Below are 56,860 nucleotides of genomic sequence, written 5' to 3'. Positions count from 1 at the left end.
ATCCTTCAAGCCCATGAAGGCCAGCGCGTAGTCGACCCGGCGCTTGATCTCGGCGCCCTCCATGCCACGCATGCGCAGCGTGAAGGAGATGTTGTCGCGCACGTTCAGCCAGGGGAAGGAGGCGTCTTCCTGGAACACCACGCCCACGCCATCGGGCACGCCCTTGACCTCGCGGTTCTCGAACTGCACCGTGCCGTCGGAGGGCGAGGCCAGGCCCGACAGGGTATCGAGCAAGGTGGACTTGCCGCAGCCGGAAGGGCCGACCACCGAAAAGAACTCGCCCTGGTAGAGCGTCAGGTCGATCGGGCCGAGCGCATGGAAGACGCTGCCGGCCTTGCCGAACTTGCGGGTGACACCCTGCAGCACGGCGTGCGGCACGCGGGGCGTGGTGGCCGGGCTGTCCTGCAGGAGGGCCTCGGCGGCCAAGACGGTGTGTTCACTCTTCATGGCGGACTCCCTCACAGCTTGCTCTTGATCTTGATGGACGGCGGCAGCATGCTGCTGTCGATGAGCTTGTCCCATTCCACGTTGTCCTTGATCTCGCCGATCAGCTTGAGGCCGTCGGTCATGCGGTCCAGTTCGGCCTGATCGAAGTCGCCCTCGCTCCACATGCGCGCGCGCACCATGTTGTCCACCGCTTCGCGCGCCACCTCCGGGCTGAGCTTGAAGCTGCTTTCCAGCAGCTTGGCGGCGGCGGCCGGATCGCGGTACACCGCCCGCACGCCTTGCTGGCGACCTTCGATGATGGCGCGGATGGTCTCCGGATGGGCCTTGGCATAGGCGCGGGTGGTGATGCCCACCGAGGTCGTCATCGGTTGCAGCACCTCGCCAGCGCTGTAGACGGTGCGGTACTTATCCTTGCGCACGATGGACAGGGGTTCGATCAGCACGGCTGCAGCCACCGAACCCTGCTCCAGCATGGTCAGGCCGTTGATGTAGCCGCCCGAGGCCACGCGCTGCACCTGGGCCGCATCCACGCCCTTGGCCTTGAGCGCCATCAGCAGCAGCATTTCGGACACGCCCTTGGGCGAGGTGATGGCGACCTTCTTGCCGGCCAGGTCGGCGATGCTCTTGACGGGGGAATTGGGCATGGTCACGGCCGACGCTTCAGCCACGCTGCGGGTACCGGTATTGACGATGACCACGTCCAGCCCCTGGCGCTGTGCGGCCAGCGCTGCCGAGACCGCCACTTCGCCATACGGTAGCTTGCTGGCCAGGATGTTGCGCACCGTGGTGCCGCCACCGCCGGAGGTGAGGATGCCGGTGATATCCACCCCGGCCTTCTTGAAATAGCCTTGCTCGATGGCAATCGCATAGGGCAGGCCGTAGAGGCTGGTGCCCCATTGCGTGACCGAGATTTCTTCGGCGCGGGCCAGACCGGGGAGGGCGACTGGTACAGCCACTGCAACCAGGGCAGCACTGAGAGACACTACAGCTTGCAGGTTCTTGCAAAAGCTTTTCATGATTTCCTCGACACGTGATGGACACTGCAATCGGATACTCGCAAGGGGCGTACCTGCAAGCACTTGATGCTGTCAATGCAAACGACGTGCCAAGCTTAGATATCGATCAAAAAATCGTCTGAAAGTCCTTTTGCAGTCTGCAAGATATAGTTAGATATCTTAGAACATGTGTCGAAGGAGATGCGTGGCCGACAAGCCACGGCGCTTTCTCCGATGGTGCAATTATGCTGCCCGCCCGTCACTTGCTGGTGCGTCTGCACAGGGATGGGGCAGCGCCGGGGAGGTTCAGCCCAGCCCGGAAGCCAGGCGTCCGACCTCCTGGGTGGAGGGCATGCGCTTGCCGGATTCCACCGCCTGGCGCTCGTCCCGCGCCAGGTTCAGGGCCATGGCGATGAGCACCTTGCGGGTGGTCTCCAGCTCTTCCTCGCTGATACCTTCCAGGCTCAGGTCATTGACGTCCTCGGCCAGCGGCACCAGCTTCTTCTTCAGGGCGCGGCCCTGCTTGCTGAGGAAGACGTGGACCTTCTTCTTGTCACCCGGGAGATGGGTGCGCTCGACGTAGCCGATGGCTTCCAGCGACTTGAGGGCGGTGGCGGTGGTGGCTTCGCTCACGCCGGCCCGCTCGGCCAGGTCGCGCTGGGACAGGCCGTCGTGTTCCCACAGCACGCGCAGGATGGTCCAGTGGCCGTAGCTGACCGCATGCGGCGCCAGGCGGATCTGCAGGCTGCGGATGAAGGCACGCGCCGCATCCTTGACCAGGTGGGCGACGCGTTCGGCGGCCAGGGCTTCCAGTGCCTGTTCCAGTTCATCCGGTTCATCTTGTTCGACCGGGGCGGCGGCCAGAGGCCGGGATCGTGTGGCTTTCATCATTTCATCAGAAATCTAAGATAACGCAATCATACCCATTTGCAGCCCGCTCAGGGAGGGCAGGGTAAGTCACCATGACAGGCTGGCCTGCATCTTGCATAATCGTAGATATCGAAGAATATTTTCGGGGTCATGATGTCTCTCGCCACTGCCATCGATCAGGTCGTACTGTCCAGCTGGGATGAGTTCGCTGCCGCCAGCGACCAGCTGGAGGGCTGGGTATTCCGTGGTCAGGCCGATCATCGCTGGCCGCTGGTCAGTTCGCTGACCCGGCACCTGGCACGCTATTGCCCCGATCCCTCGCTATGGCCCCTGCGCGAGGAGCGGGCGATCCGGGTGTTCCGGCGCAAGGCCCATGTCTTCCTGCATGACGCGGCGGTGCTGGACGATGACCTGCGCTGCCTGGCACTGATGCAACACCATGGCGCGCCGACGCGGCTGATCGATTTCACCAAGTCCCCCTTCGTGGCGGCCTTCTTTGCCATGCAGCAACTGCATGGCGATGCCGCCGTCTATGCGCTCAATACCCCGGCCCTGTGGAAGGCGGCGCCGCGCTTCGATCCGACGCTCAACCGCGAAGCCATCGACCTGCGCAAGCCCGACAGCTACCAGCGTTATTTCGCCGGCAATGCCTTGCCGCTGGTGTGGTTCGGTGAACCCAACCAGATGGATGCGCGGTTGGTGGCGCAGTCCGGCATCCTGGTCGTGCCGGGTACGCTGGAGGCGCCGCTGGAGCGCCTGCTGGCCGGCTACGAGGCCAGCGAACCGCTGATCCGCAAGTTCATCCTGCCGGCGGCGCTGCGCGAGCCGGCGCTGCGGGCGCTGTACCGGATGAACATCACCGCCGCCACGCTCTTCCCCGGCCTGGATGGCCTGGCCCGCTCCATCGACTACGAGCTGGAGATGGTGTGGGAGCAACTGATCGTCGATTACCAGTCCAGGCTGGGCAAGAGCTGAACCCCACGTCGCCACCGCGTCCCTTTTTTCCAGGAGTCCTGAACACCTTGCATCACATCCGCCGCACCGAAGTCCGTTCTTAAATAGTTCGATATCTAACTTAATTGTAGTTGCCATTCCAGTTGTCATTCATTTCGGGGCCAGCCAGCCCCTCACCACGCCAACGAAAGGATTCACCATGTACGACCATTACGCCACCGAAAAACTGATCGACCTGTGGCTCTCCGAAGACATCGGCGCCTGCGACCTGACCGCCCAGACCATGATCGAGCCGGACGAGCAGGGCCATTTCGTCATGAATGCCCGTGAATCCCTGATCGTCTCCGGCATCGAGGTAGCCGCCCGGGTCTTCCGCAAATACGACGCCACGCTGGCAGTGCAGGTGCATCACGCCGACGGCAGCCGGGTCGAGGCCGGTGCCATCCTGCTGACCGTCAAGGGCAATGCGCGCAGCGTCCTGACTGCCGAGCGCACCGCACTGAACCTGGTGCAACGCCTGTCGGGCATCGCCAACGAGACCGCCCGCTACGTGGCCGAGATCGCCGGTACCCGCGCGCAGCTCATCGACAGCCGCAAGACCACCCCCGGCCTGCGCATGCTGGAAAAGCACGCCGTGCTCTGCGGTGGCGGCCTGAATCACCGTCTGGCGCTGGACAACGGCGTCATGATCAAGGACAACCACATCGCCGTCTGCGGCAGCATCAAGGAAGCCGTGGCCCGGGTGCGTCGCAAGCTGCCGGTACTGACCAAGCTGGAAGTGGAGTGCGACCGCGTGGAACAGGTGCGCGAGGCGCTGGCCGCCGGGGTGGACGTGATCATGCTGGACAACATGTCCCTGCCCGACATGCGCGAAGCGGTCGGCATCGTCGATGGTCGCGTCAAGGTCGAGGCCTCCGGCGGCATCCGCCTGACCACCATCCGCCCGGTGGCCGAGACCGGGGTGGATTACATCTCCACCAGCAAGATCACGCAATCGGCGCCGGCCGTGGACATCGGCCTGGACGAAGCATGAGCCCGGCCAGCACGGCGCCCGGCACCTTCTTCCTGGTGGTCGGCCCCAGCGGGGCCGGCAAGGACACCCTGATGAGCGGCGCCCGCGAGGCGCTGGCCGATGCGCCCTATGTCTTTGCCCGCCGCGTGATCACGCGGCCGGCCGGCGCCCCCGGTGAAGACCATGACGCCGAGACCGAGGCCGGCTTCGCCGCCCGAGCGGCGGCGGGCGAGTTCCTGCTGACCTGGCAGGCGCATGGCCTGTCCTATGGCCTGCCGGGTCAGTTGCTGGCCGAGCTGGCAGCCGGTCGCCACGTCGTGGCCAATGGCTCGCGCGCCACCGTGGAAGCGCTGGCGCAGCGCCTGCCCAGCCTGGTGGTGGTGGAAATCTCGGCCCCGCCCGAGGTGCTGGCGCAGCGCATTGCCGGGCGCGGGCGCGAGGATCATGCGCAGATCCTGGCGCGCTTGCAGCGCCAGGTCGACCCCGCGCCGCCCGGCATCCTGCGCCAGGCAGTGGCCAACGACAGCGATACCGCCACCGGCATCGCCCGCCTGCTGGCGGTATTGCGCGCCCCCTTGCAACATTGCGTGGTGCGCGCTGCGCCGGTGGAAACCGGGGAGGAGGCGGTGGCCTATGCCCATCCCCGCCACTGGGCAGCCGGCACGCGCCTGCGCCTGCGCGCTGCGGCCGGTGCCATGGTCGACGTGCGCATCCATCATTGGCCCGACGGCGGCCACGACGCTAGCCCCTGGCTGGCGCTGCCCGCAGGCTTGCGCCAGCGCCTTGGATCGGCTCAGACGGTGCAGGCCTTGCGCCTGCTGGCCCCGGCCAGCCGTCCCTTGTGGAGCCGCAAGCTGCGCGGTGAACGCCTGCCGGCACATCAGTACCAGGCCATCCTGCAGGATGCCGTCGATGGCCGCTACAGCACCACCGAGCTGACCACCTTGCTGGTCTCCATCACCGGTGGCCTGGATGCCGAAGAAACCCTGGCGCTGGCCCAGGCGCGCAGCCGCATGGCCCGGCGCATCAGCTGGGACGAGCCCATGGTGGTCGACAAGCACTCCCTGGGCGGTGTCCCCGGCAGCCGCATCACGCCCATCGTGGTACCGATCGTGGCGGCCTGGGGGCTGGCCATGCCCAAGGCGTCCTCGCGCGCCATCACCTCGGCCGCCGGCACGGCCGACACCATGGCCCTGCTGGCCAATGTCGATCTGGATGGCGAGGCCGTACGCCGCTGCGTGCGCCAGGCCCGGGCCTGCATCGCCTGGAATGGCCGTATCAGCCATTCCATCATCGATGAAGTGATGAACCGCATCACCCGGCCCTACGGGCTGGAGACGGCGCACTGGTCGGTGGCCTCGATCCTGTCCAAGAAGGTGATCGCCGGCGTCACCCATCTGGTGGTGGATGTGCCGTACGGTCCCTATGCCAAGCAGCAGACGCCGGAACAGGCGCAGCAGTTGTGCCGGCTGTTCGAACAGGTAGGGCAGGGGCTGGGCATGCAAGTGCGGGCGCTGGCCACCGATGGCGGCCAGCCCATCGGGCGCGGTATCGGCCCGGCACTGGAGGTGCGCGATATCCGCCAGGTCCTGGCGGGCGATCCACAGGCGCCGCAGGATTTGCGTGCCAAGGCACTGGTGTTCGCGGCGCATCTGTTGTCCTTCGATCCGCGTCTGGGGGAGGTCGACGTCGCCTTGCAAAAGGCCACCGAACTGCTCGACAGCGGCGCCGCCCAGGCCGCGCTGGCGCGCATCATCGCCGCCCAGGGCCCCCCCCAGGTGGAGGCTGCGCCCTGCGCCGAGGTCTTGACCTGGCATGCCAACGAGTCCGGCGTGATCAGCCAGGTCGATGGCTGGGCCATCGCGGGACTGGCGCGCACTGCCGGCGCTCCGGGGTATCCGGGGGCGGGACTGGACTTGTTATGCCGGGTGGGTGAGCGGGTGCAGGCTGGTCAGGCGCTGTTGCGGGTGCATGCCGCCAGCGCTGCGCACCTGGAACTGGTCGGTACCGAACTGCAGGCTCTGGCCAGTCCGGTGGTGTTGGTCGGCCATTGAAGGCTGGACGGAAATTGCAGCGGCGCCCCGTACGCGGGACGCCGCTGCAATGTCACGCTCAATGTCCGGCTTGTGTGCGTGAGCGGGCAATGCTCTCCGGTACGCCTTCCCAGGCCGGCTTGCCGGCGGCGAACTCGCTGCGCAGATAGGCCAGCAGATCACCCACCTGGGCATCGCTGAAGCTGTTGGCAAAGCCCGGCATGTAGCCCAGCGCCGGATTGGCCGGTTCGCGGATGCCGTGCAGGATGACGTGGATCAGATTGTCCGGTGTGTCGCTGTGCAGGTTGGTGTTGACCCGCAACGAAGGACGCACGCCGAACAGCGTCGGTCCCGTTCCTTCGATATGACAGGCCGCGCAGGCACCCTGGAACAGCCGCTTGCCATTGGCCTGCGACAGCTTCTGGCTCTCGCTGAGGCTGGTCGTGGTGATGGGGGCCGGTGTTGTGGTGCTGGTGGCCGTTGCCTGGAACGAGGCCAGATAATGCGCGATGGCGCGCACGTCGCCGGCCGGCAGTTGCGCCAGTTCGGCCACCACCGGCGCCATCGGTCCGGCGGCAATGCCGTGGCGGTCCGAGAAGCCGCTGCGCAGGTAGCTGAACAGTTCATCCTCGGTCCAGGGCGTGGGCGACTTCGACAGCGCCGTCAATGCCGGGGCTTCCCAGCCATCGACCGTGCCGCCGCCCAGGTACTGGCGTCCGCCCTGTTCCGCGCCCAGGGCATTGCGCGGTGAATGGCAGGCGGTGCAGTGACCGGCGCCTTCGACCAGATAGGCCCCGCGATTCCACAGGGCCGAGCGGTCCGGGTCGGGCTGGAACACTTCGTTCTTGTGGAACAGCAGATTCCAGCCGGCCAGCAGCGGACGCATGTTGAAGGGGAAGCGCAGATCGTTTTCCGGTGGTGTGCTGGAGACCGCCGGCTGGGCCATCAGGTAGGCGTACAGCGATTGCATGTCGGCTTCGCTGATCTTGGCGAAGGCGGTGTAGGGGAAGGCCGGGTAGAGATGTCGTCCGTCGCGATGGATGCCTTCGCGCATGGCGCGTTCGAAGGCGGCATAGGACCAGTTGCCGATGCCGGTCTTTTCATCGGGTGTGATGTTGGTGCTGTAGACGGTGCCGAACGGCGTCTGCAGGGCATGGCCGCCGGCATTGGCGACCCCGCCCGGGGCCGTGTGGCAGACCGCGCAATCGCCAGCCAGCGCCACCCGGCGCCCGCGTTCGATGGTGGCGGCCGAATACAGGTCGGCCGCAGGCCGCGCCACCGGTGCGATCTCGGCGCGCCAGGGCATTGCCAGGGTCAGCGTGGCGCCCAGTGCCGCCGCTGCACCCCCCAGCCAGCCGTATTTGCGCAGGCGGCGCCAGCCGCCCGGCCGCTGCCCCGAACCCTCCTGATGTTCCAGTGCCAGCCTGATCTGCTCACCCGAGAACGGCGCCTCGCGCAGACGTACGCCGGTAGCGGCATGGATGGCGTTGGAAATTGCCGCCGCCGCTGGCAGCGTGAAGGCGCCACCCGCCTTGAGCTGGATGTCGCGCAGCGCCGGCGTGGTGCCGCCATCGATGAGGTCGACCTGGGGCAGGCTGGCGCTGGCCTGGCCCGGCAGGGGGCGCAGTTCGCGTGACCAGGCATCGAAGCCCTGGTCGGGCGCCAGCGTCTGCGCCATCGCCAGTCTGGCCTGTTTGCCCAGCAGGGCGCGTTGTTTTTCATCGAGCAGATCGTCAGCGGCATGGGCGGCGGCCGCTGTCGTCCCCGCGCGCTGGTCGTGGCCGGCAGTGACCCGGGTCACGCTCAGTTCGCCGGAGGCGCGGTCGTATTCCACATCGGCCACCCAGGCCGACCAGCTCTGCACCGGCTGGCCCTGCTCCTGTTCCAGCGTGCTGGCATAGGCAAAGCCGCGTCCGCGCAGGATGCCGCCCTGCACCTGCCGGGCCGGACCGTTCCAGCCCGCCCCCTCGGCGACCGAGCGCACCAGCGCCGCGCCATGCGCATCGGGCAGGTGTTGCAGACGGTATTGCACGGCGTCCTCGCCGATGCGCTGGGCCAGTTCGTCGAAAAAGATTTCCTGCGCGAAGGTGCTCGCCGCCAGCGGGATTGCAGCGCCTTGCGGCCCGATGATCTCCAGCGCCTGCCAGTCGTAAGGCGAGGCCAGGGCGGCACCGTCGCGCGGGTCGCTGGCATCCTCCAGGGCATAGGCAGTTTCTGTCAGCAGCCAGGCCAGCGGTGGCGGCGGGGCGTCCTGCTCGATATGCAGGTGGTAGCTGCCGAGGCGGCCATCCTGGTCCAGTTCGCCATGCAGCTGCAGCGAGGTCGGGCTGCTGGCGAAGTTGGTCGGCTCCAGCACCAGCGAGACGGCCTGCCCGCATTGCAGGGCCAGTAGCGCCACCACGCCGGCCACGTCGCTGGCGGCGCTGCGCTCCTGCGCGCTGGCCGGCGGGCGGTGGCTGCGCACCTCCACCTGGGCCACGGGCAGGGACAGCAGGGCCGCCACTTCCATGGCGATCAGCGCGGGATTGCCGAAGGGCAGGTCCAGTCGCAGGCCCGCGCCCATCGGGCTGGCCATGGCGACGATGCCGGTCGCGGGGAAAGGGAAAGGGGACGATGACAGGGTAGAGGATGCGGATTCCCCATCGCGCCACTGGTAGTGGGCGTCCATAGTGATGTCGTGCAAGCCGCTGGAATCCTGGCCGCGGGCATGCAGTGTCTGCGCGGCGCGTACGCGCGGGGTGCTGTCCTGCGGTGCTGCCTCGCTCCAGCGCAGGCGCAACTGGCTGCATGCGTGGCGGGCCTGTTCATCGCTGTCGGCCACGACAGCCACCAGATGCCGGCGCTGCACCACCTGTGGCGCGCCCGGGCAACGCAGCGCGGCCTCGCTGTCGAGGCCCTGCAGGCGGGCGCCGGTGTAGAGGGACTGTTGCCAGTCCAGTCGCGGCGGCAGGGCCAGGCGGGCGTGACGCAGGGAGGCTGCGCCGCCGGTGGTCAGCGGGCCGGCCATCTGCCGGGGCAGGGGCGCACTCATTGCGCTGCACCCTGGCGCTGCAGTTCGACCGCGCGCAGGGCGGCGCGCATGATTTCCACATGGGTGCCGCAGCGGCAGAGGTTGAAGTCCAGTTCGCTGCGGATCTCGTCCTCGGTCGGGCTGGGCGAGCGCAGCAGCAGGGCCTTGATGGTCATGATCATGCCGTTCATGCAGTAGCCGCACTGTGCACCCTGTTCATCGATGAAGGCCTGCTGTACCGGGTCCAGCCGTCCCTCCTGGGCCAGGCCATCCAGCGTGGTCACATGGCGCCCGGCCACGCCAGCCAGCGGGATCACGCAGGAGCGCGCTGCCACGCCATCGACCAGCACGGTACAGGCACCGCACTCGCCCAGGCCGCAGCCGAATTTGGGACCGTTCAGGCAAAGGTCGTTGCGCAGCACGTTCAGCAGCGGCGCGTCGGCGGCAATGTCCAGCGTGGCCGCATGGCCGTTGACGTGGAAGGTGATGGGTTCTTGCTTGTGCATGGTCTCTGGTGTCGCGGCGCCCTGGCGCCTTGGATCTCTATCGTCAGCGCATGAAGCATCCTTCATGCCAATGCGCTTGCAGCGGCCAGTATGCCCGCCTGCGGACAGGCTGTCCCGCAGCCTCGCCCGGCCTTGTCGAAAAACAGTGTACACACTCAATAATGCCAAGTAAATCACGAATTTCCATGCTGCATTGCGCGGTCTCGAACTGGTGCGGCCGGGCGTCTAAAACTCCCGTATTTGGTGCTGCATCGCACATAAAAGGGGATTTTGCTGGCGCTGCTGGTGCGCCGGAAAATCCCGGTTGCAAAGATCGTGGAAATGATTAAATATAGTGTATGCATTACAAATTAGCGAACTTCGCATGACCATGGCAGATCAAGGAGAACCTCACATGCAGCAGCGTCTTTACCGTATCGGGCAGATCGTCCCCAGTTCCAACACCACCATGGAGACCGAGATCCCGGCCATGCTGACGGCACGCCAGGCGATCCGCCCCGAGCGCTTTACCTTCCACTCCAGCCGCATGCGCATGAAGAAGGTGGTCAAGGAAGAACTGGCGGCCATGGATGGTGAATCCGACCGCTGCGCCGTCGAGCTGTCCGATGCCCGCGTCGATGTGCTGGGCTATGCCTGCCTGGTGGCCATCATGGCCATGGGCCGTGGTTACCACCGCCAGTCCGAGCAACGCCTGACCGCCCACACCGCCGCCAATGGCGCCGATGCTCCGGTGGTTACCAGTGCCGGCGCGCTCATCGATGCGCTCAAGGTCATCGGTGCCAAGAAGATCGTGGTGGTCGCGCCCTACATGAAGCCGCTCACCGAGCTGGTGGTGGACTACATCCGCCACGAAGGCTATGAGGTGCTGGACTACCGTGCCCTGGAAATCCCCGACAATCTCGACGTGGCTCGTCATGACCCGGCCAAGCTGCCGGCCATCGTGGCCCAGATGGATACCAGCCAGGCCGACGCCATCGTGCTGTCGGCCTGCGTGCAGATGCCCTCGCTGCCGGTAATCGCGCAGGTCGAGGCGATGACCGGCAAGCCCGTCATCACCGCTGCCGTGGCCACCACCTACGCCATGCTCAAGCGCCTGGAGCTGGACCGCATCGTGCCGGGTGCCGGCGCGCTGCTCTCCGGCGCCTACTGAGAGGGGGCGCCATGCAGAGCAGCTTCCTCTACGGTGCCAATATCCTGGCCAACGGCATCCGCCAGCATTACCTGCGCTTCGGCGGCAAGGACGGTGCACGTGCCGGCCGCGACGCCGTCATCATCGTCCCCGGCATCACCAGCCCGGCAGTGACCTGGGGCTTCGTCGGCGAACGGTTCGGCCAGCAGTTCGATACCTATGTGCTGGACGTGCGCGGCCGTGGCCTGTCTTCGGCCTCGGAGACGCTGGACTACAGCCTGGATGCGCAGGCGGCCGACGTCATCGCCCTGGCTGAAGCGCTCGGCCTGGAGCGCTATGCAGTGGTCGGGCACTCCATGGGCGGACGCATCGGCGCCCGCGCCGCCAGCCAGCAGCCACGCGGCCTGACGCGGCTGGTGATGGTCGATCCGCCGGTCTCCGGCCCGGGTCGTCGCGCCTATCCCTCCAAGCTGCCCTGGTACGTGGATTCCATGCGCCTGGCGCGCGAGGGTTGCTCGGCCGAGCAGATGCGCGCCTTCTGCCCGACCTGGACCGAACAGCAACTGCAACTGCGTGCCGAGTGGCTGCACACCTGCGACGAGCGGGCCGTGATCGCCAGCTTCGAGGGCTTCCATACCGATGATTTCCATGCCGACCTGCCGGCCCTGAAGCTGCCGGTGATGTTGATGCAGGCCTCGCGCGGCGACGTCATCCTGCCCGAGGATGTGCAGGAACTGCAGGGCCTCTTGCCGCAGCTGGTGGTGAGCCGGGTGGAAGACGCCGGCCACATGATCCCCTGGGACAACGAGGCCGGCTTCTACGCCGCCTTTGGCGACTTCCTCGGCGCGCCGCTGTAAGGGCCGCGTTCATCGCAAGACCGATTGCAAAGGAGAACACCATGGCCGTCAGCGACCATGACCTGATCAGCGCCTGGAAAGAGGTGCTGACCCTGTCGAAGCTGGAGCCGGGACAGATCGTCACCGTGCTCACCAGCAGCAGCACCCATCCGCAGACCCTGTCCACCGCCATGACCGCCGCCGCGCTCATGGGCGCCACCGTCAATCGGCTGGACCTGCCGCCGGTCAATGCCGAGAAAGCCCTGAGCCGCGACTCGCTGGCCTATCTCGGCACCACGCCCCTGACCGGCAACCGCGCCGCCATCGCCGCCCTCAAGGAAAGCGACCTGGTGCTGGACCTGATGACCCTGCTGTTCTCGCCCGAGCAGCACGACATCCTGTCCACCGGCACCAAGATCCTGCTGGCCGTGGAGCCGCCCGAGGTGCTGGTGCGCATGGTCCCCAGCGCAGACGACCGGCGCCGCGTATCGCAGGCGGCGCGTCTGCTGGAGGGCAAGCGCGAGATGCACATCACCTCGGACGCCGGGACCGACCTGCGCTGCCCGCTGGGCGAATTCCCGGTGATTCAGGAATACGGCTTCGTCGATCAGCCGGGACGCTGGGACCACTGGCCCAGCGGCTTCGTGCTGACCTGGCCCAATGAGCGCCAGACCAACGGCACCCTGGTCATCGATCGCGGCGATATCCTGCTGCCCATGAAATGCTATGCCCAGGAAGCCATCGTGGTCACCGTCAAGGACGGTTTCGTCACCGACATCGAGGGCGGCCTGGATGCCGAGCTGCTGAGCGACTACATGGCCTCCTTCAAGGACCCGGAAGCGTATGCCATGTCGCACATCGGCTGGGGCCTGCAACCGCGCGCGCAATGGTCCACGCTGGCCATGTACGACCGCGAAGCCACCATCGGCATGGATGCCCGCGCCTACGAAGGCAATTTCCTGTTCTCCTTCGGCCCCAACAACGAAGCCGGCGGCAGCCGCACCACCGCCTGCCACATCGACATCCCCCTGCGCCGTTGCACGGTGGCGCTGGATGGCACGCCGGTGGTCAAGGACGGCAAGGTGCTGGACGGCTTCGTCTACGGCAATTCGCAATGAGGCCAGCCGGGTGCACCCGGCAGCCTCTTCAAAAGGAAGATACGATGCACAAGGAAGTGGAAACCTACCAGCGCCAGGGCTTCGGCCAGACGCTGGAAATGAAACCGCCGTTCGGTCTGCTGATCGTCGATTTCGTCAACAGCTTCGCCGACCCGGCCCAGTTCGGCGGCGGCAACATCGGCCCGGCCATCGAACGCACGCGCAGCCTGCTGGCCCATGCGCGCCAGCATGGCTGGCCGGTGGCGCACAGCCGCATCGTGTTCGCCGACGATGATGCCGACCGCAACATCTTCGGCATGAAGGTGCCGGGCATGGTGACCCTGAAGGAAGACCTGCCGGGCAGCGCCATCGTGCCGGAACTGACCCCGGCCGCCGGCGAGCTGGTGGTGCGCAAGACCGTGCCGTCGGCCTTCTTCGGTACCTCGCTGGCACCGTGGCTGACCCAGCACGGCGTGCAGACCCTGCTGGTGGCCGGTGCCGTGACCAGTGGTTGCGTGCGCGCCAGCGTGGTCGATGCCATGTCCTGGGGTTTCCGCCCGCTGGTGGTGTCCGATTGCGTGGGTGACCGCGCCATCGGCCCGCATGAGGCCAACCTGTTCGACATGGCGCAGAAGTACGCGGCCGTGATGCCGCTGGACGAAGCCCTGAAGGTGGTCGCCCAGCCTTGATGCCCGGACGGCGGTGACGGTCCGGGTCGTGATGAATCTGATGTGCACCATGGTTTGAGATGCAAGCAACCAATCCTCCCGGCCAACCATCCGGTCAGACGCCCCGCGAGGCGCGCCGTCAACTGCTGGAGCGTGGCGACGCGCTGCTGGTGACCCGCGCCCCGCAACCCGGTGCCAAGCCCGCGCCCGGCCAGCCCGGCGCGGCTTCGTCCTATGTGCAGCCGCTGCCGGACGTGTTCGTGGCCCTGCTGGCAGAGGGCCGGGTGCTGGCCTTCAACGGTCACGTCGATCTCGGCACCGGCATCCGCACTTCACTGGCGCAAATCGTGGCCGAGGAATTGAGCGTGGACATGGACTGCGTCACCATGATCCTCGGTCACACCGAGGAAGCCCCCAACCAGGGCCCCACCATTGCCAGTGCCACCATCCAGATTTCCGCCGTGCCGCTGCGCAAGGCCGCAGCCCAGGCGCGCGAGCACCTGCTGGCCATGGCGGCCGCGCAGTGGGGTATTCCTGTCTCGCGCCTGCGCATCGAAGCGGGGCGCATTACGGATGCCGACCAACCGGAGCGCAGTACCAGCTATTTCACCCTGCTGGCCGGGCAGAAGATCGTCCTCACCCTCGACCCCGGCGACGTACCGTTGAAGCCGGCCAGCCAGTACACGCTGGTAGGCCGCAGTTCGCAGCGTGTCGATATTCCCGCCAAGGTGCGTGCCGAGCCGGTCTATGTGCACGACGTGCGTGTGCCGGGCATGCTGCATGGCCGCGTGGTGCGCCCGCCGCATCCAGGGCGCGATGGTGGTGACTTCATCGGCAACAGCCTGCTGTCGGTGGACCAGGATTCCGTGGCCCACATCCCCGGGCTGGTGGCGGTGGTGGTGCAGGGCGATTTCGTCGGCGTGGTGGCCGAGCGCGAGGAGCAGGCGCAGCGCGCCATGCGCGAACTGAAGCTGCGCTGGAAGGACATCCCGCCGCTACCCGCCATGGACGACCTGGAGACCCGCCTGCGCGAGCTCCCGGCCAAGCGCCGCGAACTGGTGCGCCAGGGCGATCTGGATGCCGCCATGGGCAGCGCTGTCCAGCGCATCGAGCGCACCTATGTCTGGCCTTACCAGATGCATGCCTCCATCGGCCCTTCCTGCGCGGTGGCCGATTATCGCGAGGATGGCCTGACCGTCTGGTCCGGCACGCAGAATCCGCATGTCATGCGCATCGACCTCTCGCGCCTGTGCGAGCTCGATGAAGGAAAGATCGAAGTGATCCGGCTGGAAGCCGCCGGTTGCTATGGCCGCAACTGTGCCGATGACGTGGTGGCCGATGCCGCCCTGTTGTCACGCGCGGTGGGACGCCCGGTGCGGGTGCAGCTCACCCGCGAGCAGGAGCATGCCTGGGAACCCAAGGGCGCGGCGCAATTGATGCAGGTGCGTGGTGCCATCGATGAAGCGGGCCGGCTGTCGGCCTATGGCTTCCAGACCCGTTATCCCTCCAACGATGCGCCGGTGCTGGCGCTGCTGCTCACCGGCAGGATCGCCCCCGAGCCCCGCGTGCTGGAGATGGGCGACCGCACCGCCGTGCCGCCCTATGCCTACCCACACCTGCAGATCGATTGCGACGACGTCGCGCCCATCGTGCGTGCCGGCTGGTTGCGCGGAGTCTCGGCCATGCCGAACTCCTTTGCCCATGAGGTCTTCATCGATGAACTGGCCGAGCTGGCCCGGGAGGATCGCCTGGCCTATCGCCTGGCGCACCTGCCCGACGAGCGCGCCAGCGCGCTGCTGCAGGCGGTGGCGGAGAAGGCTGGCTGGGTGGCCGGTGCCAGCGGTTCGCGTGGCAGGCCGGAGTCCGACGGCAAGCTGCGCGGGCGCGGCATCGCCTATGCGCGCTATGTCCACAGCAAGTTCCCCGGGTTTGGTGCGGCCTGGTCGGCCTGGGTCATCGATATCGAAGTCGATCCCGCCGATGGCGCGCTGAAGGTGACATCGCTGGTGGTGGGGCAGGATACCGGCATGATGGTCAATCCCGATGGCGTGCGCCACCAGATGCACGGCAACATCCTGCAATCGCTGAGCCGGGTCTTGAAGGAGCGGGTCAGTTTCGGCCCGCAAGGGACCACCAGCCTGGAGTGGGGCGCCTATCCCATCCTGCATTTCACGGAAGTGCCGCCCATCGAGATCGTGCTGATGCAGCGCCAGGACCAGCCCCCCATGGGGGCGGGCGAATCGGCCTCGGTGCCGAGCGCGGCGGCGCTGTCCAATGCGCTCTTCGATGCCACCGGGCGTCGCTTCCGCCAGCCGCCCTTCAATGCGGAATGCATCCTGGCGGGGCTGCGCGAGCCCTTGCCGGCGGTGTGAACGATTCGGCGGCCCGGCCTTATTCGTCGATCATCTTGCGCAGCAGGAACACCAGTGCCACCCGCTCGGCCGGATTGAGGTTGCCATAGGTGGCCTCGGTGATCTGGGCGGCGAAGGGGACGGTATCGGCCACCAGCGCGGTGGCGTTCTTGCTGAGCGACACCAGGACCTTGCGGCGGTCGGCCTCGTCATGGGACAGCTCGATCAGGTCGCGTGCCTTCAGGCGTTCGACGATGCCGCGGATGGTGGCCTGGTCGATGGCGGTCACCTTGACGATGTCAGAGAGCGAGCAGGTCTGCAGGTCGCGGATGGCGCACAGCGTCACGAACTGCGCGGCCGTCAGTTGCGAATCCGGGATATGTTGCTGGAAAATGGCGGCGTGGCGCTGGTAGGCGCGGCGCAGCAGGTGCCCGATCTGGTCGGAGAAATGATAGTCGGCGGTGGCGGGCTTCTTGGTCATTGGCGCAAGGGATGGGTGGCTTGGCATGCCTTGTTCGCCGGCGGCGAGCAGGGGGCAGCTGCTGATTCTAATGTCCTGCCTGCCGGCTGTATAGGCAAGCGTCGCTGCGGCCTTGCCTGCCACGGATTCCTTGGCGCGCTTGCGGGGCGCCGATTTGAGAGTTGTCGTGCTTGTCATCGGAGAGAGTTGAACAATGTTGATCGATTTCGCAGGGCTCAAGCCCGTCGAAGCTTATGAATGGATGTCGGCGCTGATCGTGCCCCGTCCTATCGCCTGGGTTTCCACGCTGGACGGGCAGGGGCGGGCCAACCTGGCGCCGTTCAGCTTCTTCCAGATGATCACCGGCAAGCCGCCGACCCTGCTGATCAGCCCGCTGCTGCAGCGTGGCGGCAAGCTCAAGGACACCGTCAACAACATCAGCGCCAGCGGCGAGTTCGTGGTCAACCTGGCCGCGCCGGCGCAGGCCCAGGCGCTCAATGCGACGTCCTTTCCCTTCGAGGCCGGCGTCAGCGAATTCGAGGCCTGCGGTCTGCAGGCCGCGCCCAGCCAACTGGTGCAGCCGCCCCGCGTCGAGGGTGCGGTGGCCAGCTTCGAGTGCAAGCTGGCGATGATGGAGCCCTATCCGCGCCATGAGCCATCCTGCCACCTGATCTTCGGTCAGGTGCTGGCCGCACACGTGGATGACCAGTTGCTGGATGCCGATGGCAAGCTAGATCCGGGCCAGGTCGATCTGCTCTTCCGCATGGGCGGCGAATGGTATGGCCGCAGCCGTACCGAATCCAACTTCACCTTGCCGCGTCCACGCTGATTCCCCACTTCCCCTTCCTCGACCAGGGCGGTGCGGCCACGGCTGCATCCGCTGCTGGCGATGTCACCTTCCTGCTTCGCCGGTCTGCCGACCGCGCTTCTTCCATTTTCAATGTCGCCATTTGCGTTGCCGTCGACGCGATGTCGTGGTGCACAACGCACTCTGCTTGTGCAGTTTTCCGGTTTCGCATTAATATGGTGTACACATTATAAATAAGAAATGCAAAGACGGTTTTCGGGGCGCCGTGGAGACAAGCTGTAGAACCCCGTCTGTAGCGCGTTAATCCAATATTAAAGCAGTAAATACCTGAGCTTCTTGAGCTGGGTCAAGGCTGGCCTGTATTTTGCTAACACTCAAAATATAGAGCGCATACGTCATAAAAAAGAAGTGATCGGCGAGGCTTTCCAGTGCCGTTGTACGGCCTCGCCAATGCCGCAGCCACTGCGTGCAGGACAACACCAGACAAGCGCCGAAGACAGTTTCAGACAGAAGCCCGGATCACCGGGCCAGGCAGGAAAGCAGCACCTGCAGTAACTGCATCACCAGCAACACCTCCAACACTTCAACAAAAGGGAAAACAACATGAAAAAGGCATGGGCACTCGCGGCCGGCAGTCTGTTCTGCGCTAGCGGCGCGATGGCGCAATCCAACGTCACCATCTATGGCGTGGTCGATACCTACCTGGGCTACACCAATGCGAGCGGTCGCGGTTCGGTGGTGTCGCTGGACAGCGGCGGCTACCAGGCCAGCCGCCTGGGCTTCAAGGGGACCGAAGACCTGGGTGGCGGCCTGCGCGCCAACTTCCAGATGGAAAACGGCTTCGCCTCCGACACCGGTGGCATGCACGACAGCACCCGCCTGTTCAACCGCCAGTCCTGGGTCGGCCTGGCCAATAACCTGGGTGAGCTGCGCCTGGGTCGGCAGAACTCGCCGGGCTTCCTGATGATCGCGCGCCTGGATGCCTTTGCCGGTGCGACCTATGCCTCCTTCCTGAACAATGTCTCGGCCTACACGCCACGCTACGACAACGTGATCGGCTATATCTCGCCGGTGATGCGTGGCTTCAAGCTGCAGGCCTACTACGGCCTGGGCGAGCAGACCACGCCCAAGAACGGCCTGTCCACCTATATGCTGGCCGGCGAGTACGAAAGCGGCCCGTTCTACCTGGGCCTGAGCCATTCCACCCAGAACAGCGCCAACGACAATATCGCCATCCGCTCCACCTTCGCCGGGGGTGCCTATGACTATGGCAACGGCAAGATCTTCCTGGGCTACTACCGTGGCAACAACCTCGGTGCGGCCGCCACCACCAATGTGCGCGGCAGCTACTATGGCGCGTACTCGATCTCGGCCAACTATCGCCTGAGCGCGCAGGCCACCATCGGGGCCGGCTACGGCTGGGCCAAGGACAGCACCGGCGCCGGCCGTGATGCCCGCCAGATCAGCCTGATCGGCACCTATGACCTGTCCAAGCGCACCATGCTCTACACCACCTATGCCCACCTGACCAACAGCAACGGCGCCACCTTCTCGCTGGCCGGTGCCGCACCGATCACCAAGAACGTGCCGGCCAGTGGCGGCACGGTGAACGGCATACAGTTCGGTATCCGTCACCTGTTCTGATGCGCTGCCGGAAGGTGCGCGGGCTCCACCCGGCGCGCCTTCCTTCCCCTGCTGTTGCTTGCACCTGCGGGTGCAGAAAGGAAAGATCGTGAACGTCTCCCTCCATCTCAAGCATCTGAAGCATCTCGTTGTCGCCGCACTGGGCCTGACGGCTGCTGCCGGCGCACTGGCCCAATCCACCATCAAGATTGGCGAAGTCAATAGCTACAAGGCCCAACCGGCCTTCCTCGAACCGTACCGCCGTGGCTGGGAACTGGCCCAGGAAGAAATCAATGCCGCCGGCGGCCTGCTGGGCAAGAAGGTGGAAATCATCTCCCGCGATGACAACGGCAACCCCGGTGACTCGGTGCGGGTGGCCGAGGAACTGGTGACCCGTGAACAGGTATCGCTGCTGTTCGGCGGCTTCCTCTCCAACACCGGCCTGGCACTGACCGACTATGCCAAGCAGCGCAAGATCTTCTTCCTGGCGGCAGAGCCGCTGACCGACAAGATTGTCTGGCAGAACGGCAACCAGTACACCTATCGCCTGCGTCCCTCCACCTACATGCTGGTGGCCTCGCTGGTCAACGAAGCGGCCAAGCTGAAGAAGAAGCGCTGGGCGCTGGTCTATCCCAACTACGAATACGGCCAGTCCGCCATCGCCACCTTCAAGAAGCTGATGCAGGAGCGCCAGCCGGATATCGAATTCGTCGCCGAACAGGCGCCGCCGCTGGGCAAGATTGATGCCGGTTCGGTCACCCAGGCGCTGGCCGATGCCAAGCCGGATGCGATCTTCAATGCGCTCTTCGGTGCCGACCTCGGCAAGTTCGTGCGCGAGGGCAATACCCGTGGCCTGTTCGAAGGACGCGAAGTAGTATCGCTGCTGACCGGCGAGCCGGAATATCTCGATCCGCTGAAGAACGAGGCACCCGTCAACTGGATCGTCACCGGCTACCCCTGGTATGCCATCGATACGCCCGAGCACAAGAAATTCGTCGACGCCTATCGCAAGAAATTCAATGACTACCCGCGCAACGGGTCCCTGGTCGGCTATGTGGCGCTGATGTCGATCGCCACCGGCATCAAGGCGGCTGGCTCGGTGGAGAGCGACAAGCTGGCGGCCGCCTTCTCGGGCCTGAAGGTCGCGACCCCGTCCGGCCCCATCGTCTATCGCAGCCAGGACCACCAGTCCACCCTGGGCGCCCACGTGGGACGTACGGCACTCAAGGATGGTCGCGGCATCATGGTCAACTTCAGCTACGTCGATGGCGCTTCGGTGCAATTGCCGGATGCCGAAGTCAAGAAACTGCGTGCGGCCAACTGAGCTGGTACACGCCTTGCAGCGGTCCTGCGCAGCCCCGTGCTGCGCGGGACCGTGGTCACAGGGGATAAAGCATGACTCTCTCTAGCCTGATCGTGCAGATGATCAACGGGCTGGCCGACGCTTCCACCATGTTCCTGGTGGCGGCCGGCCTGTCGCTGATCTTCGGTGTCACGCGCATCGTCAACTTCGCCCACGGCTCGTTCTACATGGTGGGCATCTATGTGGTGTACACGCTGGTGTCCTTGATCGGCGCCAGCGGCCTCGGTTTCTGGAGCGCGGTACTGCTCTCGGCGATGGCCGTGGCGGTGCTGGGCGCCCTGGTGGAAATCCTCATCCTGCGCCGCATCTACCGCGCCCCGGAACTGTTCCAGCTGCTGGCGACCTTTGCGCTGGTGCTGGTGTTCAAGGATGCCGCGCTCTACCTGTGGGGGCCGGAAGACCTGTTCGGCCCGCGCGCGCCCGGCCTGGGTGGCGCGGTGCAACTGCTGGGCCGGCGCATTCCGCAATACGACCTGGTGCTCATCGCCATCGGCCCGCTGGTGTTGGGCGTGCTGTGGCTGGTCCTGAACCGCACCCGCTGGGGGACCCTGATCCGCGCCGCTACCCAGGACCGCGAAATGGTTGGCGCCCTGGGCATCAACCAGTCCTGGCTGTTTACCGGCGTGTTCGCGCTGGGCTGCTTCCTGGCTGGCCTGGGCGGCGCCCTGCAGGGGCCGCGCATCCCCGCCAACCTGGCGCTGGACCTGGAGACCATCGGCAACGCCTTCGTGGTGGTGGTGGTCGGCGGCATGGGGTCGATTCCCGGTGCCTTCCTGGCGGCCCTGCTGATTGCCGAGATCAAGGCCCTGTGCGTGGCCATCGGCCAGGTGTCGGTGTTCGGAGTGGTGATCTCGCTGTCCAAGCTGACGCTGGTGGTGGAATTCCTGGTCATGGCGGTGATCCTGGTGGTCCGCCCCTGGGGTCTGATGGGCAAGCCCCAGGCTGCCGCTCGCAGTACCGGCCAGCCGGAAGCGCCGCTGGCCCCGGCCGGCGCCGGCGTGCGCAAGCTGGCCTGGGCCGCCGTGGCGCTGTTGCTGGCAGCACCCTTGCTGTCGCACAGCTTCCCCTACCTGACGGTGCTGCTGGTGGAGATCTTCATCGCCGTGCTGTTTGCGGCCAGCCTGCACTTCATCATGGGGCCGGGCGGCATGCATTCCTTCGGTCACGCGGCCTATTTCGGGCTGGGTGCCTATGCGGCGGCGATGCTGGTGGTCAAGCTGCACTGGCCGATGGAACTGGCGCTGGTGGTCGGTCCGCTGGTGGCCGGGCTGGGCGCGCTGCTGTTCGGCTGGTTCAGCGTGCGCCTATCGGGCGTGTACCTGGCCATGCTGACCCTGGCCTTCGCGCAGATCGTCTGGGCCATCATCTATCAATGGGATGAGGTCACCGGCGGCAGCAACGGGCTGGTCGGCGTCTGGCCGGCTGCCTGGCTGGCGTCGCCGCTGGCCTATTACTACCTGGCGCTGGGCTGTGCGGTGGCCGGCCTGCTGCTGTTGCGCCGCGTGCTGTTCGCGCCTTTCGGCTATGCCATGCGCGCCGCCCGTGATTCGGTGCTGCGTTCGGATGCCATCGGCATCGACGTCAAGCGCATGCAATGGCTGGCCTTTGCGCTGGCCGGCGTATTCTGTGGCGCGGCCGGGGTGTTGTTCGCCTTCTCCAAGGGCAGCATCTCGCCGGAAGCCATCAGCGTAAGCCGTTCGGTCGATGGTCTGGTGATGGTCATGCTGGGCGGCCTGCAGACCCTGCTGGGGCCGGTGGTGGGCGCATCGGTCTTCACCTGGCTGCAGGATGTGATCGCACGCGAGACCGATTACTGGCGCGCCATTCTCGGGCTGGTGATCCTGGCGCTGGTGCTGCTGTTCCCGGCGGGCATCGCCGGCTATTTCCAGCGCTTCCTCGGTGGCCCGGCACGTCAGGGGAGCCCGGGGAGCAAGGGGAGCGGTGGGGCCCCGGAACTGAAAGCCGGTATCGGCAAGGAGGCGGCATGAGCCTGCTGACAGTAGACAACATCAGTAAATCCTTCGGTGGCAACAAGGCCGTCAATGGCGTCTCTTTCGAGCTGCCGCCGGGCCAGTTGCTGGCACTGCTGGGGCCGAATGGCGCCGGCAAGTCGACCTGCTTCAACATCCTCAACGGCCAGTACCGGCCCGAGACCGGCAGCATCCGTTTCGACGGTCACGACATCGCCGGCATGAAGCCGCGTGATATCTGGCGGCTCGGTGTCGGGCGCACCTTCCAGATTTCGGCCACCTTCAGTTCCATGACCGTGCTGGAAAACGTGCAGATGGCGCTGATGTCGCGCCAGCGCAAGCTGTTCGGCCTGTGGCGCCCGGCGGGCTCCTACTTTGCCGCTGAGGCCATGGCCCTGCTGGAGCAGGTCGGCATGGCGGCGCAGGCGCAGCGCCCCTGCGGCGTGCTGGCCTATGGCGACGTCAAGCGGGTGGAGCTGGCCATCGCCCTGGCCAACCGGCCGCGCCTGTTGCTGATGGACGAGCCCACGGCCGGCATGGCGCCCAAGGAGCGCAATGAACTGATGGCCCTCACCAAGCGCCTGGTGCTGGAAAAGAACATGTCGGTGCTCTTCACCGAGCACAGCATGGATGTGGTGTTTGCTTTTGCCGACCGCATGATCGTGCTGGCGCGCGGGCAACTGATCGCCGAGGGCGATGGCGAGACCATCCGCAATCATCCCAAGGTGCAGGAAGTCTATTTCGGCAGCGGCAAGACATTCGAGAAGGAAGGAAGCCCATCGTGAGCGTCACCATATCCCCCAAGACCGATCCGCTGCTCAAGGTCAGCGCACTGAACGCCTTCTATGGGCGCGCCCACATCCTGTTCGACGTCGCCCTGGAGGTGGGGCGCGGCGAAGTGGTCGCCCTGATGGGGCGCAACGGCGCCGGCAAGTCCACCACCATGAAGGCGGTGATGGGCCTGCTGGACCGGGCCGAGGGCGAAGTCAGTTTTCGCGGCAAGGACATCAGCCGCGCCCGTCCCTATGAGATCGCCCGCGACGGCATGGGCTTCGTACCCGAAGACCGGCGCGTCTTTTCCGGCCTGTCGGTGATGGAAAACCTGGAGGTGGGCCGCCAGCCGGCGCGGGAAGGGGCGGTCCAGTGGACGCCGGAAAAGCTGTTCCAGCTCTTCCCCAACCTGGGTGAAATGCCGGACCGCCCGGGCGGCCAGATGAGTGGTGGCGAGCAGCAGATGCTGACCGTCTCGCGCACGCTCATGGGCAACCCCTACCTGGTGCTGCTGGACGAGCCCTCGGAAGGGGTGGCACCGGTCATCGTCGAACAGATGGCCAACATGATCATGGCCCTGAAGCGCGAAGGCATGGCCATCCTGTTGTCGGAGCAGAACCTGCACTTCGCCGAACTGGTCAGCGACCGTGCCTACGTGCTGGAGAACGGTCATATCCGTTACCAGGGCAGCATGGCGCAACTGGCGGCAGACGAAGAGGTGCGACGGGCTTACCTGTCGGTGTAGCAGGGCAGCTGGCGTGGGTGGAGGTGGCGGCGGGATCGCCGTAGCTTGATCGTCATTTCCTCTCTCGCCTGGTTTGTTGCGCTGCATAAGGGTGGCGTGCTTCTCCGGTTGGGGTGCTCCCGATCAACAAGCCGGCCCATGGCGGCAGCGCCGCCCCGCCAGAACGGCAGGGTGGAGCTGCCGGCCGACGCGGCCGGGTCTGGACGCTGCCTGCCGCCTGCGGCCTGCCTGGGGGCGGAAAAAGCCCTGCCTGCTTGTGCAATAAATGATGTGTACGCTTTAAATCAAGCGACCCGGCAGATCCGCTTCAATTCTCTTCCATTCCCCGGAATTCCGCACCAAACTGGCATTTATCGCCCTGTTATTGGTCATGTTTCGCACTGCAATGCATCACGAAAAATCTCTTCATCAAACCTCTATTCTTTTAAAAATAGAGTGTGTACACTGTATTTCATTCGACGTATCAGGATCGTTTCCGTCGTCGCTTTTATCCCGGCTTCAACCCAGCTTCCTACCTATTTCGCAAGGAGATCAGAGTGTCCAATTCCCCACGTATCGCCGTCGTTGGCGCAGGCCTGGGCGGTGCCGCTACGGCGGCGCTGCTGCTGCAGGAAGGTTTCAATGTGCGCGTCTATGAGCAGGCGCCCGGTTTCTCCCGCCTGGGAGCTGGCATCCACGTCGGCCCCAATGTGATGAAGGTGCTGCGTCGCATCGGCATCGAGGATGAGATGAACCGCCAGGGTTCGCGTCCCGACTTCTGGTACAGCCGTCACTGGGAGACCGGCGACGTGCTGGCGCAGATTCCGCTGGGCGACTACGCCGTCAAGCACTATGGCGCTTCCTACCTGACGGTGCATCGTGGCGATTTCCATGAACTGCTGATCAAGGCCTTGCCCAGCGATCGCGTGAGCTTCGACAAGTGCCTGACCAAGGTCGAGGATCGCGGCAACGTGGTCATCCTCAGCTTTGCCGACGGCACCACCGAAGAGGCTGACATCGTCATCGGCGCCGATGGCGTCAACTCCCGCATCCGCGAAGAACTGCTGGGCGTGGAACCGCCCAAGTACGCCGGTTACCTGGCGCACCGCGCCGTGTTCCCCACCCCCGAGGTCAAGGCCGGCATGCTGCCCTTCGACGCCTGCGTGAAGTGGTGGAGCGATGACCGTCACATGATGACCTACTTCGTCACCAGCAAGGCCGACGAGCTCTATTACGTGACCGGCGTGCCGGTCGAGAAATGGGACCTGAACGACCGCTGGCTGCCTTCCAGCAAGGAAGAGATGCGCGAGACCTTCCGTGGCTGGCACCCGACCGTGCAGGCGCTGGTGGACGCTACCGTGGAAGTGACCAAGTGGTCGCTGCTGGAGCGCGACCCGCTGCCGCTGTGGAGCCGTGGCCGCCTGGTGCTGCTGGGCGATGCCTGCCACCCGATGAAGCCGCACATGGCGCAGGGCGCGGCCATGGCCATCGAGGATGGCGCCATGCTGGCACGCTGCTTCAAGGAAGTGGGCGTGAGCAACTACGCCGACGCCTTCGCTCTCTACGAAGCCAACCGTGCCACCCGTGCCAGCAAGGTCCAGCGCATCTCCCACGAGAACACCTGGCTGCGCACCAACGAAGACCCGTCCTGGTGCTTCGGCTACGATGTCTTCACCGAGCCGCTGGTCTCACCGAGCAAGGCCGCAGCCTGAGCGGTTTCGCCTGAATCACCGCCGGGCCGGCTTCGTGGGAAAGCGAAGATGGCCCGGCTCTTGCATCATTCATGTCACCGGTGAACAGCGCCGGTGAGGAAGCCAGGCAGCCGGCAAGACCGGTTGCCGGTTCGATCATTTGAGGAGAGTTGCATGTCCACGCTACCCGCGACAGTGGAAAAGGGGCTACAGGCCGCCGGGGTCGGTAAGTTCCAGTACCGCTTGTTCGTCATCTTCGGCCTGGTCTGGCTGGCCGATGCGATGCAGGTGTTGTCCATCGGTTTTTCGGCGCCGACCATCGCCAAGACCTTCGGCCTGACGGTGCCGCAGGCACTGCAGAGTGGCACCATGTTCTTCGTGGGCATGCTGCTGGGCGCCTTCGTCTTCGGTCGCCTGGCCGACCGCATCGGCCGTCGTCCGGTGCTCATGTGCGCGGTGGTGATCGATGCCTGTTTCGGCGTGGCCTCGGCCTTCGCTCCCGACTTCACCTGGTTGCTGGCACTGCGCCTGCTGACCGGTATCGGCGTGGGTGGCACGCTGCCGGTGGACTACACCATGATGGCCGAATTCCTGCCCAGCGCCCGTCGCGGTCGCTGGCTGGTGATGCTGGAATCGTTCTGGGCCATCGGCACCATCTGCCTGGCGGTGCTGGCACTGGTGGCGGTGAGCTGGGGCAACGATGCCTGGCGCGTGATCTTCTTCGTCACCGGCCTGCCGGCGCTGGTGGGCGTGGTGCTGCGCTTCTACGTGCCGGAGTCGCCCATGTACCTCAACCGCAGCGGCAAGTCCGACGCCGCCCGCAAGGTACTGGAGCGGGTCGCCAAGGTCAACGGCAGCAGCACCCCGATTCCGCCACTGCAGCCTGAAGTGGTGGAGCGCAAGCCCATGAGCGCGCTGTTCTCGGCCGCCCTGCGTCGCCGCAGCCTGTCGCTGTACCTGGCCTGGGGGCTGATCTCGATTGCCTACTATGGCGTGTTTGTCTACCTGCCGGTCAAACTGGGTTCGGAGGGCTTCGGTTTCATGCGTGGCCAGATCTTCCTGATCTTCCTGGCGCTGGTGCAGTTGCCTGGCTATGCGCTGTCGGCCTACGGGGTCGAACGCTGGGGCCGCAAGCCCACTCTGGTCGGTTTCCTGTTGTTGTCGGCGGTGGGCTGCATGCTCTACAGCCTGGGCAACGATCCCAAGCTGGTGGTCGGTTCCACGCTGTTGCTGAGCTTCTCCCTGCTGGGCACCTGGGCCGCGTTGTATGCCTTCACGCCCGAGGTCTACCCGACCGACCTGCGCGCCAGCGGCATGGGCACGGCAGGTGCCGTGGCCCGCTTCGGCGGCCTGTTCGCCCCGGCCATCATCGCCCCGGTCATGGCCAGCCACTTCACGCTGTCGCTGGTGATGCTGTCGGCCTTCCTGGTCGCCGGTGCCGTCGCGATCCTGTGCGTGGATGTGGAGTCGCGCAATCGGGCGCTGGAATGAGTCTGTAGCACCGCCGGAGCCAGTTGCTTCGAGGGAGCCACCGCTGCGTGCGGTGGCTTTTTTTTCGTCCTGCTTCGCCGTCATGGGATGGCTCGTCGATATTTTTGGAAGAAGGCATGGGTATTCAGTAACGGTTGTGATCTCGGGGGATTTGCCGGCTACGCTTTGCGCTTTTGTCCGCAGGCCAGTCAGCAACGCCGCCAAAGGAGAGGCAAACCATGAGAAGCAGATCCCACGACATCGCCATGGCCGAGCTGTATCGGAGCGATCCGGCGCTAGCAGAAGAGGTCATCAACAGCATCCTGGCCGATGGCGATCCGGGGGAATTGGCGAGTGTGCTGCGCCAACTGGCCTTGCTTTTTGAGGGCATGGAGGGGTGCGATGGCATTGAGAATGCGTGATCCGGGGATGCTGCGACATCTTCTCCGGCTACAGAACACACTGAACATACTGCGTTGAGGAGGTGGTCAAAATGCCAATTCAAGTGAAATTTCTCTTGAAAATTTCACTAAAAGTGCTATTTTCAACGAATGCTGAAAACACGCCATTTAGTGAAAGAAGTGGAAACTCAGGCGGCACAGGCACTTCGCTTGTTGCTGGAGCAAGTGCCTGCCATCAAGCTTTTGGACATGGAGCGCGATGCGTCCGGACTGACTCAGGACGTCGATATCGTGGCGCATATCGACGCCTCCGGCAGGCGCCGGGTGCTGCTCTGCGAAGTAAAGTCCAGCGGTCAACCGCGCCATGTGCGAATGGCATTGCTTGAGCTGCGCAACTACATGGCACACCATCCGCAAGAGGCCATTCCGGTCTTCATCGCCCCTTATCTATCCTCTGACGCCCAGGCGCTATGTCGAGAGCAAGACGTGGGTTTTCTCGATCTCGAAGGCAATGCACGGCTTGTCTTCGACGGCGTCTTCATCGAACGTCAGGTCGCCAGCAAGCCTGGTGCCGACCGGCGTGAGCTCAGATCACTGTTCAAACCGAAGTCCGCGCAGGTGTTGCGGGTGATGCTTCGCAATCCGGGTCAGCCGTGGCGCGTCACCGATCTGGCACAGGCCGCCGCTGTCAGTCTCGGTCACGTCAGCAACGTGCGCGTGGGCCTGCTTGATCGGGAGTGGGCGCAAGTGGCTGATGAGGGGCTGTTTCTGTCCCAGCCAGATGCGCTTCTCGACGCGTGGCGGGATGCCTACGAGCCACCCGGTGGTGAGCGGCTGTCCTTCTATACAACGCTGCATGGCAACTCCCTGGAGGAAGCAGCGCGGCGAGTTTTGAGTTCGGATGAGTCGCTCGGACTGGCGGCATTTGCCTCGTTTTCAGCGGCACACTGGCTCGCACCGTATGGTCGGACGGGCAGGCAATTTTTCTATGCGGACCATGCAGGTCTTGAACGCCTGCAGTCAGCGTTGAAGCTTTCTGCGATCCCAAAGGGCGAAAACGTGGTAGTCACGGTGCTCAAGGACTCGGGTTTGCTGCATGACACGGAGGAGCCGGCACCGGGTGCCATCTGCACCAGTCCGGTCCAGACCTATCTTGATCTTGCCAGCGCCGGTGAACGCGGACAGGAAGCTGCAGAGCATCTGCGACGAGAAAGACTGACATGGTCAAGATGATGCCCGGCGAGCCACAGTCCGCCGCCGACTATGATGATCGCACCACACTTGCCGTCAAAACGGTGCTGATCGAAATCGGCCAGATCCTGGGGAGCTTCAAAGGAAAATTCGCCATCGTCGGCGGCGCAGTACCGTGGCTGTTGCTCGGCAACGAGGACATGCCGCACGTCGGCACGCTGGACGTGGACCTTGGGCTGGACGCCGAGGCTTTGGGGGATGGCGAATACGCCACCTTGGTTGAAGCGCTGCAAGGGCATGGCTACCAACAGCGTCGGGAGCTTCGCCGTTTCCAGCTCGTCCGCCAGGTTCCGACTGATGATGGTGGCGCAGCCATCGACATCATTGTCGATTTCCTGATGCCTCGCGATGCCGAGATCGTCAAGAACATGCCACCGCTCATCAGTGACTTTGCGGTGCAAAGAGCAGACGGTGCCGATCTGGCGCTGCGCTTCTATCAACTGGTTGCCATCAGCGGCCCGATGCCCTCAGGGGGCGTGAATCGCGTCGAGATCGCGGTTTGTTCAATCCCTGCGCTGTTGGCCATGAAAGGGCATGCGATCGAGGGACGCTACAAGCAGAAGGACGCTTACGATATCTACTACTGCGTCCGGAACTATCCTGGCGGGCCAGAGGTGCTCGCCGAGGAATGTCGACCGCTGCTGGATCATGCCAGCGGTGCGGCGGGCTACAATTTCATTGCTGGCAAGTTCGATACCGTTGATGGCTTCGGCCCGACCTGTGTTCGCCGCTTTGTTGAAGAAACGAAGATACTGGGAGAACGCAGCCCGGAGCAATGGCAACAGGACGCTTTCGGCCAAGTCGATGCGTGGTTGCGCGCACTCGGATTGAGAAGATAAGTGGGCTATGCCACCGGCACCGTGTTTTGATGACATCGGTGATTGGTGTCATGAGAGTGTCTGACCCGGGACGCTTCGGCGTCCCTTCTTCATTCCCGCCGGTCGCGCATGCGCTCCAGATCTTCCCGCGTATCGATATCGGCAAAGATCCCCTCGTCCATCACCTCGATCTCCGTTACCGGATGCGCGTCCAGCAGCCCCCGTGCGCCGCGGTCGCCCTGCAGGGCCAGTAGCGCCGGCAGATGCGCTGGACCGAAGCCCACCGGGTTGCCGCGCCGACCTTGCGTCACGGGTGCCACGATGGACGCACCGGCGACCAAGGCGTCGCGCAGCCGCGCCACGGTGGCGGGCCGTACCCGGGGCATGTCGGCCAGCGCGATCAGCCAGCCTGATGCCTGCGTGCTGTGTTGCAGCCCGTGGCGCAGCGATGCGCTCATTTCGCGGGGATCGCCAGGAGGCAGCATGCAGACCGTGCAGCCCATCTCGCGCAGGGCATCGGCCAACACGCCCGGCCCCTGTACCACGGCGACCACCGGCATGACTTCCAGCAGCGCCGCTGCGCTGGCGGTGGCGACCATGCCGGGGCGGCCGTCGTGATGGACGAAGGGCTGCAGCAGCTTTTCCTCGCGGTCGTTGAAACGGCTGCCACGGCCGGCGGCCAGCAGTACGGCGATGGGGGAGCTTGATGGAATCATGCCGGCAGGGCCTTGGGAAATCGGATGGAGCCGCTATTGTGCCCAGGTTTCTCCTGCCGTTGCTGCAGTGATGCAGAAGCTGCAGGGGGAGGGGGAATTTACGTGATCCGAATGACAAGCTTGCCACGGGCCAGTCCGATGCCTTTCATGCTGGCCGCCACTTTGCGTCAGATCGTTGCCGTATCGGCATGGCAGGATTCTTAATTTTGATATGGTCGGCAACGCAGTGCGCTCCTAGAATCGGTTGCATGTCAGTAACGCAGGCACCGTACAGGGACGGTGTTGCGAAGTCGGCATCAGGGGGCAAGCCGGCTGGGATGGGGCGCAGCGAGGGTCCATCATCCGGGGCGCCGAGAACAACGCGCAGGGATGGAAACAAGAATGATCAAGAACAAACGTATCGGCTCACGCCTGGGTGCAGGCTTTGCCGTGGTGCTGGTATTTTCGATGCTGGTGGCGGCGGTGGGCATCTGGCGACTGAAGACCGTGGCCCAGCAGACCCAACAGATGATGGACGTGCCGCTGCGCACCGAACGCCTGGTGTCGCAATGGAATACCTTGCTGCTGATCGCCATCCAGCGCACCACCACGGTGGTCAAGAGCCGCGATCCTGAACTTGAGGCCTTCCTCGCCAAGGAAGCGGCCGCGTCCAGCAAGGAATCGGCGCAGACCCTGAAGGACGTCGAAGCACTCCTGACCAGTGACGATGAAAAGAAGCTGTTCGCCGCCATCAATGTCGCCCGCAAGCAGTTCCTGACGGTGCGCGATGAAATCTACGCGGCCAAGAAGCAGGGTAATGCCGCCAAGGTGGAGCAGCTCTATCAGCAGCAGTACATGGGCATTGCCACCGGAACCCAGAACGCCATGCGGGCCTTGCTCGACTTCGAACGCGCCCGCATCGACGACATTTCCGCGCAGATCCAGCAGGATGCGGCCAGCAGCCAATGGCAGATCGCCGTGCTGGAAGGGGTGATCCTGCTGTGCGGCGTGGCTTTCGCGGTGCTGCTCACGCGCAGCATCACCCGACCTGTACATGCGGCGCTGGCGATCTCGCAGCGCGTGGCGGCCGGTGACCTGACTTCGCGCGCCGTGAGCGTGGGGCAAGACGAACTGGGGCAACTGGTGGCCTCGCTGCAGGGCATGAGCGAGCGCCTGCACGGTGTGGTGTCCACGGTGCGCCATGGGGCCGACAGCATTGCGATTGCCTCCGGTGAAATCGCCAACGGCAACCTCGACCTCTCGGCCCGTACCGAGGAACAGGCCGGTGCGCTGGAAGAGACTGCCGCCTCCATCGAACAGCTGACCTCCAGCGTGCGTACCAATTCCGAGAACGCCGGCCAGGCCGACAATCTGGTGCGTTCGGCAGCATCGATCGCCGGTCAGGGCGGGGTGGTGATGGACGAACTGATCGCCACCATGGGCAACATCAACGAATCCTCGCGCAAGATCGTGGACATCATCGGTGTGATCGATGGCATCGCCTTCCAGACCAATATCCTGGCCTTGAATGCCGCCGTGGAAGCGGCTCGCGCCGGCGAGCAGGGACGCGGTTTCGCGGTGGTGGCCTCGGAAGTGCGCGCCCTGGCGCAACGTTCGGCCTCGGCGGCCAAGGAAATCAAGCAACTCATCGATGATTCGGTGGAGAAGGTCGGTGCCGGTAGCCAGCTGGTGGAGAAAGCCGGCAAGACCATGCAGGAAGTGGTGGACAGCGTGCGCGGCACGCACGCGCTGGTGGGCGAGATCAGCACCGCCAGCCGCGAACAGGCCGAAGGCATCCACCAGGTCAACCAGGCGGTGGGCCAGATGGATGGCGTGACCCAGCAGAATGCGGCGCTGGTGGAACAGGCCGCGGCCGCCGCCAAGTCGCTGGAAGACCAGGCGGCGCAATTGAAACGCGCAGTGGCCTTCTTCGCCCTGCAGGCGGCCTGACAAAAGATGGTCATCGCTGGCGGGTTCACGCCAGCGATGATCCTTTTACGCGGTAGCTCAGATCAAGTTCAGATCAAGTTAAGATCATTCAGGGAGGCTCAGGCCGCCTTGAGAAATTCCGGCCCGAAATCCATCAGCACGTCGCGCACCAGCGTGGCGGTACTCTGGCAGCCCAGCTTGTCCTTGACGCTGGCGCGATGCACGTCCACCGTCTTGACGCTGATGTTGAGGTCGCGCGCGATGAGCTTGCTGGACTGGCCCATGATGACCTTCTCCAGAATCTCGCGCTCACGCACGGTCAGGGTCTTCAGGCGCGCCTTCAGTTGCTGGCGGCGACCACGGGCCTGCATGTTGCCGGCCACGTTCTTCAGGGTGACCTGGATGCGTTCGAGCATCTGCTGGGAGTTGTAGGGCTTTTCCAGGAAATCGACGGCGCCATTGTGCAGGGCGCGCACCGACATGGGAATGTCGCCATGTCCGGATACGAAGATCACGGGAATGTCGGCACCGATTTCCTTCAGGCGATCCTGCAGCTGGAAGCCGCTGATCTCCGGCATGCGCACATCCAGGATCAGGCAGGACAGGCTGTTGGCGTCGTAGGCCTTGAGAAAGGCTTCCGGGCCATCGAAGCATTCGGTGCGGATATTGACCGAGCTCAGCAGCCAGGCCAGCGACGTGCGAACAGCTTCGTCATCATCAACGATGTAGACCACCGGCGGGTTGGTTTCCATCATTACTCCTCGTCTCGTCAAAATGGTGCCGGCTTGCACCGGCGCTATTTCCGACCCTCTCGATTTCTTGCTGGGCTGGTCGGCACAAATCAAAACAGCACGCTTTGACTTATGCAAAAAACAGGCCTGAAATTCTTGGGATCAGCGACACTTTAACACCCCCTCCAGGGTGGCGATCTAGGTATTTTTACCTAGATGCTTAGCCGCAATCCCCTGTGGCGCGGGCATGTGGCACGAATTGTGTGCAGCCGGGGCATGTCTTAACCTGCTGTCATAGAGCGCCGTGCATCATCGGCGTGCAAACCAGGGAGTTTCCATGAGCGCCAATGCTGTCCAACAAGAACATTCGACCCCACCCACGTCTGCACCGACGGCCGCGACCCGTCCCGCGCTTGCGCCGGAGCAACTGGAATTCCGTAACGCCATGGCGCATCTGCCGGCAGCGGTGTCCATCATCACCACCGATGGCGAGGGCGGCCGTTGCGGCATCACTGCCAGCGCGGTCTGCTCGGTCACCGACACGCCACCGACCATCCTGGTCTGCATCAACCGCGGCAGTGCCATGCATGAGGTGTTCAGGAAGAACGGCCGGCTGTGCGTGAACGTGCTCTCGGATGAGCTGGAACAACTGGCCATGCATTTCTCGGGCGCCACCAAGGTACCGATGGAGGAGCGCTTCGCCTGGGACATCTGGGAAGAGCAGGGTGAACTGGGGCAGCCGGTGCTGGCCGATGCGCTGGTGAAGCTGCAGGGCCGCATCCGCGAGTTCAAGGAGGTTGGCACCCACTCGGTGATGTTCGTCGAGCTGGCCGAGGTCAAGGTCAATGAAAAGAAGGACAGCCTGATCTATTTCAACCGGCTGTTCCACAAGGTCAAGCGTACGGCCTTGTAGGTCTGTCTCTTTGTCCCGGCCCACGAAATGATGCCGTCCGTGTTCGTACCGGACGGCATTTTTCTTTCCGGGGACCATGAAAAAGTCGTTCGGACCGAGTCGCCGCGCGGCGGCGTATCGAAGGCGCGGCTACCTCTGCGTCTTCGATACGCGGCGCTGCCGCTACTCAGTCCGAACGGGTGGAGGTGGTGTTAGGGCCTGTTCACAGCCCTAGTCCCGTCTCAAAGGTCGAGCACCAGCATTCCCGACTTGGCGCGTGAGACGCAGGTACAGGTCTGGTCGTTGGTAACCTTCTCTTCGGGATTCGTTTTTCCGGAAACCATAAGAAAACCGTTCGGACTGAGTAGCCGCACAGCGGCGTATCGAAGGCGCGGCTACCTCTATGCCTTCGATACGCGGCGCTGCCGCTACTCTGTCCGAACGGGTGGAGGTGGTGTTAGGGCCTGTTCACAGCCCTAGCCCCGTCTCAAAGGTCGAGCACCAACATTCCCGATTTGGCGCGTGAGACGCAGGTACAGATCTGGTCATTAGCCGCCTTCTCCTTCTTGGAGAGGCAATTGTCACGGTGATCCGGTTCTCCCTCCAGCAGCGGCACCACGCAGGTTCCGCAGATGCCTTCGCGGCAGGAGGTATCGATGCTGATACCTTCGCGCGCCAGGATGTCGACGATGGGGATGCCCACCGGAATCTGCACCACCTTGCCCGAGCTGGCCAGCTTCACCTCGAAGGCGCCATCGCCACCGCCAGCCGAAGCGGTGCCGGATGCAGGCGCCGCTACCGCCTGGAAGTGCTCCAGGTGGATCGCGTCGTCGCTGCGGCTGGCGGCGGCGCACTTGACCACCGCGTCCATGAAGGGTGCCGGACCGCAGGTGTAGACGTGGGCTTGCGGGCTGCCGGCGTCCAGGCAGGCCTTGAGGTAGTGCACCATCTGCGCCGGCATGACCGCATAGTGGAAGCGCACGCGTGCCGCAAACGGTGCGGTCTCCAGCAGATCGGCGAAGGCCGCATGCTCGCGGGCGCGCACGAAGTAGTGCAGGGTGAAGGGCTTTTGTTCTGCCCACAGGCGATAGGCCATCGCCAGCAGGGGGGTGACGCCGATGCCGGCGCCGAAGAGCAGGTGTTCGGGGGCGCCGGCGTCCAGCGCGAAGAGGTTGCGCGGCGTACCCACTTCCAGTTCCATGCCCACTTGCACGGCATCGTGCAGGGCGGCCGAACCACCCCGTGATGCCGGCTCGCGCTTGACGGCGATGGTGTAGCCGCACTGGTCTTCCAGGGGGCCGCACAGCGAGTATTGGCGCATGATCCCGGTCGGCCCGGTGATGTCGATGTGGGCCCCCGGCTCGTAGGACGGCAGCGGGGCGCCATCGGCACGCACCAGGCGGAAGGAACGGATATCACCGGTTTCATCGGTGAGACGGTCAACGATCAGTTTCATGTTTCAGTGCCAATACTCGGTTACCTGGAGACGATGTGCAATATGCGATATGCGATGCCTACCCGGACTTACAGCAGGAAGCCCAGGGCGTTGAGGCTGTCCATCGAGTTGATCAGGCGGATCACCTTCTGCTCGATCTTCGGTCCCTGGGGCGTGAAGCGCAGCCGGTGCGTGACATTGGCCACGAACATGGTGTGTTGCTGGCGCTTGTAGCCCACCAGCACCTGCGCCGAGGTGATTTCCACCAGCTCGTCCGACAGGTGCACCGGCACGAAGCGCGACACCGTGCGCACGGTGGCGGCCGCATCCACCGCCGACATCGCGTGGCCCGAGGTCAGGCGCTCGATACGGATCTTGCGCATGTGGGCATTGTCGTAGGCGTAGTTCAGCGTGGCCGCGAAATCGGTGGTCTCCTGGTCGATCGGCACCACGTAGTAGCCGTCGTCGGTCCAAAGGGTCTCCCAGGTGGCGTAGTCCTTGCGGTCCAGCAGTTCGGCCTCTTTCCAGATGAAGGCGATGGCCCGGGCCATTTGCGCGGGGATGCCTTGCAGGTTGTCTTGTTGGCTCATGTTGATCACTTCTCCATCATCTTTTTCCACATGGCATAGGCTTCGCGCATGCCGGTTTCATCGGTCGAGTGCGACACCTTGTCGCCGTTGTCGTCCACCCATTCGCGGTTCAGGCCACGGTTGACCAGGATCGGTGCATTGCGACCCGCGTACGAGCCGCTTTGCACGCGCTCCCAGGCTTCGGCGTCGTCGGGGCTGCCGAAACCGAACGGGCCCTGGAAGTGTTCGTGGATGCGCAGGCGTTCGCGGTTGGCAATCTCGGGGCCGCCATCCATGCCCAGGGCCACGTGACGGATCTGGGTCTCGCCCACCGACACCGGATGCAGCACGCGGAAGAAGGACATCGACATCGCCACATTGGGGAACAGGTTCAGGTTGAAGCCGGCGCCGTGCAGCGAACGCACGATGCGACGCACCTGTTCCGGCGGCATGGTCCTGGACAGTTCCTCCACGACATGGGCGAAGCGCTCCTGCAGCTGTTCGCTGCCATCGTCGACATCCAGGTCCACGTGTTCCGGCACCATGATCATGACGCTGTGGCCATTGCCCAGCGAGCGGGTGATGGACTGGTCGTCGGTCATGAAGGAGAGCATCTCGGAAGTCTCTTCATCCACCGAGGACAGGAAGGTCTTGTGCACCACCGGGAAGTGATAGCCGTCGGTGGTGTTTTCCAGCTGGATCTTCCAGTTGCCCTTGAAGCTGAACTTGTGCTCGCCCTGCACCTTGATGGGGAAGCCGGCGCCCTGCTTCATGAACAGGTCGATCCACTTCTTGGCGTGGCCCAGGAAGTCCGACAGCGGTTCCACTTCCTGGTTGAAGGAGGCGAAGATCATGCCGTTATAGCTGTCCACGCGCAGGCTCTGCAGCGGCAGGTCGGCCTTTTCGATGACGTCTTCATAGCCTTCCGGATAGGGCAGGCCGCGCAGCTTGCCGTCCAGGGCATAGGACCAGCTGTGATAGGGGCAGGTGAAGCCGGTGGCATTGCCCTTGTGCTTTTCGCAGACGGTGGCGCCGCGATGACGGCAGCGGTTCTCCAGCACGTTGATCTTGCCGGTCTTGTCGCGCACCACGATCACCGGCTGGCGGCCGATCTGTGCGGTCTTGAAGTCGCCCGGGTTCTTGATCTCGCTTTCATGGCCGACCCAGATCCAGGTCTTGTAGAAGATCTTGTCCATCTCGGCTTCGAAGATGGCAGGGTCGGTATAGAGCGCCGGATCGACCATCGCATCCTGTACCAGATCGGCATGGGATGACTCGGTCTTGCGCGGGTGGAAGCGTAGTGGTGCGTTCATTGCGTTCTCCAGTGGCTTGCTTGCAGTCGTTGTCGGTGTTGATCGTCGCGGGCGCGGGTCATGCTGCTCATGGTGTGTTCATGGGGTGACGTGTCGTCGCAGTACCTGTTCCAGGTGCAGGCCGAGGGCGCAGATGCGTTCGTCCTCGCCCTTGCGGCCGACCAGTTGCAGGCCAGCCTTGAGCGGGCTGCCGGCAATCGGGACGGGAATCGTCAGTGCCGGATGGCCGGACAGGTTGAAGGGGCGCACCAGGGAGGACAGCGTCAGCACCGAGGCGCCTTGCGCAATGGCCTCCAGCGTCGGTGGCAGGGCCGGCAGGGTGGGCAGCAGCAGGGCGTCGGCATCGGCCAGGGCGGCGTCGACTTCGGCGCTGAAGGCGGCGCGCACTTCTTCGGCATGGGCCACTGCGGCATCGCTGGTGGTGGCGGCGGCCGACAGGCGTTTCTCGATATCGGCCCCCAGCTTGCCGCGGCCCAGCAGATGGCCGAAGGCGGCGTGGGTCTCGCGGTTGATGAGGGTCATGCCGGCCTCGAAGGCTGCCTGCATATGTTGCGAGGTCCAGGGCGTGCCGCGCCAGCCGCTGGCGGCAAAGGCGGCCTGCACGGCGGCGGCGATGTCGGCATCGGCCTGTACCGTCACCAGTCTCACGCGGGCGTTGGCGGCCGGTGCCTGCGCTGCGTTGCGGTCGAAGCCGGGGGCGATGCTGGCCATGGCGCTGATGATCAGGTCCATGCTGCGGGCAAATGGTCCCACGCAATCCAGGGTGCTGTGGGCGGGATAGGCGCCGGTGCGGCTGACGCGGCCGAAGCTGGGTTTGAAACCGGTCACGCCGCAGCAGGCAGCGGGCAGGCGGATCGAGCCACCGGTGTCGCTGCCGATGGACAGGTCCACCAGGCCGGCGCCGACCGCCGAGGCCGAACCGCTGGAAGAGCCACCGGTCATGCGGGTCGCATCCTGCGGATTGACCGCTGTGCCGTTCCAGTCATTGATGCCGGTCATGCCATAGGCCAGTTCGTGCATGTTGGCGCGGGCGGTGATCTGCCAGCCGTCGTCCAGCAGTCGCTGCACGACCTCGGCGTGGCGCGCCGCCGGCGGTGCGTCAGCCAGGGCGGCACTGCCGCCACAGGTGGGCTGGCCGGCGATGTCGATGCAATCCTTGATGGCGACCGTGGGGCCGCTGCCGCCCAGATGAAAGCGCGAGAGCAGGGCGTGGCCGGTGCCGGGTACGGTGCGCTCGCTCATCCCGCCGCTCCCAGGCAGGCAATGGCGGCCTGCTGCTGCAGGACCGCCAGGGCGGCATTGCCGGTGCGCTTGCGCAGGGGCTGGCATGCGGGCTGAGAAGCGGGCTGGAAAGCGGCTGGCTGAGGTGTCATGGTGCATCCATTCAAATGGTGCCGTGCAGGCTGACGATGGTCGTCGGGCGCTGGATGCAGGCGGTTTCCTTGGCTGATGCGATGCATTTTAAAAGTCGCCTTAAAATAGATCAAATTGATGTAAAATATTTTTCACATAAGTGGCATGGATATTTGTCGGTCGCCTGCCACTGCACGTTCATTCGCGTTTTTCTGCCCTCACGGGCTACACCGGAGACTGCCATGGCCACCTTCAACAACATGGACCTGAACCTGCTGCGGGTCTTCCAGGCCATCGCCGATGAGCGCAGCCTGACCCTGGCCGGCAATCGCCTGCATCTGTCGCAGCCGGCCGTGAGCTATGCGCTGGGGCGGCTGCGGCAGATCTTCGATGACCCGCTGTTCATCCGCACCAAGGAGGGCATGCAACCCACCCCGGCTGCGGTGGAACTGTCCAAGCCCATCAATCGCGCCCTGCAGGCGGTGCAGGATGCGCTGCGTTATACCGAGCGCTTCGACCCCGCCGCCAGCACCCGGGTGTTTCGCGCCTCCATGACCGACGTCGCCGAGATGATGTTCCTGCCGCAACTGTGCGAACTGTTGACGGCCCAGGCGCCGCATACCCGGCTGCAGGTGGAGCAGGTGCCGCCAGCCCATCTGGAAGAGGCACTGCGTACCGGCCAGCTCGACTTCGCCTTCGGCAACCTGCCGGCCCTGAAGGCGGTGACCTGCCATGAACTGCTGTTCCGCGAAACCTATGTCTGCATGATGCGTCGGCGTGAAGGCCTGCCCGCACGCGATCATCTGGAGCTGGACGAATTCCTGGCGCTCTCGCACGTGCTGGTGGAGTCGGCCGAAAGCAGCCACCACCAGGTGGAAAACTCCTTCCGCACCCTGGGCGTGCAGCGCAAGATCAACCTGTCCATTCCGCACTTCACGGTGCTGCCGCGCATCCTCGGCAAATCCGATCTGGTGGCCACCGTGCCGGCGCGCATCGCCAAGCTGTTCCATAGCGAACATCCGGACGTCTTCCTCTCCTACGAACTGCCGGTGAAGCTGCCCACCGTGGACATCACCCTGCACTGGCACCAGGCCTTCGACGCCGATGCCGGCAACGGCTGGCTGCGCCAGATCGTCATCGACATGCTGCAGAGCTACGGCCGCAGCAGCTGAAGCTGCCGATACCTCGGATACCTCGGCATAACGCCGTAATGCAGAAGGCCCGCCAGAGCGACGGGCCGTTCTCTCCTGCGTGCGGGAGGGCCGCCGGATGTCGGCAGCGGCCCTCCCTTCCTCAAGCCATCAATAGCGTGGCGTGACTCAGAAGCGATGACGCATGCCCAGTCGCACGCCGGTCTGGTTGCCGGTCGAGGACTGGATGCCGCCGCCGAAGACCGGATAGGCGTTGTAGCCCTTGTCGCGGTCATACACGGCGCCCAGGTACAGGTCGGTACGCTTGGAGATCTTGTAGTCGACCGTGGCCACCAGCGCCTGGGCATTGCCCACGCCCTGGTTGCGTTTCTGGAACTGGTAGGCAGCCGCCAGGTCCCACAGCGCCGTCAATGCATAGACCGTACCCAGTTCATAGGTGGTGGCCTTGGCATTGGTGCCGGTGTTCTTGACCTGGGTGATCACGCCGAAGGGTGTGAAGGCGCCGATCTGGTAGCGCGCGCCGAGACCGTACATGCGGGTCGAGGCGGTGCCGGTGGCGTTCTTGATGTCGGTGTACGCCAGGGCGCTGCTGAAGGGACCGTTGTCGTACTGGCCGGTGGCGCTCAGGGTGCGGTTGGCGGTATTGTCGCCCGCTACTTCGCCAAAGCCGTACATGGCACCGAAGCTGAAGCCGCTGAACTTGGCGCTGTTGTACTTGATCGAGTTGTTGGTACGGTCACCGGCATAGATGTGGTTGTTCAATGCCGTGCCGTGCGCCGCATCGGCGTGCAGGCCCCAGCCGAAGGAACCGGCCGGCGACAGTGCGCCCATGGCGTACTGGCCACCGAGGTTGGCCATGAAGTCGTATTGGCGACCCACGCTGACCGAGCCCCAGTCCTTGCTGCCCAGGCCGACGAAGGACTGGCGACCGAACAGCAGGCCGCCCTGGCCCAGGCTGCCGTCATCGGCGCCGAAGCCGGTTTCCAGGGTGAAGAAGGCGTTGAGGCCACCACCCAGGTCTTCGGTTCCCTTGAAGCCGATGCGGCTACCCTGGGCGATGCCGCTATCCATGCGCAGCAGCGAAGCGCCACCGCCGCCGGTCTTGACCGCGTTGGAGTAATAGGTCAGACCCAGATCGATCAGGCCGTAGATGGAGACGCTGCTCTGCGCATGCGCCATCCCCGTGCCGGCCGCGAGCATGGCGGCGACCAGTAGTTTCTTCTTCATGTGACAAGGCTCCCTGTGGTGTTGCTGTGTGATGTCGCGGTCTCGTCCCTGAACGAGGACCGGTGGAGTGCATGACATTTCGTCATGTGCCCCCATCATAGGAAGCGCTTTTGCGCGAGATCAAATTGATGCGCCGGATAGATGGAATAAGCCCGATTCATGCATGGCTCCGATAAGCGGTGTACTCTCGAATCCGGTGCATGAAACACCGCTTTCATGGCCGATTCATGCATGACCTCCCCATGCGAGTGCGCCCGATCACCAATGCGGCGCGTCGGAGGAAGGGCATAAAGGAATCTTTAGTTGTGGTGTTCGGCCAACGGAAGCGTGAAACAGAAGCGCGTCCCGCGCACTTCTCCATCGACTTCCCCGGGTTGCGCCCAGATATCACCGCGATGGCGGGCAATGATGTTCTTGCACAGCGCCAGGCCGATGCCATTGCCGCTGACCTTGGAGGAAAAGAAGCCGTCGAACAGTCGCTCCCGATGGCCGGCATCGATGCCGCGTCCTTCGTCGGCCACCGTCAGCAGCGCATTGCCGGCGCTGCGCCGGGTACTGATGCGCACGTGCCTGGCACCTTCGGGGAACTCGACCATTTCTTCGATGGCATTGAAGGCCAGGTTCAGGACCACCTGGCCGATCAGGACCTTTTCGCAGCTGACCATCAGTGGCTCCTCGCAGGGCGCGAATTGTAGATGCACCTTGCCCTCGGCGGCCTTCATCTCGATGAACCAGCGTACTTCCTCCAGCACCGCGTTGAGGTCGATCAGGGCTTCGCTTTGTTCCAGCCGCACCACGTATTCGCGCACGCTCTTGATGATGGTGGCGGCATGATCGACCTGGCGGCCGGCGCTCTCCAGGCCCCAGACGATCTGCCCGGCATGCGGGCGCAGGGCCTCGTTCTGCTGCAGGCGCAGTACCGAACCTTCGAGGAAGTTGCGGATCGCCGCCAGCGGCTGCGACAGTTCGTGGGCAATCGCGGTGGCCATCTCGCCCATGGCATTGTGGCGGGCCAGGTATTCCAGCGCGGCCTGGTCGCGCCGCCGGGCCTCCTCGGCCTCGACCTGCTCGGTGATGTCGCGGAAGTGCAGCAGATGGCCCTTGAGGTCGTTCTCGATCTCGATATAGCGGCATACCGCATGGTGCCAGCGCACCAGCCCATCCTTGCGCACCACCTGGTAGCGCAACGGGAAGCTGATCGCGTCCGGCAGCGCCAGGGTCAGCAGTTCCAGCAGTTCATCGCGTGAGTCCGGCAGGCACTGCTCGACAAAATTCTTGGGCGGGTTCTGGCCCGGTCGCACCCCCAGCAGCTTGCGCCCGGCATCGCTCAGGTATTCGATGCCGCCATCGGCGCGCAGCACCGCCACGCCCTCGTCGGAGTCCTGCATGAACTCCTTGAGACGGCTCTCCAGCTTCTTCATCTCGCGCCGTATCTGTTCCTCGCGGGCGATATCGCGGAACTGCACCATGATCACGTCACGCTCGTTCAGCGGCACCAGGGTGGCGATGGCCTCCGACATGATCTCGTCACCGTTCTTGGCGCGATAGCACCACTCGACCATGTTGCTGCCGTGGAGCACGGCGTCGTGCAGCCACTTGCGGCCGATCTCGCGGCGGTATTCGTGCGACTGGCGGCTCATGTCCGGCGCCTTCAGCGGCAGCAGCTCTTCCAGGGTGAATCCGAGCACCTTGCAGGCCGAGGGATTGGCCCAGAGGATGGACTTGGTCTGGGCGTCATGCAGGATGATGCACATGGGCAGCGCATCCATCATGCGACGGAAGTCATCCAGGCCGAAGCGGATGGCGTCGTCCTGTGCGGCGTTCTGTGCGCCGTCTTGTGCGCCGTCCTGTGGCATGGGAGCAGGGTGGTCTGGCATCGGTCTCTCGCTGGTCATCGGGGGTGATCTCTAGGGGTTTTCTTTAGCGGCCTTCTCCTCATCCCCTAAAAAAGCTGCAGCGGTCCCGATTGAACCGGGAAACGCCGCTCCCTACACTCGACTTCATTCTGATGCAAGCCACCTGGAGAATGCAATGTCCGTGATGGAGAAACCGGCCGCGCTGGCGGCCCGTGAAGAAGATGCGCTCACGCCGCTGCTGGCGGAGATCCGCGCACGCCGCGATGAGTTCGCGGCCCAGCGTTTCGTGCCCAAGGATTTCATCGCGCAGTTGAAGAAGGTCGGTGTCTATCGCGCCGCCACCCCGCAATGCTTCGGTGGCAGCGGCATGTCGCCGATGGCCTTCCTGCAGCTGGTGGAACGTATTTCCGAAGCTGATGGCTCGGTCGGCTGGGTCGCCAGCTTCGGCTCGGCCTCGGTCTATCTGGCGGCCCTTCCCAAGGACACCCAGGCCAAGCTCTACGCCAACAGCCCCGACCTGACCTTTGCTGGTGGCCTGTTCCCGATCCAGCCGGCGACCCAGGTCGAAGGCGGCTGGATGGTCAACGGCACCTGGAAGTTCGCCAGCGGTAGCAAGGGCGCCGACATGCTGGGCGTGGGCATCGGCGCGGCCGTCCCCGGCCAGGCCGGCTCCAAGCCGCGCACCGCGGTGCTGCCGCCGGACCAGGTCGAGATCGTCGACAACTGGGACGTCATGGGCCTGCTCGGCACCGGCAGCCACGACCTCAAGGTCAGCCAGCAATTCGTGCCGGAAGAGTGGACCTTCATCCGTGGCGGCGTGCCCACCATCGATGAGCCGCTGTACCGTTATCCCACCATCGCCTATGCCGCACAGGTGCTGGCGGTGGTCAACCTCGGCGTGGGCCGTGCCGCCATCGACGAGATCAACCAGATGTCCGGTGGCCGCGTGGCCATCACCGGCGCGCCCAAGCTGGCCGACCGTTCGTATGTGCGCATCGAGGTGGCCAAGGCCGAAGCCAGGCTGCGTTCGGCGCGCGCCTTCTTGTATGACGCCACCAGCGAGGTGTGGGAATCCATCCTCGCCGGCAACCCCGTCACGCCCGAACAGGTGAGCCTGCTGCGCCTGACCGCAGTAGAGATCGCCAAGGTCGGCAACGAGGTGGTGCAAGCCATGTTCGGTCTGGCAGGGACCACCGCCATCTACAGCAACCATCCCCTGCAGCGTTACCTGCGCGACGCTGCCGTGGTGAAGCAGCACGCCTTCCTGGGCGAGGGCATCTATGACGGTGCCGGTGCGGTCACGCTGGGCGTGCCGCCGATGCCGGGTTTCCTGTGAAGCCCACCCTTGCCCCTGTTCCCTGTTACGTACACGCCATTTTTTGATCGCCAAGTTTTCAGCCCGGAGCCTCCATGAGCCAAATCCCAAGCAATGATAAAGAACCGCTGCGCGTCCTCTTCTGCGTCGGCGTGACGCAGAACTTCTTCGACCTGCCCGCCACCGATACCGGTCCGGTCTGGCAAGCCTATGGCCAGATGATGACCGCGCTGGCCACCATGGACGGCATCAAGGTCCTGGGCACCATGGATGACGACCGCCTCATGGTCGGCAAGTCCGACGACGCGCCCTGGACCTTCTACATCATGGCCGACGTGGTCGATCTGGATACGGTGGTGGCCGCCTGCAACCTGTTCCGCACCACCATGGTGGGTGAACATCGCCTCTGGAAGTACGGCAAGATCGAAGCCCGCGTCGGCCGTGCACTGATCATCCAGGGCGCCTGAGCATGGACAAGAAGATTGCCCTGGTCACCGGTGCCGCGCGCGGCCTCGGTGAAAGCATCGCCCGCAAGATGCACGCCGCCGGCTACAAGGTGGCGCTGTCGGATATCGACCTGGAGCACGTCTCGGCCGTGGCCGCCAGCCTGGACGCCAGCGGCGCCACGGCCATGCCGCTGGCGCTGGACGTGCGGCGCAAGCCCGACTTCATCGCTGCCTGCGACGCCATCGAATTGCGCTGGGGCGGCGCGGCGGTGCTGGTCAACAATGCCGGCCGCTCGCGCGTGGCGGCACTGATGGAGATCACTCCCGAGGAGTGGGATGAGGTCACCGCCATCAACATGAAGGGCACATTTCTTGCATGCCAGGTGTTCGCCAAGCGCTTCGCCGAGCGTGGCTACGGTCGCATCATCAACATCGCCTCGCTGGCCGGGCAGAACGGCGGCACCGCCACCGGCGCGCACTATGCGGCCGCCAAGGGCGCCGTGCTCACGCTGACCAAGGTGTTTGCACGCGAGCTGGCCGGGGCTGGCGTGACGGTGAACGCCATCTCGCCTGGTCCGCTGGACCTGCCCATCGTGCGTGAAATCGTCCCGGCCGACAAACTGGCTGCGACCATCGCCACCATCCCGGTCAAGAGCCTGGGCGAACCGGATTTCATTGCCGATGCGGTGCTGCTGCTGGCCTCGCCCGAAGCCGGGTCGGCCACCGGTGCCTGCCTCGATATCAACGGCGGTCTGTACATGCGTTGACAGACGTCGTCCCTGCTTTGATGTCACATTGCTGTCCTCAGATCGATGGCGGAGTGGGGAAGCCCGCCATCATCTCAACCACCAAGGGAGAAACACATGCTGCACAAACGCTTGATTGCCACGGCCGCGCTGGCCGCCTTCGGTACCATCGCCAGCCTCGCCGGCAATCCCGCTTTCGCACAGGTCAAGATCGGGGTCGTGACCTCCTCCACCGGGCCGGTCTCGCTGGTGGGTATTCCGCAGAAGAACACGGTGCCGCTGCTGCCCACCAAGATCGGCGACCTCAAGGTCGAGTACATCTCGCTGGACGACGCCAGTGATCCGACCAAGTCGGTCACCGAAATCAAGAAGCTCATTTCCGAATACAACGTCGATGCCATCATCGGCCCCAGCGGTTCGCCCAATGCCATGGGCGTGATCTCGTTTGTCGCCGAAGCCGGGGTACCGATGCTGGCGCCGGTCGGCACGGCCGCCGTGGTGCTGCCGATGACCGAACCGAAGAAGTGGGTCTTCAAGACCACCCAGAACGATGACCTGATCGCCAAGGCCCTGGTGGACCAGATGGTCAAGACCAAGGTCAAGACCGCCGGCTTCATCGCCGTCAACGATCCCTTCGGCGAGAACTGGGCCAAGGTCTTCACCGAACTGGCCGGCAAGAATGGCATCAAGATCGTCGCCAACGAGCGCTACCAGCGCACCGACACCTCGGTGACCGCGCAGACCCTGAAGATCATCGCCGCCAATCCGGATGCCGTGCTGGTGGCCGCCCCGGGTGCGGCCACCGTGCTGCCGCAGACCACGCTGTTCGACCAGGGCTACAAGGGCAAGCTGTACCAGACCCACGGCGCGGCGCTGCCGGCCTTCCTGCAACTGGGCAAGAACAAGGTGGAAGGCACCATCCTCGCCGCCAGCCTGATGCTGGTGCTGCCGGAGATCGCCGACAGCAACCCGTCCAAGAAGGTCGCCACCGAGTACATCGAGGCCTACAAGAAGATGTACAACACGGTACCCGCCACCTTCGGCGCCAACGTCTATGACGCCGGCCTGCTGCTGGAAAAGGCCATTCCCGTGGCCGCCAAGAAGGCCAAGCCGGGCAGCAAGGAATTCCGCGCCGCCCTGCGTGATGCATTGGAAAACACCAAGGAAGTGGTGGGTACCCAGGGCGTCTACAACATGAGCCCGGCCGACCATAGCGGCTTCGACGAACGCGGCCGCGAGCTGATCACCGTCAAGGGCGGCAACTGGACCCTGTTGAAATAGGAGACGGCCCTGAAGGTTTTTGCGCATCACCTGACCGTTCGTCCTGAGTAGCGGCAACGCCGCGTATCGAAGGCCCGCCTGCCGGGGGGGGCAGGGGACAGGGGCAGGGACTGTCGGCATCGCCGTCGGCACGCCTTCGATACGGCCCTCAAAGGGCCTACTCAGTCCGAACGGTGGTGAGATGGATCAGCAAATGGTTTCAAAGAAAAAGATGTACTCATTTCGCCAGGTGCACTGAGCTTTGTCAGTGCGGCTGGCGGAGTTCTCCACCTCCACACGTATCCCGAACCTGGCGCGTCGTTGCTGGCTGGATCGCAGCGCGCCGGCTCCACAAGGAAGTCGCAATGAATCTCCAAATCGTGGCGCTCCTGGGACAGGACGGCATCACCAACGGCGCCATCTATGCGCTGCTGGCGCTGTCCATCGTCCTGGTCTTCACCGTCACCCGCATCCTGCTGATACCGCAGGGCGAATTCGTCTCCTTCGGCGCGCTCACCATGGGCATGATGCAGAACGGCCAACCGCTGACGGTGGCCTGGCTGCTGGTGGCCATGTGCCTGGGCGCCTGTGTCTTCGATCTCTACGACATGTGGCGCAGCAGCCGTCGCCGCCCCAGCCTGTGGCTGCCGGCCAAGCTGGTCTATGCGGCCGTGGTGGCCGGCGTGGCGCTGTCGGTCAACTTCACCACCCTGCCCATGCTGGTGCAGGTCCTGATGACTCTGCTGCTGCTGGTACCGATGGGGCCGCTGATGTACCGCATGGCCTTCCAGCCGATCGCCAGCGCTTCGCCGCTGGTGTTGCTGATCGTCTCCATTGCCGTCCACGTTGCGCTGGTAGGCGTGGCGCTGCTGGTGTTCGGCCCCGAGGGTGCGCGTACTGCGCCCTTCACCGAGGCCGCGCTGGAGGTCGGCAGCTTCCGCTTCTCCAGCCAGGCGCTGTGGGTGATCTGCGTGTCGCTGCTGCTGATCGTGGGCCTGTTCCTGATGTTCGAACGCACCTTGTATGGCAAGGCCCTGCGCGCCGCCGCCCTCAATCGCATGGGTGCGCGGCTCATGGGCATCTCGCCGGTCTTTGCCGGCAAGGCCATGTTCCTGCTGGCCTCCTTGATCGGGGTGATGTCGGGCGTGCTGATCGCGCCCATCACCACGATCTACTATGACTCCGGTTTCCTGATCAGCCTCAAGGGCTTCGTCGGTTCCATCATCGGTGGACTGGTCAGCTATCCGGTCGCCGCGGTGGGCGCGCTGGCCATCGGCCTGATCGAATCCTTCTCCACCTTCTGGGCCAGCGCCTACAAGGAAATCATCGTCTTCGTGCTGATCATCCCCATCCTGTTATGGCGTTCCCTCTCCACCCGTCATGTGGAGGAAGAAGAATGAAAGCGACTTCCTCCCGCCTCTCTTCCAGGGCTGCTTTGGCGATCTTCGTGGTCCTGATGGCAGTGGCGCCGTTCGTACTGCCACCGTTCTACATGACCCTGCTCAACAACATCGGCCTGGCCTCGCTGGTGGTGCTGGGACTGGTGCTGCTGACCGGCGTGGCCGGCCTGACCAGCTTCGGCCAGGCCGCCTTCGTCGGCCTGGGTGCCTATATCTCGGCTGCGTTGTCGGCCAAGGTGCTGCCGCTGCCTGATGCGCTGCTGTGGATGCAATCGCCCTGGGTGGCGCTGGTGGTGGCCCTGGTCCTGACGGCGCTGCTGGCGCTGGCGGTGGGCAGCGTCACGCTCAAGCTGTCCGGCCACTATCTGCCGCTGGGTACCATCGCCTGGGGTATCAGCCTGTATTTCATCTTCGGCACGCTGGAGAGCATGGGGGGGCAGACCGGCATGTCCGGCATCCCTTTCATCGCCCTGTTCGGTGTACCGCTGGCCTCGGACCGCGCCATGTTCGGCCTGATCTGGGTGGCCGTGCTGCTGGGCGTGGCGGCCCTGAACAACCTGCTGGATTCGCGTGAAGGTCGCGCCATCCGTGCCCTCAAGGGCGGCATCGTCATGGCCGAAGCCATGGGCATCAATACAGCCCGCATGCGCATCGTGGTGTTCGTCATTGCGGCGGTGCTGGCAGCACTCTCGGGCTGGCTGTACGTGCACATGCAGCGCTTCGTGAACCCGTCGCCGTTCGGCCTGGGCTTCGGCATCGACTACCTGTTCATGGCCGTGCTCGGTGGTGCCAGCCATGTGTGGGGTGCAGTGCTGGGCTCGGCCCTGATCGTGGTCCTCAAGGAATGGTTGCAGGGCATCCTGCCGGTGCTGCTGGGTCGCTCGGGCAACTTCGAGACCATCGTCTTCGGCCTCCTGATCGTGGTGCTGCTGCAGCGCTCGCGTGATGGCGTCTGGCCTTACCTGGCGCGCCTGGTGCCGGTGCGTACCCGCCGCCTGCAGATCGATCCCCAGGCCGAGGCGCTGCCGCGTCGCGCCATGCCGGCCACCCACGAGGTGGTGCTGGACGTGCGCAACGTCACCCGCAAGTTCGGCGGACTGGTCGCCAACAACGACATGAGCCTGAAGGTCATGGCCGGTGAAGTGCTGGCCCTGATCGGCCCCAATGGCGCCGGCAAGTCGACCCTGTTCAACCAGATTTCCGGCGTGGATACGCCGACCTCGGGCAGCGTGCAGTTCCGCGGCCATGAAGTGACCGGCCGTGGCTCGCGCCACATCGCCGGGCTGGGCATGAGCCGCAGCTTCCAGCACGTACGACTGATGTCGCGCATGACGGTGCTGGAGAACGTGGCCATCGGTGCCTACCTGCGCGGCCAGCGCGGCGTGCTGGCCTCTATGCTGCGCCTGGACCGCCAGGAAGAAGCGCGCATCCTGGCCGAAGCCGCGCGCCAGATCGAACGCGTCGGCCTGAAGGCACAGATGTACGAGCAGGCCGGCTCGCTCTCGCTGGGCCAGCAACGCATCCTCGAAATCGCCCGTGCCCTGGCCGCCGACCCATGCCTGTTGCTGCTGGATGAGCCGGCTGCCGGCCTGCGTCTGGGCGAGAAGCAGGCCCTGGGTGACCTGTTGCGCAAGCTGCGCAGCGAGGGCATGGCCATCCTGCTGGTGGAACACGACATGGACTTCGTCATGGAGCTGGTGGACCGCATCGTGGTGATGGACTTCGGCCAGAAGATCGCCGAAGGCCTGCCCGAAGAAATCCAGAACAACCCCGCCGTGCTGGAAGCCTATCTGGGCGCGGCCGATGAAGAAGCGATTCCCGACACCGCGCTGGCGGCAGGAGCACACCATGGGCAATAAGGTATTGGAAGTCCGCGACCTGTCGGCCGCCTACGGGCGGGTGCAGGTCCTGACCGGCATCGACCTGTCGGTGGAGCAGGGCAAGATCGTCACCGTCATCGGTCCCAATGGCGCCGGCAAGACCACGCTGCTTTCGGCCATCATGGGCGTGCTGCCCTCGCGCGGGGCGATGGCCTTCGATGGCGTGATCCGCCATTCCCCGGAAGTGGAAGACATGGTCGCCGCCGGCATGACCCTGGTACCGGAGAAGCGCGAACTCTTCGCCGAGATGAACATCGAGGACAACCTCATGCTGGGCGCCTTCCAGCGCTACCGCACGGGGCAGCGCGACCACGCGGCCACGCTGGAAGAGGTCTACACGCTCTTCCCGCGCCTGCGTGAACGGCGCACCCAGCACGCCGGCACGCTCTCCGGTGGCGAACGCCAGATGCTGGCGGTAGGCCGGGCCCTGATGGCCAAGCCGCGCCTGCTGATGCTGGATGAACCCAGCCTGGGACTGGCGCCACTGATCGTGCGCGAGATCTTCCGCATCATCGCCGAACTGCGCCGGCGCGGCGTTTCCATCCTGCTGGTGGAGCAGAACGCCCGCGCCGCCTTGCAGGTGGCCGACTATGGCTACGTGCTGGAAAACGGCGAAATCCGCATGCATGGCCCGGCCAGCCAGCTGGCCCATGATCGCCGCGTGATCGAGGCTTATCTGGGCTTGTCCGGCAAGCACCAGGACAAGCTGGCCGGTTGAAAATTCTTGTTGAGCCCATGCCATGAGTAACGACCCTGCAGACACCCCCGTTTCCACTTCCCCCGCGCCGCTGCGTATCTGCATCGCCGGTGCCGGCGCCATCGGCGGCACCCTGGCGGTGCGCCTGTCGGCGGGCGGCCACCAGGTCAGCGTGCTGGCGCGTGGCCAGACGCTGCAGGCCATCCGCGAGGGCGGCCTGACCCTGCACGACCTGCACGGCACTGCGCATGCCCGTCCGGCGGCCGATGATCAAGCGTCCTTCGGTATCCAGGACGTGATCTTTTTGTGCGCCAAGAGTCAGGACATGTCAGCCCTGTTGCCGCAGATCGCTCCACTGGTCGGCAGCGAGACGGTGGTGATTCCTACCAACAACGGTGTGCCGTGGTGGTATTTCCACCGCGAGGGCGGGCGCTTCGATGGCGAGACCGTCAAGGCGGTCGATCCGGATGGAGCGCTGTCCCGCGCCGTGCCGCTGGCACAACTGATCGGCAGCGTGCTCTTCATCACGGCCGAGGTGGAGAGCCCGGGCGTGATCCGTTCGGTGAACCCCCACCTGATGGTATTGGGCGAGCCCTCTGGCGAGATGAGCGAGCGCCTGCTGCGGGTAAGGGCGGCCGTCGAGGCAGCCGGCATCGAGGCCCGCGCCACCGACCGCATCCGCGACAAGCTGTGGACCAAGATCATCGCCAACATCAGTACCAATCCGCTGTCGGTCATCACGCAAGGCACGCTGGAGCAGTTGTATGGCCTGCCGGAGCTACGCGAGGTGGTCAGCCAGATCATGCGCGAGACGCTGCTGGTGGCCTCCAGTTACGGAGCGCGGGTGGATATCGATCCGCTCACCTTCCTGCAACTGGGCGAAGCCATGGGCGCCTTCCGCACTTCCATGCTGCAGGACCTGGAACGCGGCCGACCACTGGAACTGGCGGCCATCGGCGATGCTGTGCTGGAGATGGCCGAGCGTTTTGCCATCCCCATGCCGATCACCAGCGCCATCGTGTCGCTGGCGCGGTTCCGGGGCGAGGCGGCGCGGCAGCAGAGGGCGCAGCAAGACAACAACCCGCTGCCTGCCGCCAAGGCAGCGTGAGCGGGAATCCCCGGCTACCGTCCGGGCCGAGTAGCCGCGCAGCGGCGTATCGAAGGCGCTTCAGCGTGAGCGGGAATCCCCCGGCTACCGTTCGGACTGAGTAGCCGCGCAGCGGCGTATCGAAGACGCACTGACGCATTGACGATGGCCGCGCCTTCGATACGGTCCTGCGGACCTACTCAGTCCGAACGGTCCTCGCTATTTTCAGAGAACGTCGTTTTCGATCAAGGAGTTCCATCAATGAATATCATGCAATACAGCTACGGCGCAGATAAGCCGGCCCACTGCAGCGACCAGGAATGGGCGCTGCGCATCCAGCTGGCCCACTGTTATCGCCTGGTCGATTACCTGGGCTGGACCGAGATGATCTTCAACCACATCTCGGTGCGGGTACCGGGGCCGGAACATCACTATCTGGTAAATCCCTTCGCCCTGAACTACAACGAAGTCACCCCGGCCAACCTGTTGAAGGTCGGTCTGGACGGACAACTGGCCGAGCCCTCCGACTACAAGGCCAACCCGGCCGGCTTCGCCCTGCACAGCGCCATCCACGGTGCGCGCGACGACCTGCGCTGCGTGATCCACACGCATACCACGCCGATCTCGGCGGTGACCATGAAGAAGAGCGCCTTTGAGCACAACGACTTCTACGGCGCGCAATTGTTCGGCCGCATCGGTTATCACGAGTTCGAAGGCATCACGCTCTTCGCGGAAGAGAAGGAGCGCATGCTGCAAAGCCTGGGCCAGAAGCACATCCTGGTCTTGCGCAACCACGGCGTGGCAGTGTGCGAGAGCGATATCGAGCGCGCCTTCTTCCTGCTGTGGACGGTGCAGCGCGCCGCCGAAATCCAGGTGGCGGGCCGTGCCATGAGCGGCGAAGACCAGCAGTTGCCGGACGGCGTACGCCAGAAGTGCGCCGACCTGACCCAGCAACTGATCCGCAATGACGGCTTTGCGGTGATCTTCTTTGAGGCCATCGTGCGCAAGATGTTGAAGGCGGCTTATCAGGTCGCTTGAGCGGCGACCAATCCAGCACCTGTCAGAAATCGGGCGTGTAGAAGAATCCGACGCCGGCCAGCGATGGCCGGCGTTTTCGTATCCTCAGTCGGTATCCTTGGCCGCCCGCGCAATCAGGGTGTTCAGAAACGCCCTGGCCGCATCGGGCAGGGTGCGCCCGGCCAGGGACTGGATTTCCAGCTGCAGGGTGTTCATGTCCTTGTCGCGGATCGGTCGTGCCACCAGTTGTCCCTCGCGCACCAGCCTGCGGATGGGCAGCGCCGCCGAGAAGCCGATGCCATTACCCGACATCACGAAGCACAGCAGGGCGCTGATGGAATCGGCCGCCATGGTCGGTTCCAGCAGCACGTTGCGACGGCTGCAGCAGGCGTCGATCAGGCGGCGCATGGTGATGTTCTTCTGCGGCATGGCCAGCGGGTAGGGCGCCAGTTCCGAGAGCGTGACCTGGCGCCGATGGGCCAGTTCGTGGTCCGGTCGCATCACCGCCATGATCGGCGCGCGCTGGGCAAACTCGACCTTGATGTCGGGGTCCGGTGCCATGGTGAAGGTCAGGCCCAGATCGACCGCGCCTTCGCGGATCTGCTGCGCCACATGCACCGCATTGCCCACCGTCAGCTGGAAGCGTATGCCCTTGTGCTGGCGGCAGAAATGTTCGATGGCGGCCGGCACGAACTCCAGCGCAAAACCCTCGGTGGTGGCCAGTTTGACCTCACCGCGCCGCAATCCCTTCAGGGCCGCCAGTTCATTGCCGATGCGGTCGGCCTCCAGCTGCATGCGCAAGGCATGCGCGGCCAGCAATTCGCCGGCGGCATTGGGGCGCATGCCGCGTGAAACGCGCTCGAACAGGGGCGTGTCCAGCTCCGCCTCCAGCCGTGCAATCTGGCGGCTGATGGCCGAGGAGGCGACATTGAGCGTGTTGGCGGCCTCGGTGATGGAGCCGCGCCGCACGACTTCGAGGAAGTAGCGCACCGCAGTCTCCTGCAGCACGCGGGTATGGATGATGGACATGCCAAGATTGTAGATCGGTTTGCCGATTCGGCAATCAGTTATTCGAAAACTTGTACTTGTGGCAAACCATGGGCCGGCTTAGGATGAATCCACGAATCGACGGCGTGCGACCGTCGTCATGCCGGAAGGGAATGCTTCATGGATGCTGCAGTAACGAAGGGCAAGTACAAATACCTGGTGCTGGTCTTGCTGTATCTGGGCTGGTGCGTCTCCTACATCGATCGCGCGGCGATCACCTTCGCGGCCACGCAGATCGCTGGCGAGTTCCAGCTGAAGCCGGCCGAACTGGGCGTGCTGCTGTCGAGTTTCTTCCTCGGTTATTCATTGCTGCAACTGCCGGGCGGCTGGCTGGCCGACCGCTTTGGTTCGCGCCCGGTGATTGTCATCTCCATCCTGCTGTGGTCGCTCTTCACGGGCGTGACCGGCATGGCCTGGTCCATCACCAGCCTAGTGGTGATCCGCTTCGTGTTCGGCATGGGCGAGGGCGCCTTCCCGGCGGCCAGCGTGAAGGGTGTGGCCGAGCATTTCACCCGCGAGGAACGGCCCAAGATGTCTTCGCTGCTGATATCGTCCAACTATGTGGGCAGCATGCTGGCGCCGCTGCTGATTGCGCCGCTGATCCTGCATTTCGGCTGGCGCGCGGTGTTCCATACCATTGGCATCGCCGGTCTGGTATTTGCGCTGGTGTACTGGTTCTGCGTGCGTCCGGTGCGCCATGGCGTGGCGGGCAGCAAGGCCATCAACAAGGCGGCTTTCAAGGCGCTGCTGCAGATGCCGCTGATGTGGCAGATCGTGGCGGTGTGGTTTGGCCTGTCCATCATCAACAAGGGCCTGGACAGCTGGATGCCGACCTACCTGATGACCGTGCGCGGCCTGAACCTGAAGGCGGTCGGCCTGCTGCTGCCCTTGCCCTACATCATGGCCGGCCTGTCCACCGCCATCGGTGGCTGGGTGATGGTGCGCTTCTTCGACGGCCGCGAGAAGATCCTGCTGATCGCCAGTTCCCTGCTGACGGCGGTGTTCGTCTATTGCATGTACACCGCGGCCACGGTCGAGGGTGTCATCGCCTGGCAATGCCTGGCCTACTTCTTCAAGTCCTTCGTGCTGGCCACCTGCATCGCGCTGCCGACCAAGATGCTGCAGGCGCAACTGGTGGGCAGCGGCGTGGGCATGGTCAACCTGGGTGGTCAGATGGCCGGCTTCATCTCGCCGCTGGTGATCGGCTTCCTGGTCAGCGCCTTCGCCAACTATGACTACGCCTTCGGCTTCCTGATCGCGGCGGCCCTGTTCTCGGTGCTGGTGAGCCTGTTCATCCGTACCAACAAGACTGCCGGGCAGATGCAGCCGGCCTGAATCAAACCAAGGGAAAAGCATGCAAGAGAATATCGTTGAAAAGAGTGCGGTCGAACTGCGCCGGCTGATCGGCAGCCGGCAATTGTCCCCGGTTGAATTGCTGGAAGCCTGCATTGCCCGCATCGAGACCATCAATCCGCACATCAATGCCGTCACCGCCACCTGCTTCGAGCGCGCCCGGGTCGAAGCACGCGCCGCCGAGCAGGCCGTCATGGACGGCCTGCCGCTGGGCCTGCTGCACGGTCTGCCGATCGGCATCAAGGACCTGGAAGAAACCGCAGGCCTGTTGACCACCTACGGCTCGCCGCTCTATCGCGGTAATGTGCCGGAGCGCGATAACGCACTGGTGGCACGCCTGCGTGCAGCCGGGGCGATCGTCGCAGGCAAGACCAACGTGCCGGAGATGGGGGCCGGCGCCAATAGCCGCAATACGGTGTGGGGCGCCACCGGCAACCCGTTCAATCCGCTGTTGAATGCCGGCGGTTCTTCGGGTGGTTCGGCCGCGGCGCTGGCGGCCGATCTGCTGCCGCTGTGTTCGGGTTCGGATACCGGCGGCTCGCTGCGCATCCCTGCGGCCAAGTGCGGCGTGGTGGGCTTCCGTCCTTCGCCGGGACTGGTGCCAAGCGAGCGCAAGATCCTGGGATGGACGCCGATCTCGGTGGTCGGTCCCATGGGCCGTGATGTTGCCGATACGGTGCTGCAACTGCGCGCCACCATCGGTCTGCATGCCAGCGATCCGCTGGGCTATGCGGTCAGCGACAGCGAGTTTGCGGCCTTGCCGGAGATCGACCTGGCACAATTGCGGATCGGCTATACCGAGGACTTTGGCGTGTGCGAGGTCGATGACGGCATCCGCCAGGTGTTCCGCGACAAGATCGCCGCCATCGCCGGTCTGGTGAAGGTGTGCGAGCCGGTGCAGGTGGACATGGGCGAAGCGCATCGTGCCTTCGACGTGATCCGGGCCGAGGCCTTCGTGGCCGGCTTCGAGGCCGCCTACCGGCGCGACCCGTCGTCACTTGGGCCCAACACCCGCGCCAACTACGAGATGGGCGCGGCCATGAGCCTGTCCGATTGCGCCTGGGCGCAGGGCGAGCAGACCCGTATCTTCCGGCGCTTCCAGCAGCTCTACGAGCGCTACGACCTGATCGTCTCGCCGACCACGCCGGTCTCGCCTTTCCCCTGGAGCGAGCTGTACCTGAAGGAGGTCAATGGCGTAGCGCTGGAAAATTACTATCGCTGGCTGGCCCTGACCTATGTGGTCACGCTGGCGACCAATCCCTCGATCTCGCTGCCGTGCGGACGCGACCATCGCGGCATGCCCTTCGGCTTGCAGGTCACCGGTCCGTTCCGGGGTGATGCGCGCCTGCTGGGCTGTGCGGCGGCGCTGGAGCAGGCCTTCGACGGCGACGTCGCGCTGCGCCGGCCACGTCCCGATATCGCCCAACTGAAGACGGTGCAGGCGCCGCTGAAGTCCATCGTCACGCATCCGCCTATCTTCGAGGGGCAGGCAGCCGGTGCGGCGGGTGGCCCTGCCGTCTGAGCTGCAGTGACCAATCAATCTGAAACCGTTCGGACTGAGTAGGCCCGTCAGGGCCGTATCGAAGGCGCTACCCAGCACGAACGGTGAGCGTCTTTCTGATCTTGGTGAAACCTTATTTTTTATACGATTAACGCAAACATGAACCCTATCCAACGCTTCAACACCAATGCCCGCATGAGCCAGCTGGTGGTGGCCAACGGCTTCGCCTTCGTCTCCGGCCAGGTGCCGGACAACGCCGGCGCACCCATCCCGCAGCAGGCCAGCGAAGTGCTGGCCAAGATCGATGCGCAGTTGCAGGCGCAGGGCATCGGCCGTGAGCAGATCGTCTCAGCCAATGTGTGGCTATCCAGCCCGGAGCATTTCGCCGCCTTCAATGCGGTGTGGGAAGCCTGGGTGCCGGCCGGCCATGCGCCCACGCGGGCCTGCGTGCAGGCGCTGCTGATGCTGCCGGGGCTGGATGTGGAAGTGGCCGTCGTGGCCGCGCTCTGATCAATCGCCGGGAGCATGAGCATGAGCGCAGCAGAGCGGGTGGACTACCTCATCATCGGTGCCGGCATTGCCGGCGCTTCCATCGCCTACTGGCTGGCGCCGCATGGCAGCGTGCTGCTGCTGGAGCGCGAGTCCCAGCCGGGCTATCACAGCACCGGCCGCTCGGCCGCGCTCTACATGGAAAGCTACGGG

General features: G+C 64.6%; 51 protein-coding genes (2 of these 51 running past the window's edge). 35 read left to right on the top strand and 16 right to left on the bottom strand.

Annotation, left to right across the window (positions count from 1 at the left end; genetic code table 11):
* The 3 genes from HWE04_RS07725 to HWE04_RS07715 form a co-directional block, all read right to left on the bottom strand.
* A protein-coding gene (locus tag HWE04_RS07725; RefSeq protein WP_006465062.1) for an ABC transporter ATP-binding protein crosses the window boundary here: on the bottom strand, nucleotides 1-447 show its 5' portion. The gene continues 408 nt to the left of window position 1, outside the view; only the first 447 of its 855 coding nucleotides appear in the window; it begins with the start codon at nucleotides 445-447; its stop codon lies off the left edge, out of view.
* 11 nt (nucleotides 448-458) lie between these two features.
* Nucleotides 459-1,463, bottom strand: coding sequence for an ABC transporter substrate-binding protein (locus HWE04_RS07720; RefSeq protein WP_006465061.1), 1,005 nt, complete (start codon nucleotides 1,461-1,463; stop codon nucleotides 459-461).
* A gap of 285 nt (nucleotides 1,464-1,748) precedes the next feature.
* Entirely contained in the window at nucleotides 1,749-2,330 is a 582-nt protein-coding gene (locus tag HWE04_RS07715) for a MarR family winged helix-turn-helix transcriptional regulator (protein ID WP_077237726.1), read from the bottom strand.
* A gap of 132 nt (nucleotides 2,331-2,462) precedes the next feature.
* Between HWE04_RS07715 and HWE04_RS07710 the strand changes: the two genes are divergently transcribed.
* From HWE04_RS07710 to phnN, 3 genes are all read left to right on the top strand, one after another.
* Nucleotides 2,463-3,287, top strand: coding sequence for an FRG domain-containing protein (locus HWE04_RS07710; protein WP_077237727.1), 825 nt, complete (start codon nucleotides 2,463-2,465; stop codon nucleotides 3,285-3,287).
* A 178-nt stretch (nucleotides 3,288-3,465) separates the two neighbouring features.
* A complete protein-coding gene (gene nadC / locus HWE04_RS07705) occupies nucleotides 3,466-4,299 on the top strand; it encodes a carboxylating nicotinate-nucleotide diphosphorylase (protein WP_006465058.1) in 834 nt (277 codons plus the stop codon).
* Nucleotides 4,296-6,332, top strand: a complete 2,037-nt coding sequence (phnN, locus tag HWE04_RS07700; RefSeq protein WP_241812022.1) for a phosphonate metabolism protein/1,5-bisphosphokinase (PRPP-forming) PhnN — start codon at nucleotides 4,296-4,298, stop codon at nucleotides 6,330-6,332. Before nadC ends, phnN begins: the two co-directional genes overlap by 4 nt.
* Before the next feature lie 58 nt (nucleotides 6,333-6,390).
* Here the strand turns inward: phnN and HWE04_RS07695 are convergent, their stop codons facing one another.
* Entirely contained in the window at nucleotides 6,391-9,342 is a 2,952-nt protein-coding gene (locus tag HWE04_RS07695) for a c-type cytochrome (protein WP_241812021.1), read from the bottom strand.
* Nucleotides 9,339-9,827 carry a (2Fe-2S)-binding protein gene (locus HWE04_RS07690; RefSeq protein WP_006465698.1) on the bottom strand — a complete coding sequence of 163 codons (489 nt, stop codon included), beginning with the start codon at nucleotides 9,825-9,827 and terminating at the stop codon, nucleotides 9,339-9,341. The genes HWE04_RS07695 and HWE04_RS07690 overlap by 4 nt, the downstream gene beginning before the upstream one ends.
* A gap of 394 nt (nucleotides 9,828-10,221) precedes the next feature.
* Here HWE04_RS07690 and HWE04_RS07685 point away from each other — a divergent pair, with 394 nt between their 5' ends.
* The 5 genes from HWE04_RS07685 to HWE04_RS07665 are packed head-to-tail and all read left to right on the top strand — an operon-like array spanning nucleotide 10,222 to nucleotide 15,929.
* Nucleotides 10,222-10,977, top strand: coding sequence for a maleate cis-trans isomerase family protein (locus tag HWE04_RS07685; RefSeq protein WP_077237730.1), 756 nt, complete (start codon nucleotides 10,222-10,224; stop codon nucleotides 10,975-10,977).
* 11 nt (nucleotides 10,978-10,988) lie between these two features.
* Nucleotides 10,989-11,813 carry an alpha/beta fold hydrolase gene (locus HWE04_RS07680; RefSeq protein ID WP_241812020.1) on the top strand — a complete coding sequence of 275 codons (825 nt, stop codon included), beginning with the start codon at nucleotides 10,989-10,991 and terminating at the stop codon, nucleotides 11,811-11,813.
* A gap of 41 nt (nucleotides 11,814-11,854) precedes the next feature.
* Nucleotides 11,855-12,910: a hypothetical protein gene (locus HWE04_RS07675; RefSeq protein ID WP_006465435.1), complete on the top strand. Its 1,056-nt coding sequence runs from the start codon at nucleotides 11,855-11,857 to the stop codon at nucleotides 12,908-12,910.
* A gap of 44 nt (nucleotides 12,911-12,954) precedes the next feature.
* Complete coding sequence (locus tag HWE04_RS07670) at nucleotides 12,955-13,578, top strand: isochorismatase family protein (protein ID WP_006465434.1); 624 nt, start codon at nucleotides 12,955-12,957, stop codon at nucleotides 13,576-13,578.
* 59 nt (nucleotides 13,579-13,637) lie between these two features.
* Entirely contained in the window at nucleotides 13,638-15,929 is a 2,292-nt protein-coding gene (locus tag HWE04_RS07665; protein WP_241812019.1) for a xanthine dehydrogenase family protein molybdopterin-binding subunit, read from the top strand.
* Between the two features lie 19 nt (nucleotides 15,930-15,948).
* Here the strand turns inward: HWE04_RS07665 and HWE04_RS07660 are convergent, their stop codons facing one another.
* A complete protein-coding gene (locus tag HWE04_RS07660) occupies nucleotides 15,949-16,389 on the bottom strand; it encodes a MarR family winged helix-turn-helix transcriptional regulator (RefSeq protein WP_006465432.1) in 441 nt (146 codons plus the stop codon).
* 193 nt (nucleotides 16,390-16,582) lie between these two features.
* Here HWE04_RS07660 and HWE04_RS07655 point away from each other — a divergent pair, with 193 nt between their 5' ends.
* The 11 genes from HWE04_RS07655 to HWE04_RS07605 all read left to right on the top strand — a co-directional run bounded on the left by HWE04_RS07655 (nucleotide 16,583) and on the right by HWE04_RS07605 (nucleotide 29,279).
* Nucleotides 16,583-17,197: a flavin reductase family protein gene (locus HWE04_RS07655; RefSeq protein WP_241812018.1), complete on the top strand. Its 615-nt coding sequence runs from the start codon at nucleotides 16,583-16,585 to the stop codon at nucleotides 17,195-17,197.
* 582 nt (nucleotides 17,198-17,779) lie between these two features.
* A complete protein-coding gene (locus HWE04_RS07650; protein WP_102661211.1) occupies nucleotides 17,780-18,820 on the top strand; it encodes a porin in 1,041 nt (346 codons plus the stop codon).
* Nucleotides 18,821-18,935: 115 nt separating this feature from the next.
* Nucleotides 18,936-20,123 carry an ABC transporter substrate-binding protein gene (locus HWE04_RS07645; RefSeq protein WP_152486746.1) on the top strand — a complete coding sequence of 396 codons (1,188 nt, stop codon included), beginning with the start codon at nucleotides 18,936-18,938 and terminating at the stop codon, nucleotides 20,121-20,123.
* A gap of 71 nt (nucleotides 20,124-20,194) precedes the next feature.
* Nucleotides 20,195-22,150 (top strand): ABC transporter permease, encoded by a 1,956-nt coding sequence (locus HWE04_RS07640; protein WP_241812017.1) that lies wholly within the window; start codon nucleotides 20,195-20,197, stop codon nucleotides 22,148-22,150.
* The gene (locus HWE04_RS07635) at nucleotides 22,147-22,917 is read left to right on the top strand and encodes an ABC transporter ATP-binding protein (RefSeq protein ID WP_241812016.1); all 771 of its coding nucleotides are present in this window, start codon (nucleotides 22,147-22,149) and stop codon (nucleotides 22,915-22,917) included. Before HWE04_RS07640 ends, HWE04_RS07635 begins: the two co-directional genes overlap by 4 nt.
* Entirely contained in the window at nucleotides 22,914-23,648 is a 735-nt protein-coding gene (locus HWE04_RS07630; RefSeq protein WP_241812015.1) for an ABC transporter ATP-binding protein, read from the top strand. The genes HWE04_RS07635 and HWE04_RS07630 overlap by 4 nt, the downstream gene beginning before the upstream one ends.
* A gap of 536 nt (nucleotides 23,649-24,184) precedes the next feature.
* Nucleotides 24,185-25,339 (top strand): FAD-dependent monooxygenase, encoded by a 1,155-nt coding sequence (locus tag HWE04_RS07625; RefSeq protein WP_006465425.1) that lies wholly within the window; start codon nucleotides 24,185-24,187, stop codon nucleotides 25,337-25,339.
* Between the two features lie 153 nt (nucleotides 25,340-25,492).
* Nucleotides 25,493-26,809: an MFS transporter gene (locus HWE04_RS07620; protein ID WP_077237740.1), complete on the top strand. Its 1,317-nt coding sequence runs from the start codon at nucleotides 25,493-25,495 to the stop codon at nucleotides 26,807-26,809.
* A gap of 218 nt (nucleotides 26,810-27,027) precedes the next feature.
* On the top strand, nucleotides 27,028-27,210 hold the full coding sequence (locus HWE04_RS07615; RefSeq protein WP_241812014.1) for a transcriptional regulator: 183 nt from the start codon (nucleotides 27,028-27,030) through the stop codon (nucleotides 27,208-27,210).
* A gap of 129 nt (nucleotides 27,211-27,339) precedes the next feature.
* Entirely contained in the window at nucleotides 27,340-28,422 is a 1,083-nt protein-coding gene (locus HWE04_RS07610) for a type IV toxin-antitoxin system AbiEi family antitoxin (RefSeq protein ID WP_241812013.1), read from the top strand.
* A complete protein-coding gene (locus tag HWE04_RS07605) occupies nucleotides 28,410-29,279 on the top strand; it encodes a hypothetical protein (RefSeq protein ID WP_241812012.1) in 870 nt (289 codons plus the stop codon). The genes HWE04_RS07610 and HWE04_RS07605 overlap by 13 nt, the downstream gene beginning before the upstream one ends.
* Before the next feature lie 89 nt (nucleotides 29,280-29,368).
* Here HWE04_RS07605 and HWE04_RS07600 read toward each other — a convergent pair whose 3' ends face one another.
* The gene (locus HWE04_RS07600; RefSeq protein ID WP_241812011.1) at nucleotides 29,369-29,974 is read right to left on the bottom strand and encodes a nucleotidyltransferase family protein; all 606 of its coding nucleotides are present in this window, start codon (nucleotides 29,972-29,974) and stop codon (nucleotides 29,369-29,371) included.
* Nucleotides 29,975-30,355: 381 nt separating this feature from the next.
* On the opposite strand from HWE04_RS07600, the gene HWE04_RS07595 reads away from it, so the two are divergent.
* Complete coding sequence (locus HWE04_RS07595; protein WP_241812010.1) at nucleotides 30,356-31,903, top strand: methyl-accepting chemotaxis protein; 1,548 nt, start codon at nucleotides 30,356-30,358, stop codon at nucleotides 31,901-31,903.
* A gap of 98 nt (nucleotides 31,904-32,001) precedes the next feature.
* On the opposite strand, the gene HWE04_RS07590 is transcribed toward HWE04_RS07595, so the two are convergent.
* The gene (locus HWE04_RS07590) at nucleotides 32,002-32,634 is read right to left on the bottom strand and encodes a response regulator transcription factor (protein ID WP_180670179.1); all 633 of its coding nucleotides are present in this window, start codon (nucleotides 32,632-32,634) and stop codon (nucleotides 32,002-32,004) included.
* A 316-nt stretch (nucleotides 32,635-32,950) separates the two neighbouring features.
* Here HWE04_RS07590 and hpaC point away from each other — a divergent pair, with 316 nt between their 5' ends.
* Nucleotides 32,951-33,526, top strand: a complete 576-nt coding sequence (gene hpaC, locus HWE04_RS07585; RefSeq protein WP_039877080.1) for a 4-hydroxyphenylacetate 3-monooxygenase, reductase component — start codon at nucleotides 32,951-32,953, stop codon at nucleotides 33,524-33,526.
* 466 nt (nucleotides 33,527-33,992) lie between these two features.
* Here hpaC and HWE04_RS07580 read toward each other — a convergent pair whose 3' ends face one another.
* The 5 genes from HWE04_RS07580 to HWE04_RS24445 form a co-directional block, all read right to left on the bottom strand.
* On the bottom strand, nucleotides 33,993-34,961 hold the full coding sequence (locus HWE04_RS07580) for a PDR/VanB family oxidoreductase (RefSeq protein WP_241812009.1): 969 nt from the start codon (nucleotides 34,959-34,961) through the stop codon (nucleotides 33,993-33,995).
* 68 nt (nucleotides 34,962-35,029) lie between these two features.
* Nucleotides 35,030-35,530: an aromatic-ring-hydroxylating dioxygenase subunit beta gene (locus HWE04_RS07575; protein WP_039875235.1), complete on the bottom strand. Its 501-nt coding sequence runs from the start codon at nucleotides 35,528-35,530 to the stop codon at nucleotides 35,030-35,032.
* Nucleotides 35,531-35,535: 5 nt separating this feature from the next.
* A complete protein-coding gene (locus HWE04_RS07570) occupies nucleotides 35,536-36,822 on the bottom strand; it encodes an aromatic ring-hydroxylating oxygenase subunit alpha (RefSeq protein ID WP_102661217.1) in 1,287 nt (428 codons plus the stop codon).
* A gap of 78 nt (nucleotides 36,823-36,900) precedes the next feature.
* Entirely contained in the window at nucleotides 36,901-38,064 is a 1,164-nt protein-coding gene (locus HWE04_RS07565; protein WP_241812008.1) for an amidase family protein, read from the bottom strand.
* On the bottom strand, nucleotides 38,061-38,195 hold the full coding sequence (locus HWE04_RS24445) for a hypothetical protein (RefSeq protein ID WP_274620070.1): 135 nt from the start codon (nucleotides 38,193-38,195) through the stop codon (nucleotides 38,061-38,063). Before HWE04_RS24445 ends, HWE04_RS07565 begins: the two co-directional genes overlap by 4 nt.
* A 222-nt stretch (nucleotides 38,196-38,417) precedes the next feature.
* On the opposite strand from HWE04_RS24445, the gene HWE04_RS07560 reads away from it, so the two are divergent.
* Nucleotides 38,418-39,347 (top strand): LysR family transcriptional regulator, encoded by a 930-nt coding sequence (locus HWE04_RS07560; RefSeq protein WP_006463247.1) that lies wholly within the window; start codon nucleotides 38,418-38,420, stop codon nucleotides 39,345-39,347.
* Between the two features lie 147 nt (nucleotides 39,348-39,494).
* Here the strand turns inward: HWE04_RS07560 and HWE04_RS07555 are convergent, their stop codons facing one another.
* Nucleotides 39,495-40,553 carry a porin gene (locus HWE04_RS07555; RefSeq protein ID WP_182994192.1) on the bottom strand — a complete coding sequence of 353 codons (1,059 nt, stop codon included), beginning with the start codon at nucleotides 40,551-40,553 and terminating at the stop codon, nucleotides 39,495-39,497.
* Between the two features lie 299 nt (nucleotides 40,554-40,852).
* A complete protein-coding gene (locus HWE04_RS07550) occupies nucleotides 40,853-42,430 on the bottom strand; it encodes a PAS domain-containing sensor histidine kinase (RefSeq protein ID WP_446719213.1) in 1,578 nt (525 codons plus the stop codon).
* Nucleotides 42,431-42,584: 154 nt separating this feature from the next.
* Between HWE04_RS07550 and HWE04_RS07545 the strand changes: the two genes are divergently transcribed.
* From HWE04_RS07545 to HWE04_RS07505, 9 genes are all read left to right on the top strand, one after another.
* Nucleotides 42,585-43,745 carry an acyl-CoA dehydrogenase family protein gene (locus HWE04_RS07545; RefSeq protein WP_077237751.1) on the top strand — a complete coding sequence of 387 codons (1,161 nt, stop codon included), beginning with the start codon at nucleotides 42,585-42,587 and terminating at the stop codon, nucleotides 43,743-43,745.
* Between the two features lie 74 nt (nucleotides 43,746-43,819).
* Nucleotides 43,820-44,191, top strand: coding sequence for a hypothetical protein (locus HWE04_RS07540; RefSeq protein ID WP_180670193.1), 372 nt, complete (start codon nucleotides 43,820-43,822; stop codon nucleotides 44,189-44,191).
* A 2-nt stretch (nucleotides 44,192-44,193) separates the two neighbouring features.
* Entirely contained in the window at nucleotides 44,194-44,937 is a 744-nt protein-coding gene (locus HWE04_RS07535) for an SDR family NAD(P)-dependent oxidoreductase (RefSeq protein WP_241812007.1), read from the top strand.
* A gap of 96 nt (nucleotides 44,938-45,033) precedes the next feature.
* Entirely contained in the window at nucleotides 45,034-46,197 is a 1,164-nt protein-coding gene (locus tag HWE04_RS07530; RefSeq protein WP_006463241.1) for an ABC transporter substrate-binding protein, read from the top strand.
* 344 nt (nucleotides 46,198-46,541) lie between these two features.
* A complete protein-coding gene (locus HWE04_RS07525; RefSeq protein WP_102661224.1) occupies nucleotides 46,542-47,576 on the top strand; it encodes a branched-chain amino acid ABC transporter permease in 1,035 nt (344 codons plus the stop codon).
* Nucleotides 47,573-49,435 carry a branched-chain amino acid ABC transporter ATP-binding protein/permease gene (locus HWE04_RS07520; protein ID WP_241812006.1) on the top strand — a complete coding sequence of 621 codons (1,863 nt, stop codon included), beginning with the start codon at nucleotides 47,573-47,575 and terminating at the stop codon, nucleotides 49,433-49,435. Before HWE04_RS07525 ends, HWE04_RS07520 begins: the two co-directional genes overlap by 4 nt.
* Nucleotides 49,425-50,174, top strand: coding sequence for an ABC transporter ATP-binding protein (locus HWE04_RS07515; protein WP_006463238.1), 750 nt, complete (start codon nucleotides 49,425-49,427; stop codon nucleotides 50,172-50,174). The genes HWE04_RS07520 and HWE04_RS07515 overlap by 11 nt, the downstream gene beginning before the upstream one ends.
* Before the next feature lie 22 nt (nucleotides 50,175-50,196).
* Complete coding sequence (locus HWE04_RS07510) at nucleotides 50,197-51,261, top strand: ketopantoate reductase family protein (protein ID WP_241812005.1); 1,065 nt, start codon at nucleotides 50,197-50,199, stop codon at nucleotides 51,259-51,261.
* A 240-nt stretch (nucleotides 51,262-51,501) separates the two neighbouring features.
* On the top strand, nucleotides 51,502-52,278 hold the full coding sequence (locus HWE04_RS07505; RefSeq protein ID WP_234295832.1) for a class II aldolase/adducin family protein: 777 nt from the start codon (nucleotides 51,502-51,504) through the stop codon (nucleotides 52,276-52,278).
* A gap of 84 nt (nucleotides 52,279-52,362) precedes the next feature.
* Here the strand turns inward: HWE04_RS07505 and HWE04_RS07500 are convergent, their stop codons facing one another.
* Nucleotides 52,363-53,286 carry a LysR family transcriptional regulator gene (locus tag HWE04_RS07500; RefSeq protein WP_241812004.1) on the bottom strand — a complete coding sequence of 308 codons (924 nt, stop codon included), beginning with the start codon at nucleotides 53,284-53,286 and terminating at the stop codon, nucleotides 52,363-52,365.
* Between the two features lie 138 nt (nucleotides 53,287-53,424).
* Here HWE04_RS07500 and HWE04_RS07495 point away from each other — a divergent pair, with 138 nt between their 5' ends.
* From HWE04_RS07495 to HWE04_RS07480, 4 genes are all read left to right on the top strand, one after another.
* A complete protein-coding gene (locus tag HWE04_RS07495) occupies nucleotides 53,425-54,639 on the top strand; it encodes an MFS transporter (protein WP_241812003.1) in 1,215 nt (404 codons plus the stop codon).
* Between the two features lie 19 nt (nucleotides 54,640-54,658).
* The gene (locus tag HWE04_RS07490; protein WP_241812002.1) at nucleotides 54,659-56,179 is read left to right on the top strand and encodes an amidase; all 1,521 of its coding nucleotides are present in this window, start codon (nucleotides 54,659-54,661) and stop codon (nucleotides 56,177-56,179) included.
* Between the two features lie 138 nt (nucleotides 56,180-56,317).
* Entirely contained in the window at nucleotides 56,318-56,668 is a 351-nt protein-coding gene (locus tag HWE04_RS07485; protein WP_234295836.1) for a RidA family protein, read from the top strand.
* 21 nt (nucleotides 56,669-56,689) lie between these two features.
* On the top strand, nucleotides 56,690-56,860 hold the start of the coding sequence (locus HWE04_RS07480) for an NAD(P)/FAD-dependent oxidoreductase (RefSeq protein WP_182994202.1). 963 nt of this gene lie beyond the right edge of the window; the window shows 171 of its 1,134 coding nt (coding positions 1-171); the start codon lies at nucleotides 56,690-56,692; the stop codon falls past the right edge of the window.

The sequence above is a fragment of the Herbaspirillum sp. C7C2 genome (genome assembly GCF_022627865.1).
GTDB lineage: Bacteria > Pseudomonadota > Gammaproteobacteria > Burkholderiales > Burkholderiaceae_D > Herbaspirillum > Herbaspirillum frisingense.
The sequence above is the reverse complement of the archived record's forward strand: the minus strand, read 5'-3'. Positions and strand labels throughout refer to the sequence as shown.

Coding starts and splice junctions, on each gene's coding strand:
- HWE04_RS07485 (WP_234295836.1), top strand. CDS start 56,318: ATGAACCCTATCCAACGCTTCAACACCAATGCCCGCATGAGCCAGCTG.
- HWE04_RS07710 (WP_077237727.1), top strand. CDS start 2,463: ATGATGTCTCTCGCCACTGCCATCGATCAGGTCGTACTGTCCAGCTGG.
- HWE04_RS07620 (WP_077237740.1), top strand. CDS start 25,493: ATGTCCACGCTACCCGCGACAGTGGAAAAGGGGCTACAGGCCGCCGGG.
- HWE04_RS07525 (WP_102661224.1), top strand. CDS start 46,542: ATGAATCTCCAAATCGTGGCGCTCCTGGGACAGGACGGCATCACCAAC.
- HWE04_RS07675 (WP_006465435.1), top strand. CDS start 11,855: ATGGCCGTCAGCGACCATGACCTGATCAGCGCCTGGAAAGAGGTGCTG.
- HWE04_RS07590 (WP_180670179.1), bottom strand. CDS start 32,634: ATGGAAACCAACCCGCCGGTGGTCTACATCGTTGATGATGACGAAGCT.
- HWE04_RS24445 (WP_274620070.1), bottom strand. CDS start 38,195: ATGACACCTCAGCCAGCCGCTTTCCAGCCCGCTTCTCAGCCCGCATGC.
- HWE04_RS07595 (WP_241812010.1), top strand. CDS start 30,356: ATGATCAAGAACAAACGTATCGGCTCACGCCTGGGTGCAGGCTTTGCC.
- HWE04_RS07560 (WP_006463247.1), top strand. CDS start 38,418: ATGGCCACCTTCAACAACATGGACCTGAACCTGCTGCGGGTCTTCCAG.
- HWE04_RS07490 (WP_241812002.1), top strand. CDS start 54,659: ATGCAAGAGAATATCGTTGAAAAGAGTGCGGTCGAACTGCGCCGGCTG.
- HWE04_RS07515 (WP_006463238.1), top strand. CDS start 49,425: ATGGGCAATAAGGTATTGGAAGTCCGCGACCTGTCGGCCGCCTACGGG.
- HWE04_RS07610 (WP_241812013.1), top strand. CDS start 27,340: ATGCTGAAAACACGCCATTTAGTGAAAGAAGTGGAAACTCAGGCGGCA.
- HWE04_RS07685 (WP_077237730.1), top strand. CDS start 10,222: ATGCAGCAGCGTCTTTACCGTATCGGGCAGATCGTCCCCAGTTCCAAC.
- HWE04_RS07605 (WP_241812012.1), top strand. CDS start 28,410: ATGGTCAAGATGATGCCCGGCGAGCCACAGTCCGCCGCCGACTATGAT.
- HWE04_RS07555 (WP_182994192.1), bottom strand. CDS start 40,553: ATGAAGAAGAAACTACTGGTCGCCGCCATGCTCGCGGCCGGCACGGGG.
- HWE04_RS07600 (WP_241812011.1), bottom strand. CDS start 29,974: ATGATTCCATCAAGCTCCCCCATCGCCGTACTGCTGGCCGCCGGCCGT.
- HWE04_RS07655 (WP_241812018.1), top strand. CDS start 16,583: ATGTTGATCGATTTCGCAGGGCTCAAGCCCGTCGAAGCTTATGAATGG.
- HWE04_RS07690 (WP_006465698.1), bottom strand. CDS start 9,827: ATGCACAAGCAAGAACCCATCACCTTCCACGTCAACGGCCATGCGGCC.
- HWE04_RS07665 (WP_241812019.1), top strand. CDS start 13,638: ATGCAAGCAACCAATCCTCCCGGCCAACCATCCGGTCAGACGCCCCGC.
- HWE04_RS07635 (WP_241812016.1), top strand. CDS start 22,147: ATGAGCCTGCTGACAGTAGACAACATCAGTAAATCCTTCGGTGGCAAC.
- HWE04_RS07510 (WP_241812005.1), top strand. CDS start 50,197: ATGAGTAACGACCCTGCAGACACCCCCGTTTCCACTTCCCCCGCGCCG.
- HWE04_RS07660 (WP_006465432.1), bottom strand. CDS start 16,389: ATGACCAAGAAGCCCGCCACCGCCGACTATCATTTCTCCGACCAGATC.
- HWE04_RS07670 (WP_006465434.1), top strand. CDS start 12,955: ATGCACAAGGAAGTGGAAACCTACCAGCGCCAGGGCTTCGGCCAGACG.
- HWE04_RS07500 (WP_241812004.1), bottom strand. CDS start 53,286: ATGTCCATCATCCATACCCGCGTGCTGCAGGAGACTGCGGTGCGCTAC.
- HWE04_RS07640 (WP_241812017.1), top strand. CDS start 20,195: ATGACTCTCTCTAGCCTGATCGTGCAGATGATCAACGGGCTGGCCGAC.
- hpaC (WP_039877080.1), top strand. CDS start 32,951: ATGAGCGCCAATGCTGTCCAACAAGAACATTCGACCCCACCCACGTCT.
- HWE04_RS07715 (WP_077237726.1), bottom strand. CDS start 2,330: ATGAAAGCCACACGATCCCGGCCTCTGGCCGCCGCCCCGGTCGAACAA.
- HWE04_RS07505 (WP_234295832.1), top strand. CDS start 51,502: ATGAATATCATGCAATACAGCTACGGCGCAGATAAGCCGGCCCACTGC.
- HWE04_RS07565 (WP_241812008.1), bottom strand. CDS start 38,064: ATGAGCGAGCGCACCGTACCCGGCACCGGCCACGCCCTGCTCTCGCGC.
- HWE04_RS07615 (WP_241812014.1), top strand. CDS start 27,028: ATGAGAAGCAGATCCCACGACATCGCCATGGCCGAGCTGTATCGGAGC.
- phnN (WP_241812022.1), top strand. CDS start 4,296: ATGAGCCCGGCCAGCACGGCGCCCGGCACCTTCTTCCTGGTGGTCGGC.
- HWE04_RS07530 (WP_006463241.1), top strand. CDS start 45,034: ATGCTGCACAAACGCTTGATTGCCACGGCCGCGCTGGCCGCCTTCGGT.
- HWE04_RS07580 (WP_241812009.1), bottom strand. CDS start 34,961: ATGAAACTGATCGTTGACCGTCTCACCGATGAAACCGGTGATATCCGT.
- HWE04_RS07495 (WP_241812003.1), top strand. CDS start 53,425: ATGGATGCTGCAGTAACGAAGGGCAAGTACAAATACCTGGTGCTGGTC.
- HWE04_RS07680 (WP_241812020.1), top strand. CDS start 10,989: ATGCAGAGCAGCTTCCTCTACGGTGCCAATATCCTGGCCAACGGCATC.
- HWE04_RS07650 (WP_102661211.1), top strand. CDS start 17,780: ATGAAAAAGGCATGGGCACTCGCGGCCGGCAGTCTGTTCTGCGCTAGC.
- HWE04_RS07545 (WP_077237751.1), top strand. CDS start 42,585: ATGTCCGTGATGGAGAAACCGGCCGCGCTGGCGGCCCGTGAAGAAGAT.
- HWE04_RS07540 (WP_180670193.1), top strand. CDS start 43,820: ATGAGCCAAATCCCAAGCAATGATAAAGAACCGCTGCGCGTCCTCTTC.
- HWE04_RS07570 (WP_102661217.1), bottom strand. CDS start 36,822: ATGAACGCACCACTACGCTTCCACCCGCGCAAGACCGAGTCATCCCAT.
- HWE04_RS07535 (WP_241812007.1), top strand. CDS start 44,194: ATGGACAAGAAGATTGCCCTGGTCACCGGTGCCGCGCGCGGCCTCGGT.
- nadC (WP_006465058.1), top strand. CDS start 3,466: ATGTACGACCATTACGCCACCGAAAAACTGATCGACCTGTGGCTCTCC.
- HWE04_RS07575 (WP_039875235.1), bottom strand. CDS start 35,530: ATGAGCCAACAAGACAACCTGCAAGGCATCCCCGCGCAAATGGCCCGG.
- HWE04_RS07720 (WP_006465061.1), bottom strand. CDS start 1,463: ATGAAAAGCTTTTGCAAGAACCTGCAAGCTGTAGTGTCTCTCAGTGCT.
- HWE04_RS07550 (WP_446719213.1), bottom strand. CDS start 42,430: ATGCCAGACCACCCTGCTCCCATGCCACAGGACGGCGCACAAGACGGC.
- HWE04_RS07695 (WP_241812021.1), bottom strand. CDS start 9,342: ATGAGTGCGCCCCTGCCCCGGCAGATGGCCGGCCCGCTGACCACCGGC.
- HWE04_RS07520 (WP_241812006.1), top strand. CDS start 47,573: ATGAAAGCGACTTCCTCCCGCCTCTCTTCCAGGGCTGCTTTGGCGATC.